The sequence below is a fragment of the Rhodoferax lacus genome, assembly GCF_003415675.1.
In the GTDB taxonomy this organism is placed as follows: domain Bacteria; phylum Pseudomonadota; class Gammaproteobacteria; order Burkholderiales; family Burkholderiaceae_C; genus Allorhodoferax; species Allorhodoferax lacus.
Map to the genome: position 1 here is coordinate 513,052 of NZ_QFZK01000001.1, position 57,671 is coordinate 570,722.

The 57,671-nt window shown below is 61.4% G+C and carries 48 protein-coding genes (1 of these 48 running past the window's edge); 12 read left to right on the top strand and 36 right to left on the bottom strand.

Annotated elements, in window-relative coordinates; genetic code table 11:
• Nucleotides 1-48 precede the first annotated feature (48 nt).
• From thrS to DIC66_RS02380, 12 genes are all read right to left on the bottom strand, one after another.
• Complete coding sequence (gene thrS, locus DIC66_RS02325; RefSeq protein ID WP_117173616.1) at nucleotides 49-1,956, bottom strand: threonine--tRNA ligase; 1,908 nt, start codon at nucleotides 1,954-1,956, stop codon at nucleotides 49-51.
• Between the two features lie 187 nt (nucleotides 1,957-2,143).
• Complete coding sequence (aceA, locus tag DIC66_RS02330; RefSeq protein WP_117173618.1) at nucleotides 2,144-3,463, bottom strand: isocitrate lyase; 1,320 nt, start codon at nucleotides 3,461-3,463, stop codon at nucleotides 2,144-2,146.
• Between the two features lie 282 nt (nucleotides 3,464-3,745).
• Nucleotides 3,746-5,077: a type III glutamate--ammonia ligase gene (gene glnT / locus DIC66_RS02335; protein ID WP_117173620.1), complete on the bottom strand. Its 1,332-nt coding sequence runs from the start codon at nucleotides 5,075-5,077 to the stop codon at nucleotides 3,746-3,748.
• Between the two features lie 11 nt (nucleotides 5,078-5,088).
• Complete coding sequence (gene gabT, locus DIC66_RS02340; protein WP_117173622.1) at nucleotides 5,089-6,393, bottom strand: 4-aminobutyrate--2-oxoglutarate transaminase; 1,305 nt, start codon at nucleotides 6,391-6,393, stop codon at nucleotides 5,089-5,091.
• Between the two features lie 73 nt (nucleotides 6,394-6,466).
• The gene (locus tag DIC66_RS02345) at nucleotides 6,467-7,936 is read right to left on the bottom strand and encodes an aldehyde dehydrogenase (protein ID WP_117173624.1); all 1,470 of its coding nucleotides are present in this window, start codon (nucleotides 7,934-7,936) and stop codon (nucleotides 6,467-6,469) included.
• 56 nt (nucleotides 7,937-7,992) lie between these two features.
• Entirely contained in the window at nucleotides 7,993-8,850 is an 858-nt protein-coding gene (locus DIC66_RS02350; protein WP_117173626.1) for an ABC transporter permease, read from the bottom strand.
• A 10-nt stretch (nucleotides 8,851-8,860) separates the two neighbouring features.
• Nucleotides 8,861-9,784 (bottom strand): ABC transporter permease, encoded by a 924-nt coding sequence (locus DIC66_RS02355; RefSeq protein ID WP_117173628.1) that lies wholly within the window; start codon nucleotides 9,782-9,784, stop codon nucleotides 8,861-8,863.
• Between the two features lie 8 nt (nucleotides 9,785-9,792).
• Nucleotides 9,793-10,893: an ABC transporter ATP-binding protein gene (locus tag DIC66_RS02360; RefSeq protein ID WP_117173630.1), complete on the bottom strand. Its 1,101-nt coding sequence runs from the start codon at nucleotides 10,891-10,893 to the stop codon at nucleotides 9,793-9,795.
• Nucleotides 10,894-10,982: 89 nt separating this feature from the next.
• Complete coding sequence (locus DIC66_RS02365) at nucleotides 10,983-12,140, bottom strand: extracellular solute-binding protein (RefSeq protein WP_117173631.1); 1,158 nt, start codon at nucleotides 12,138-12,140, stop codon at nucleotides 10,983-10,985.
• Nucleotides 12,141-12,216: 76 nt separating this feature from the next.
• Complete coding sequence (locus DIC66_RS02370) at nucleotides 12,217-13,674, bottom strand: aspartate aminotransferase family protein (RefSeq protein WP_117173632.1); 1,458 nt, start codon at nucleotides 13,672-13,674, stop codon at nucleotides 12,217-12,219.
• Nucleotides 13,675-13,730: 56 nt separating this feature from the next.
• A complete protein-coding gene (locus DIC66_RS02375) occupies nucleotides 13,731-15,098 on the bottom strand; it encodes a glutamine synthetase family protein (RefSeq protein ID WP_117173634.1) in 1,368 nt (455 codons plus the stop codon).
• Nucleotides 15,099-15,137: 39 nt separating this feature from the next.
• Nucleotides 15,138-15,842, bottom strand: coding sequence for a gamma-glutamyl-gamma-aminobutyrate hydrolase family protein (locus DIC66_RS02380; protein ID WP_338052471.1), 705 nt, complete (start codon nucleotides 15,840-15,842; stop codon nucleotides 15,138-15,140).
• A 181-nt stretch (nucleotides 15,843-16,023) separates the two neighbouring features.
• Between DIC66_RS02380 and pdxR the strand changes: the two genes are divergently transcribed.
• Nucleotides 16,024-17,496, top strand: coding sequence for a MocR-like pyridoxine biosynthesis transcription factor PdxR (gene pdxR, locus DIC66_RS02385; protein ID WP_117173638.1), 1,473 nt, complete (start codon nucleotides 16,024-16,026; stop codon nucleotides 17,494-17,496).
• Here pdxR and DIC66_RS02390 read toward each other — a convergent pair.
• Nucleotides 17,493-18,794: an NAD(P)/FAD-dependent oxidoreductase gene (locus DIC66_RS02390; protein ID WP_117173640.1), complete on the bottom strand. Its 1,302-nt coding sequence runs from the start codon at nucleotides 18,792-18,794 to the stop codon at nucleotides 17,493-17,495. The two genes, pdxR and DIC66_RS02390, sit on opposite strands and share 4 nt — an antisense overlap.
• 18 nt (nucleotides 18,795-18,812) lie before the next feature.
• Nucleotides 18,813-19,733, bottom strand: a complete 921-nt coding sequence (gene speB, locus DIC66_RS02395) for an agmatinase (protein ID WP_117173642.1) — start codon at nucleotides 19,731-19,733, stop codon at nucleotides 18,813-18,815.
• A gap of 194 nt (nucleotides 19,734-19,927) precedes the next feature.
• On the opposite strand from speB, the gene DIC66_RS02400 reads away from it, so the two are divergent.
• On the top strand, nucleotides 19,928-20,884 hold the full coding sequence (locus DIC66_RS02400) for a DMT family transporter (RefSeq protein WP_233505750.1): 957 nt from the start codon (nucleotides 19,928-19,930) through the stop codon (nucleotides 20,882-20,884).
• 39 nt (nucleotides 20,885-20,923) lie between these two features.
• Here DIC66_RS02400 and rraA read toward each other — a convergent pair whose 3' ends face one another.
• Entirely contained in the window at nucleotides 20,924-21,445 is a 522-nt protein-coding gene (rraA, locus tag DIC66_RS02405; RefSeq protein WP_117173644.1) for a ribonuclease E activity regulator RraA, read from the bottom strand.
• 178 nt (nucleotides 21,446-21,623) lie between these two features.
• Here rraA and DIC66_RS02410 point away from each other — a divergent pair, with 178 nt between their 5' ends.
• The 6 genes from DIC66_RS02410 to DIC66_RS02435 all read left to right on the top strand — a co-directional run bounded on the left by DIC66_RS02410 (nucleotide 21,624) and on the right by DIC66_RS02435 (nucleotide 27,830).
• Nucleotides 21,624-22,091: an SWIB/MDM2 domain-containing protein gene (locus tag DIC66_RS02410; protein ID WP_117173646.1), complete on the top strand. Its 468-nt coding sequence runs from the start codon at nucleotides 21,624-21,626 to the stop codon at nucleotides 22,089-22,091.
• A 105-nt stretch (nucleotides 22,092-22,196) separates the two neighbouring features.
• The gene (locus tag DIC66_RS02415) at nucleotides 22,197-23,207 is read left to right on the top strand and encodes an ABC transporter permease subunit (RefSeq protein ID WP_117173648.1); all 1,011 of its coding nucleotides are present in this window, start codon (nucleotides 22,197-22,199) and stop codon (nucleotides 23,205-23,207) included.
• Complete coding sequence (locus DIC66_RS02420) at nucleotides 23,204-24,124, top strand: ABC transporter permease subunit (RefSeq protein WP_117173650.1); 921 nt, start codon at nucleotides 23,204-23,206, stop codon at nucleotides 24,122-24,124. The genes DIC66_RS02415 and DIC66_RS02420 overlap by 4 nt, the downstream gene beginning before the upstream one ends.
• 25 nt (nucleotides 24,125-24,149) lie before the next feature.
• A complete protein-coding gene (locus DIC66_RS02425) occupies nucleotides 24,150-25,127 on the top strand; it encodes an ABC transporter ATP-binding protein (protein ID WP_117173652.1) in 978 nt (325 codons plus the stop codon).
• Nucleotides 25,124-26,149, top strand: coding sequence for a peptide ABC transporter ATP-binding protein (locus tag DIC66_RS02430; protein ID WP_420820469.1), 1,026 nt, complete (start codon nucleotides 25,124-25,126; stop codon nucleotides 26,147-26,149). Before DIC66_RS02425 ends, DIC66_RS02430 begins: the two co-directional genes overlap by 4 nt.
• Before the next feature lie 61 nt (nucleotides 26,150-26,210).
• On the top strand, nucleotides 26,211-27,830 hold the full coding sequence (locus tag DIC66_RS02435; protein WP_117173654.1) for an ABC transporter substrate-binding protein: 1,620 nt from the start codon (nucleotides 26,211-26,213) through the stop codon (nucleotides 27,828-27,830).
• Nucleotides 27,831-28,298: 468 nt separating this feature from the next.
• Here DIC66_RS02435 and DIC66_RS02445 read toward each other — a convergent pair whose 3' ends face one another.
• The 6 genes from DIC66_RS02445 to DIC66_RS02470 all read right to left on the bottom strand — a co-directional run bounded on the left by DIC66_RS02445 (nucleotide 28,299) and on the right by DIC66_RS02470 (nucleotide 37,529).
• The gene (locus tag DIC66_RS02445; protein ID WP_275405206.1) at nucleotides 28,299-29,975 is read right to left on the bottom strand and encodes a formate--tetrahydrofolate ligase; all 1,677 of its coding nucleotides are present in this window, start codon (nucleotides 29,973-29,975) and stop codon (nucleotides 28,299-28,301) included.
• Between the two features lie 122 nt (nucleotides 29,976-30,097).
• Nucleotides 30,098-30,457 (bottom strand): fumarate reductase subunit FrdD, encoded by a 360-nt coding sequence (gene frdD / locus DIC66_RS02450; protein WP_117173660.1) that lies wholly within the window; start codon nucleotides 30,455-30,457, stop codon nucleotides 30,098-30,100.
• Complete coding sequence (locus DIC66_RS02455; RefSeq protein WP_117174140.1) at nucleotides 30,454-30,882, bottom strand: fumarate reductase subunit C; 429 nt, start codon at nucleotides 30,880-30,882, stop codon at nucleotides 30,454-30,456. The genes frdD and DIC66_RS02455 overlap by 4 nt, the downstream gene beginning before the upstream one ends.
• 2 nt (nucleotides 30,883-30,884) lie before the next feature.
• Nucleotides 30,885-31,634, bottom strand: coding sequence for a succinate dehydrogenase/fumarate reductase iron-sulfur subunit (locus tag DIC66_RS02460; RefSeq protein WP_117173662.1), 750 nt, complete (start codon nucleotides 31,632-31,634; stop codon nucleotides 30,885-30,887).
• Nucleotides 31,627-33,441, bottom strand: a complete 1,815-nt coding sequence (gene frdA, locus DIC66_RS02465) for a fumarate reductase (quinol) flavoprotein subunit (RefSeq protein WP_117173664.1) — start codon at nucleotides 33,439-33,441, stop codon at nucleotides 31,627-31,629. Before frdA ends, DIC66_RS02460 begins: the two co-directional genes overlap by 8 nt.
• A gap of 83 nt (nucleotides 33,442-33,524) precedes the next feature.
• Complete coding sequence (locus DIC66_RS02470) at nucleotides 33,525-37,529, bottom strand: response regulator (protein WP_117173666.1); 4,005 nt, start codon at nucleotides 37,527-37,529, stop codon at nucleotides 33,525-33,527.
• 82 nt (nucleotides 37,530-37,611) lie between these two features.
• On the opposite strand from DIC66_RS02470, the gene DIC66_RS02475 reads away from it, so the two are divergent.
• Nucleotides 37,612-38,511 (top strand): DMT family transporter, encoded by a 900-nt coding sequence (locus DIC66_RS02475; RefSeq protein ID WP_233505751.1) that lies wholly within the window; start codon nucleotides 37,612-37,614, stop codon nucleotides 38,509-38,511.
• Here the strand turns inward: DIC66_RS02475 and DIC66_RS02480 are convergent.
• The 8 genes from DIC66_RS02480 to DIC66_RS02515 all read right to left on the bottom strand — a co-directional run bounded on the left by DIC66_RS02480 (nucleotide 38,508) and on the right by DIC66_RS02515 (nucleotide 48,906).
• Nucleotides 38,508-39,734, bottom strand: a complete 1,227-nt coding sequence (locus DIC66_RS02480; RefSeq protein ID WP_117173670.1) for an MFS transporter — start codon at nucleotides 39,732-39,734, stop codon at nucleotides 38,508-38,510. The genes DIC66_RS02475 and DIC66_RS02480 overlap by 4 nt on opposite strands.
• A 73-nt stretch (nucleotides 39,735-39,807) precedes the next feature.
• Nucleotides 39,808-42,408 (bottom strand): ATP-dependent chaperone ClpB, encoded by a 2,601-nt coding sequence (gene clpB / locus DIC66_RS02485; protein WP_117173672.1) that lies wholly within the window; start codon nucleotides 42,406-42,408, stop codon nucleotides 39,808-39,810.
• Between the two features lie 442 nt (nucleotides 42,409-42,850).
• Complete coding sequence (locus DIC66_RS02490) at nucleotides 42,851-43,339, bottom strand: molybdenum cofactor biosynthesis protein MoaE (RefSeq protein WP_117173674.1); 489 nt, start codon at nucleotides 43,337-43,339, stop codon at nucleotides 42,851-42,853.
• 11 nt (nucleotides 43,340-43,350) lie between these two features.
• The gene (gene moaD, locus DIC66_RS02495; protein ID WP_117173676.1) at nucleotides 43,351-43,602 is read right to left on the bottom strand and encodes a molybdopterin converting factor subunit 1; all 252 of its coding nucleotides are present in this window, start codon (nucleotides 43,600-43,602) and stop codon (nucleotides 43,351-43,353) included.
• Nucleotides 43,599-44,846, bottom strand: coding sequence for a molybdopterin molybdotransferase MoeA (locus DIC66_RS02500; RefSeq protein WP_117173678.1), 1,248 nt, complete (start codon nucleotides 44,844-44,846; stop codon nucleotides 43,599-43,601). Before DIC66_RS02500 ends, moaD begins: the two co-directional genes overlap by 4 nt.
• 12 nt (nucleotides 44,847-44,858) lie before the next feature.
• Nucleotides 44,859-46,298: a threonine synthase gene (thrC, locus tag DIC66_RS02505; RefSeq protein WP_117173680.1), complete on the bottom strand. Its 1,440-nt coding sequence runs from the start codon at nucleotides 46,296-46,298 to the stop codon at nucleotides 44,859-44,861.
• Nucleotides 46,295-47,617 (bottom strand): homoserine dehydrogenase, encoded by a 1,323-nt coding sequence (locus tag DIC66_RS02510; RefSeq protein ID WP_117173682.1) that lies wholly within the window; start codon nucleotides 47,615-47,617, stop codon nucleotides 46,295-46,297. The genes thrC and DIC66_RS02510 overlap by 4 nt, the downstream gene beginning before the upstream one ends.
• 62 nt (nucleotides 47,618-47,679) lie before the next feature.
• Complete coding sequence (locus DIC66_RS02515; protein ID WP_117173684.1) at nucleotides 47,680-48,906, bottom strand: pyridoxal phosphate-dependent aminotransferase; 1,227 nt, start codon at nucleotides 48,904-48,906, stop codon at nucleotides 47,680-47,682.
• 116 nt (nucleotides 48,907-49,022) lie between these two features.
• Between DIC66_RS02515 and DIC66_RS02520 the strand changes: the two genes are divergently transcribed.
• The 3 genes from DIC66_RS02520 (at nucleotide 49,023) to DIC66_RS02530 (ending at nucleotide 51,858) form a co-directional block, all read left to right on the top strand.
• A complete protein-coding gene (locus DIC66_RS02520) occupies nucleotides 49,023-49,388 on the top strand; it encodes an Mth938-like domain-containing protein (RefSeq protein ID WP_117173686.1) in 366 nt (121 codons plus the stop codon).
• A gap of 134 nt (nucleotides 49,389-49,522) precedes the next feature.
• Complete coding sequence (locus DIC66_RS02525; RefSeq protein WP_117173688.1) at nucleotides 49,523-50,002, top strand: peroxiredoxin; 480 nt, start codon at nucleotides 49,523-49,525, stop codon at nucleotides 50,000-50,002.
• A 191-nt stretch (nucleotides 50,003-50,193) separates the two neighbouring features.
• Nucleotides 50,194-51,858 carry a PhoH family protein gene (locus DIC66_RS02530; protein ID WP_117173690.1) on the top strand — a complete coding sequence of 555 codons (1,665 nt, stop codon included), beginning with the start codon at nucleotides 50,194-50,196 and terminating at the stop codon, nucleotides 51,856-51,858.
• Here the strand turns inward: DIC66_RS02530 and dnaB are convergent, their stop codons facing one another.
• From dnaB to ppsA, 7 genes are all read right to left on the bottom strand, one after another.
• Nucleotides 51,859-53,265 (bottom strand): replicative DNA helicase, encoded by a 1,407-nt coding sequence (dnaB, locus tag DIC66_RS02535; protein WP_117173692.1) that lies wholly within the window; start codon nucleotides 53,263-53,265, stop codon nucleotides 51,859-51,861.
• Between the two features lie 206 nt (nucleotides 53,266-53,471).
• Nucleotides 53,472-53,924, bottom strand: coding sequence for a 50S ribosomal protein L9 (gene rplI / locus DIC66_RS02540; RefSeq protein WP_117173694.1), 453 nt, complete (start codon nucleotides 53,922-53,924; stop codon nucleotides 53,472-53,474).
• Nucleotides 53,925-53,936: 12 nt separating this feature from the next.
• Nucleotides 53,937-54,218: a 30S ribosomal protein S18 gene (gene rpsR / locus DIC66_RS02545; protein WP_117173696.1), complete on the bottom strand. Its 282-nt coding sequence runs from the start codon at nucleotides 54,216-54,218 to the stop codon at nucleotides 53,937-53,939.
• A gap of 16 nt (nucleotides 54,219-54,234) precedes the next feature.
• Nucleotides 54,235-54,528: a primosomal replication protein N gene (gene priB / locus DIC66_RS02550; protein WP_420820470.1), complete on the bottom strand. Its 294-nt coding sequence runs from the start codon at nucleotides 54,526-54,528 to the stop codon at nucleotides 54,235-54,237.
• Between the two features lie 33 nt (nucleotides 54,529-54,561).
• Nucleotides 54,562-54,933 carry a 30S ribosomal protein S6 gene (rpsF, locus tag DIC66_RS02555; RefSeq protein WP_117173698.1) on the bottom strand — a complete coding sequence of 124 codons (372 nt, stop codon included), beginning with the start codon at nucleotides 54,931-54,933 and terminating at the stop codon, nucleotides 54,562-54,564.
• A gap of 103 nt (nucleotides 54,934-55,036) precedes the next feature.
• Entirely contained in the window at nucleotides 55,037-57,349 is a 2,313-nt protein-coding gene (locus DIC66_RS02560; RefSeq protein WP_233505752.1) for a VC_2705 family sodium/solute symporter, read from the bottom strand.
• On the bottom strand, nucleotides 57,349-57,671 hold the 3' end of the coding sequence (ppsA, locus tag DIC66_RS02565; RefSeq protein WP_117173700.1) for a phosphoenolpyruvate synthase. It continues 2,068 nt past the right edge of the window; 323 of the gene's 2,391 nt are visible here — the last part of the coding sequence; its start codon lies beyond the right edge, outside the window; the stop codon is at nucleotides 57,349-57,351. The genes DIC66_RS02560 and ppsA overlap by 1 nt, the downstream gene beginning before the upstream one ends.

The following is a 57,671-nucleotide window of genomic DNA, read 5'->3' on the forward strand; positions in this document are numbered from 1 at the left end:
CGCACAACGCACGCGGGCAAACCGACATCTTTGGAAACAACCACAGACCTATGATTTGCTTGCAATGTCAGCCGAGATTTTTTGCACAAAGGCTTCAAGAGACATTGCTCCGAGGTCTTGTCCACCCCGGGCGCGCACTGCAACAGCGCCTGCTGCCATCTCCTTGTCACCTATGACAAGCAAATACGGCAGCTTCTGCATCGAATGCTCGCGTATTTTAAGCGTAATCTTCTCGTTGCGTAGATCTAATTTGACCCGGAACCCTTGATTTTGCAGCGTCTTTGCTACGGTTTTGCAATATTCGGCCTGTGCATCAGTGATATTGAGCACCGCGATCTGCACCGGAGCCAGCCAAGCCGGCAGGGCTCCTGCGCTTTCCTCGATCAGAATTCCAATGAAACGCTCCAGGCTGCCAACGATAGCCCGGTGCAGCATGACGGGGCGGTGACGTGCACCGTCTTCACCCACATATTCGGCATCCAGGCGCTCGGGCAGGTTGGGGTCAACCTGTATCGTGCCGCACTGCCATGGGCGTCCCAAGGCGTCCTTGAGCGTGTACTCGATCTTGGGGCCATAAAACGCGCCCTCGCCGGGCAGGTATTCAAAATCGCAGCCCGAGGCGCGCAAGCCGTCGGCCAGTGCCTTTTCAGCGCGGTCCCAGCTTTCTTCGGTACCAATGCGTTTTTCCGGACGGGTCGACAACTTGTAGATGATGTTGGTAAAGCCAAAGTCCTTGTAGACTTTTTGCAGCAAGGTGGTAAAAGCTTTGACTTCTTCCTGAATCTGCTCTTCGGTACAGAAGATGTGGCCATCATCCTGCGTGAAACCACGCACGCGCATGATGCCGTGCAGACCACCCGAAGGCTCATTGCGGTGGCAGTTGCCGAACTCGCCAAAGCGCAGTGGCAAATCACGGTAGCTCTTGATGCCTTGCTTGAAGATCAGGATGTGGCCTGGGCAGTTCATCGGCTTCAAGGCGTAGTCGCGCTTTTCGGACTCGGTGATGAACATGTTTTCGCGGTACTTGTCCCAATGGCCGGTTTTCTCCCACAGGCTCTTGTCCAAGAGCTGTGGGCCTTTCACCTCCTGGTAGCCATTGTCCTGGTACACGTGGCGCATGTACTGCTCCACGCCTTGCCACAGCGTCCAGCCCTTGGGGTGCCAGAACACGGTGCCCGGTGCATATTCGTCAATGTGGAACAGGTCCAACTCGCGCCCCAGCTTGCGGTGGTCACGCTTCTCGGCCTCTTCCAACATGGTGAGGTGCTGCTGCAAGTCGTCCTTGGTGGCCCAGGCCGTGCCATAGATACGCTGCAGCATTTCGTTTTTGTGGTCGCCACGCCAGTAGGCGCCGGCCAGCTTCATCAGCTTGAAGTGCTTGAGCTTGCCGGTGCTGGGCACGTGGGGGCCGCGGCACAGGTCTTCAAACTTGCCTTCGCGGTACAGCGACACGTCCTCATTGCTGGGGATGCTGCCAATGATCTCGGCCTTGTAGTGCTCACCCAGGCTCTTGAAATACGCCACCGCTTCATCGCGTGGCAGCACGCGGCGCACCACAGGCTCATCCTTGTTTGCCAACTCCGTCATCTTCTTCTCGATGGCGGTCAGGTCATCGGGTGTGAAGGGGCGCTTGTATGAGAAGTCGTAGAAGAAGCCGTTCTCAATCACCGGGCCGATGGTGACCTGGGCATCCGGGAACAATTCTTTCACCGCATAGGCCAGCAAGTGGGCCGTGCTGTGGCGAATCACTTCCAACCCGTCTGCATCCTTGGCGGTGATGATGGACAAAGCACTGTTGGCCGTCATCTGAAAACTGGTGTCCACCACTTTGCCGTCCACTTTGCCCGCCAGTGCCGCTTTGGCCAAGCCTGCTCCGATAGAGGCGGCCACTTCAGCGACCGTGACCGGGCCGGGGAATTCGCGCTGGGAACCGTCGGGGAGTGTGATTTGGATCATGGTGTATCTGCGAAAAAAGAATCTTCTGTCCAAGTAAAAAGCGCGGAACAGTCCGCGCTTTTCTAGGGTGGTTGGATTTTAACCGGAGTCTGAAAGGCGAAAAACGTGCACCGCGGGCATGCCTTGGCACATTAAAAAAGCCGGGCCTCCTTTCAGAAGCCCGGCTCTTCAACAACTCACACCGTGCTTAGTGGAACTGCTCTTCTTCGGTAGAACCGGTCAGTGCCGTCACGCTGGACTTGCCGCCCTGGATTACCGTGGTGACTTCGTCGAAGTAACCGGTGCCAACTTCCTGCTGGTGCGACACAAAGCTGTAGCCACGCTCGCGGGCTGCGAACTCGGGCTCTTGCACCTTTTCCACGTAGGCGGTCATGCCGCGCTTCACGTAGTCTTGTGCGAGGTCGAACATGTGGTACCACATGTTGTGAATGCCGGCCAGCGTGATGAACTGGTACTTGTAGCCCATGGCGCCGAGTTCCTTCTGGAACTTGGCAATGGTGGCGTCGTCGAGGTTCTTCTTCCAGTTGAACGATGGCGAGCAGTTGTAGGCCAGCATCTTGCCGGGGTGTTTGGCGTGCACGGCGTCGGCAAACTTCTTGGCAAACTCCAGATCGGGCGTACCGGTTTCGCACCACACCAGGTCAGCGTATTCGGCGTAGGCCACGGCGCGGGAGATGGCCTGGTCCAGACCCTTCTTGGTCTTGTAGAAGCCTTCTGCCGTGCGCTCGCCGGTGAGGAAGGGCTTGTCGTTCACGTCATAGTCACTGGTCAACAGGTCAGCGGCTTCAGCGTCGGTACGGGCAATCACCAGGGTGGGCACGCCGTAGACGTCAGCGGCCATACGGGCAGCGATCAGCTTCTGGCAGGCTTCGGTGGTGGGGACCAGCACCTTGCCACCCATGTGACCGCATTTCTTCACGGAAGCCAGTTGGTCTTCGAAGTGCACGCCACCAGCACCAGCGCGGATCATGGCCTTCATCAACTCGTAGGCGTTGAGCACACCACCGAAGCCGGCTTCGGCATCGGCCACGATGGGGGCGTGGTAGTCGATATAGCCAGCATCGCCTGGGCCAACACCCTTGGACCACTGGATTTCATCGGCACGGGTGAAGGAGTTGTTGATGCGCTCCACCACCTTTGGCACCGAGTCCACGGGGTACAGGGACTGGTCCGGGTACATGGCGGAATATTCATTGTTGTCGGCAGCGACTTGCCAGCCCGACAGGTAGATGGCTTTCACGCCGGCCTTGACCTGTTGCATGGCTTGGCCGCCGGTCAGGGCACCCAGGCAGTTCACATAGGCTTCGGTGTTCACCAGGTCCCACAGCTTTTCAGCGCCGCGGCGGGCCAGTGTGTGCTCCACCTGGAAGGATCCGCGCAGGCGGACCACGTCGGCGGCGGTGTAGCCGCGCTTGATGCCCTTCCAACGGGGGTTGGTGGCCCAGTCTTTTTCCAGGGCGGCGATTTGCTGTTCGCGGCTGAGTTGTTCGGTCAGAGATTTCGGCATGTAAACACTCCTAGGTTGGTTAATCAGTGGCCGGGATGCAGTGCAAGCCCGTTTGCCATGCCTGAATTCTAAGTCTTATATAAGACTGAAATCGCTCTTATGTCTTATATAAGATTGAAATTTATTGTTATAAAAAACAATGACTTACATGCGCCATCTCGCAATACGATATGAAACCACTGCTTTATGGAAAGCAAGGAGACAAGCAAAAGCAATCAATTATCGTATTGTGAAATGCTGCAACACAGCATAAAACAGAATACCGCTTGGGCAGCGGCCTGCTTAGAAGGCGTCGGCGTAGCGCCGCAACTCCCAGTCGCTGACCTGCAGGCTGTAGGCATCCCACTCCGCACGCTTGAGCTTGATGAACTCCGCGCAAAAGTCATCGCCCACGGCATGGCACAGGGTGACGTCGGCTTCGAGAGCGTTCACCGCCGCGTCCAGGTTTGTTGGCAAACGTGCGGGCATGGCCAGCCCTTGGGCGCGGCGCTCGTACAGGTCTTCGTTGCAAGGCGCGGGAGGTACCAATTTCTGGTCCATGCCCGACAGCCCCGCAGCCAGCGTTCCCGCAATGGCCGCATACACGTTGCACGACGGATCGGGCAAACGCCACTCAATGCGGCCCGCCACGGTGCGGACAACGCAGGTGCGGTTGTTGTCTCCATAGCTCTTCCAGACGGGTGACCAGGTGGTGCCCGAGGCGCTGTTGCTGCTGGCCAGCCGCTTGTAGCTGTTGACCGTGGGCGCACACAGGGCGCTCAGGGCATCGGCGTGATAAAGCAAGCCGGCAGCAAACTGGTGGCCCTGCTGGCTCAAGCCCAAGGCACCTTGGGGGTCGGTAAAAATGGCGAGGCCCTGTGCGTCGGTGATGCTCAGGTGAAAATGCAAGCCACTGCCAGGTGCCGTGGCTACCGGCTTGGGCATGCAGCTGAACACCATGCCATGCTTCTCGGCCACCACATGGGCGGTCATCTTGAACAGCATGTAGCGGTCGGCGGCGGCAAGGGCATCGTCAAACTTGTAATTGATTTCGTACTGGCCGCAGGCGTCTTCATGGTCGATTTGCTGCAGTTCGAAGCCCAACTGCGTGAGCGTCTGGCGCATCTCGTCCAGAAACGCCGCATTACGGTGGATGGCCTTCAAGTCGTAAGAAGGCTTGTCCAGTTGGTCAGCTGCATCGGCCACTTGCCATTGCCCGTCCTGCCCCTTGTTAAGCAAAAAGAACTCGGGCTCAATGCCCACCCACAGCGTCCAGCCCCTGTCCTGGATGCGCTGCAAGACTGACTTGAGCATCTGGCGTGAACAAGTAGACAGTGCCTCACCACCCGCATAGCCGTCGCACACGGCATGGGCAATGCCCGGCATGAAGGGCAGCGCCTGCAGGGAATCGAGCTGCACCCGGCCGTAGTACTCGCTGCGTGCGCCATAGCGCGGCAAACCCGTTCCCCAGATGCTGGGGCCGGCAAAACCAGCGCCCTGCTCCACCCATTCCTTCAGGTTGTCTACCGGAACCAGCTTGCCTTTGGCAACGCCGTGGATATCGCAAAACTGGGTGAGTACGGAGTGAATGCCTTGCGATTTCAGGCGGTCAATGGTGGGCTGGTAGGCTTGCATAGGCAGTGCGATCAGGCGAAGACCTGGTCCAGAATCTGAAGCGCTTCTTCGAACACGTTGTCCTCGATGGTCAAGGGGAACAGGAAGCGGATCACGTTGCCGTAAACGCCACAGGTCAGCAGCAACAGACCCTTTTTAAGCGCAGCCTGCTGAAGCTGCTTGGTCAGGTCTGCATCAGGCGCGCCGGTCTGCGGATTGACAAACTCGCAGGCCACCATGGCACCCAGGGCGCGGATGTCGCCCATGGCCTTGTTTTTGGTCTTGGCCACTTCCAACCGGGCTTTGAGCACAGCACCCAGATGGGCCGCCCGCTCACACAACTTTTCCTCGGCCATCACATCCAGCACCGCATGGGCTGCTGCCACTGCCAACGGGTTGCCGGCATAGGTGCCACCCAGTCCGCCGGGGTTGGGCGCGTCCATCACATCGGCGCGGCCAGAAACTGCGGACAGGGTCGTACCACCGGCCATGCTCTTGGCCATGGTGATCAAGTCGGGCGACACGCCGTAGTGCTCCATGGCAAACATCTTGCCGGTGCGGGCAAAACCGGTCTGCACCTCGTCGGCAATCAGCAGGATGCCGTGCTGGTCACACAGTTCGCGCAGCCATTTCACAGCCTCGGCCTGGATCGGGTTGAAACCACCCTCGCCTTGCACCGGCTCGAAGATGATGGCAGCCACGCGGGCAGGCTCGATATCGCATTTGAAAATCTGCTCGATGGCATGCTTGGTGTCATCCAGGCTCGCGCAATGGCAAGGGAAAGGTGCATGGTAGATCTCGGGCGGGAACGGACCAAAGCCGGCCTTGTAGGGCTGCACCTTACCGGTCAGGGCCACGGCAAACATGCTGCGGCCATGGAAGGCGGCGCTGAAGGCAATCACGCCGCTGCGCTTGGTGTGCGAACGGGCGATCTTGATGGCGTTTTCCACGGCCTCGGCGCCGGTGGAGAAGAAGGCGGTCTTGGCCGGACCCTGGATCGGCACGATGGCGTTGATGCGCTCGGCCAGCGACACATATTCGGCATAGGGCACGACCTGGTAGCAGCTGTGCGTGAAGCGCTGCAGTTGGGCTGCGATGGCGGCCTGCACCTTGGGGTGCACGTGGCCGGTGTTGAGCACGGCAATGCCGCCGGCAAAGTCGATGAAGCGGCGCCCTTCGATGTCCCAGAACTCGGAATTCTTGGCGTGGTCAATGAAGAAGTCCCCCATCACGGCCACGCCACGCGGTGTTGCGGCCAGGCGGCGGGCATGCCATTCGGCATTGGTGCCGGCCGATGTGGTGCTCGTCAGGGCAGATGGTTTCAGGGCAGCGTTCATAGGGAAGTCTCCAGGAGAAAAAGCATCAAAAGGTAAGTGTGCGGCGCAAAAGCGCGCAGGTCAAACAGGGATTTCAAACCGGGCTGTCGATACGAATCCACGTGGTTTTGGTCTCAGTGTATTTGTCAAAGGCGTGCAGCGACTTGTCGCGCCCGACACCGCTTTGCTTGAAACCGCCAAAGGGCACGGTGATGTCGTCTTCGTCATACTGATTTACGTGCACAGTGCCTGCGCGCAGGGCGCGGGCCACGCCGTGCGCCTTGTTGAGGTCGCTGGTCCAAACACCGGCCTGCAGGCCATAGATGCTGTCATTGGCCTGGCGCACGGCATCTGCCGCATCCGTAAAACTCAGCACCGAGAGCACCGGCCCAAAAATTTCTTCGCGCGATATTTTCATCTCGGGTTTCACGCCATCAAAAATGGTGGGCTGCACATAGCAGCCGCCAGTGTCTTGCATCACCTGTTCGCCGCCTGCAATCAGTCGCGCGCCCTCAGCCTTGCCGCTGGCGATATAACCCAGCACCGACTTCATCTGGATCTGGTCCACCAGGGCGCCCATCACCGTGCCCGGCAGCGTGGGATTGGCAGGCGCATAGCCGGGCACCAGGGCCAGGGCCTTTTCCAGAAAGCGCTCCTTGATGCTGTCCTGCACAAAGAGGCGCGAAGGTGCGTTGCAGCTCTCGCCCTGGTTAAAGAAGATGCCGCCAATGGCAGCCTCAACGGCCCGGTCCAGGTTCGGGCAGTCGGCAAACACAATGTTGGGCGACTTGCCACCAAGCTCGGTCCAGGCGCGCTTGAGGTTGCTCTGCCCGGCCATCACATGGATTTGCTTGCCCACGCGGGTGGAGCCGGTAAAGGCAATGCAGTCCACGTCCATGTGCAGGGCCAGGGGTGAGCCTGCCTCGGGCCCATAGCCGGTCACCACATTGAACACGCCTTCCGGAATGCCCGCCTCCAGCGCCAGATCAGCCAAGCGAAGAGCCGTGAGCGGCGACTTCTCGCTAGGCTTGAGCACCACCGAATTGCCGCTGGCCAGGGCCGGCGCAATCTTCCAGGCCGCCATGATCATGGGGTAATTCCAGGGCACGATGACGCCCACCACACCCACCGGCTCGCGGGTGATCAAGGCCAGTGCCGTAGACGGCGTAGGTGCAATCTCGTCGTAAATCTTGTCCACAGCCTCGCCATACCAGCGGATGCAGTTGGAGGCGCTGTTCACATCCACGCCGCGTGCGTACTTCACCGGCTTGCCCATGTCCAGGGTCTCGGTCATGGCCAGCTCGTCGCCGTGCTGCTGTAACAGGTCGGCAAAGCGGATCATCACGCGCTTGCGCTGGGCGGGTGCCATGCCGCACCAGCGCTTGTCCTCGAAGGCGACGCGCCCTGCGGCAACAGCCGCGTCGATATCGGCCGAACCGCAGCGCGCTACTTGCGTGAGCACGCGCCCGTCCACCGGTGAGATGCAATCGAAGAGCTGGCCGTCCTGGGCCGCTACGCGTTTGCCGTTGATCAGGGCGCGGCCGTCGAATTTCAAATGATCCATCACAGTTCCAATGCGGTTTGGCCCGCGACGAAGCGGACCGGTTGTTTGCAGCGGCCTCAGGCCTTGAGCACTGCGGTCTCCATGCGGATGGCCGCTGCAATTTCGCGCTCTCGGCGTCGTGTTTGCCGCGCCACCCAGATGCTGTAACCCACAATCACCACCGTCACCGTGACGATCAGCAGCGTGGCTGCTGCATAAATGGTCGGGTTGATGCCGCGCCGCGCGTAGCCGAAAATAACCTGCGGCAAGGTGCTCACACCCGGCCCGGACAAAAATTCGGAAATCACCACATCGTCAAACGACAGCGTGAACGACAACAGGAAGGCCGCCAGAATCGCCTGCGCAATATTGGGTAGCGTGACCAGAAAGAACACCTGGAATGGCCTGGCACCCAAGTCCATGGCCGCCTCTTCCAGGGACTTGTTCACCTCCAGCAAACGCGACTGGATCACCACCATGGCATAGGCCATGCCCAGCAAGGTGTGGCCCAGCACAATGGTCAGCAAGCCGCGCTCGGGCCAACCGAAGGCGTTCTGGATGCCCACCATCAGCAGCAGTAAGGACAGGCCAATCACCACCTCGGGCATGACCAAGGGCGCATTGACCATGCCGGAAAACACCGTGCGCCCAAAAAAGCGCCGGTATCGCACCAGCACAAAGGCCGCAAAGGTGCCCAACACGGCAGACAGCAAGCCGGTGGCGAGTGCCACCTTCAGCGACAGCCAGAAGCCCTCCACAATCTTGCTGTCCTTGCCCAGGGCTTCGTACCAGCGCAGGGAGAAGCCGGTGAAGTTGGCATCCTGGCGCGTGCTGTTGAACGAGAACAGCATCATGAAGAACAGCGGTATGTACAGAAACAGGTACACCAGTGCCATCCAGGCCTTGCCAAAATGCTTTTCAAAAAAGATTTTCATGGCGGCTCCTTCAGGACTTGGGTTCTTGCGGCGCAGCGTCGCCGGTGTAGTGGTAATAAATGGCCAGCGGCACGATGATCAGACCGATCATGGCCACCGCCAGGGCACTGGCCCGCGGCCAGTTGTTGCTGGCAAACATCTCGTCCCACACCACGCGGCCAATCATGATGTTTTCCGGACCACCCAACAGCGAGGGAATCACGAACTCGCCTACGCAGGGAATGAACACCAGCATGAAGCCCGCAATAATGCCGGCCTTGGACAGCGGCACCGTCACCAGCCAAAAGGCCTTGAACGGGCTGGCACCCAGGTCATAGGCGGCCTCCAGCAGGCGGAAGTCCATCTTCACCAGGTTGGCATACAGCGGCAGCACCATGAAGGGCAGGTACACATAGGTCATGCCCACCAGCATGGAGACATTGGTGTAGAGCATCTGCAGCGGTTCGCTGGTGAGTCCCAACGCCATCAGGATCTGGTTGACCACGCCCTGGTCAGCCAGGATGCCCTTCCAGGCATAGACGCGCAGCAAAAACGAGGTCCAGAACGGCAGCATCACCATCATCAGCAGCGCCGGGCGCACGCTGGGTGCCGAGCGGGCGATGAAGTAGGCGAACGGGTAGCCTAAGAAGAGGCACAGAAAGGCAGTGCACAGCGCATACCAGATGGAGCGCAGATAGGCCTCCACATACAGCGTCTGGAACAAGGCCCCGCCGTCTTCATTACGAAAGATGGAGGTGTAGTTTTCGTACTTGAGCTTGAGGATACCGGTCTCGTGGTCCCAGATCGGCTTGAAGGGATGGATGTCGCCGCCCATGTCCACAAAGCTGATGTAGAGCAGGATGAAAAACGGCAGCAGAAAAAACAGCAGCAGCCAGCCAAAGGGCATGCCAATCACAAAGCCGCGCCCGGGTACCCATTTGAAGAGGGATTGCATAGTGCCTCCTAGGAACGCAGCACCACCGCAGAGCGGGTGCCCCACCAGAAGAACACATCGTCCTCCCAGGTGATGTTGCTCACGTCCTGGCGCGAGGTGTTGGCCTCGGTGATCTTCATGCGGCTGCCATCGCTGGCAATCACGATGTAGGTGTTGTAGGAGCCAAAGTAGGCAATTTCCTTGACGCGGCCGGTGAACAAATTCACGTCCACATTCGGGCGGTTCTTGCTGATCTCGATCTTTTCCGGGCGGATGGCCACGGCCACCGGCATGTTGAGCGCGCCGCTCACCCCATGGCCCACTGCGATCACGCCGAGCTTGGTGGTGATGGCACAGTGGTCTGGCTGGTCCACCGTAAGCGTGCCTTCCAGCAAATTCACGTTGCCAATGAAATCCGCCACGAAGCGGTTGGCCGGGTATTCGTACACCTCTTCGGGTGAGCCTACCTGCAGCACACGGCCCTTGCTCATCACGGCGATGCGCCCTGCCATGGTCATCGCCTCTTCCTGGTCATGGGTCACCATGACGCAGGTCACGCCCACTTTCTCAATGATGTTGACCAACTCAAACTGGGTTTGCTCACGCAGCTTCTTGTCCAGTGCGCCCAGGGGCTCGTCAAGCAGCAGCAGCTTGGGCCGCTTGGCCAGGCTGCGGGCCAGCGCCACGCGCTGCTGTTGGCCGCCGGAGAGCTGGTGGGGCTTGCGCTTGGCAAAGGCACCGAGTTGCACCAGATCCAGCATTTCGCCCACGCGCTGCTTGATCTCGTCGCGGGGCAGGCCTTCGCGCTTGAGGCCAAAGGCAATGTTCTCCCAGATGTCCAGGTGCGGAAACAGCGCATAGGACTGGAACATCATGTTCATGGGGCGGTCGTAGGGGGCGAACTTGGCCACATCCTGTCCGCCCAGCAAAATCTTGCCCGAGGTGGGAGACTCAAACCCGGCCAGCATGCGCAGCAAGGTGGACTTGCCGCAGCCCGAACTGCCCAGCAAGGCGAATATCTCGCCCTTGCGAACGGACAGCGAGACTTCATCAACGGCCACCGCCTCGTCAAAGCGCTTCACCAGCTTTTGCGTTACGAGGTAGTCATTGGTGCTACTGGGTTCTGACATGCGATGCTCCGTTCTCGGGATTCGGGGACCAACAAAAAGGGCTGTTCATACACAGCGTACAAACAGCCCCCTGCTACTAGCCAGGCAAGTTACTTGCCCTTCTTGAAGGCAGTGTAGGCGTTGGCCATGCTTTCGCGGCCTTCGTTGGTGAACTTGCCAGGTGCCACCATTTTCTTGGCGTACTCGGAGTCCACAAAGATGGTCTTGTTGCCAGCGACTTCAGGCTTCATCTTTTCCAGTGCGGCCTTGTTGCCGGTGGAGTAGCTCATCTCATCGGCCATCTTGGCACCGTTTTCGGCACGCAGATAGAAGTCGATGAAAGCATGGGCATTGAGCGGGTGCTTGGCATCCTTGGTGATGGCCATCGAGTCATAGAAGATCAGGCCGCCAGTGGTTGGCAGCAGTGCTTCGATGACATCTTTGGAACCATTTTCCTTGGCGCGACCGGCCGCAATGTTCACATCGCCCGACCAACCCAGGGCCACGCAGGCCTTGCCGCCGGCAATGTCGTCAATCATGGTGGAGCTGAAGATGCGTACGTCCTTGCGCACCTTGGCCAGCATGGCGCCAGCTTCCTTGTGGTCTGCGGGATCGTTGGAGTAGGCATCCTTGCCGATGTAATGCAGCGCGGGCGGGAACACTTCGGTGGGCGAATCCAGATAGGCAATGCCGCAGGACTTGAGCTTGGAGGTGTACTCGGGCTTGAACACCAGGTCCCAGGCGTTCTCGGGCATGGGCAGCTTGCCCAGTGCCTTTTCAACCTTGGTGCGGTTGATGCCCACGGTGGTGAAACCCCAGGCCCACGGCACCAGGTGCTTGTTTTCAGGATCGGCCTTTTGAAGGCCCATCATGATGGCGGGGTCCAGATTGACGTAGTTCTTGAGCTTGTCTTTTTGCAGCGGCTGGAAGAAGCCGGCTTCGGTCTGTGCAGGGCTAAACGACGTGCCGGGCACCACGATGTCATATCCGGTGTTGCCTGCCACCAGCTTGGCGTTGAGGGCTTCGTTGGTCTCGAAGGTGTCGTAGTTGACCTTGATGCCGGTCTCGGCTTCAAAGGCGGCAATCATGCCTTCGGGAACATAGTCGGGCCAGTTGTAGATGTTGAGGACTTTTTCCTCGGCATTCACAGGAGCCGCCGGGGCGCTGGCCACGGGTGCAGCAGCTGGTGCTGCGGGAGCCTCTTCTTTTTTACCGCAGGCCGCCAGCATCAGGGCAGCCATCACACTGGACCAAAGGACTTTATTCATTGCAAGTTTTCTCCATAGGTTTCGGAAGGGATGGCCACCGGGCGGGAGGCCCGTGTTAAGTGCCACCACAAAATTATTACAGGTTTGCCGACCACAACCCTCTTTGTTTCAAATCGGCGGCAGTCAGGTCCAAGCACCGCAAGATCAATGCCATCATTTCGTCAATCTGGGCATGGGTCATGATCAGCGGTGGTGCAATGATCATGCGGTCGCCCACAGCACGCATGATCAGCCCGTTGCCAAAACAGTGGCCCCGGCAGATCATGCCTACACCCAGGCTGGAGTCAAAGCACTCACCGGTGGCCTTGTCCTTTACCAGCACCAGGCCCGCCGCAAAGCCGCAGGTTTCAGCCAGTCCCACCAGGGGATGGTTGTTGAGTTCGGCAAAGCGTTTGGCAAGATAAGGGCCAATGTCGTCCTTCACCCGGCCCACCAGGTTCTCGCGCTCCATCAGTTCCAGATTGGCCAGCGCCACCGCACAGGCCACCGGATGGCCGCTGTAGGTGTAGCCGTGGTTGAACTCGCCACCTTTTTCGATCAGCACATCGGCCACGCGGTTGCCCACCATCACACCGCCCAGGGGCACATAGCCGCTGGTCACGCCCTTGGCAAAGGTCACCAGGTCGGGCTTGTAGCCAAACTTTTCATAGGCAAACCAGTGGCCCAGGCGGCCAAAGGCGCAGATGACCTCGTCGCTGATGAGCAGGATGCCGTACTTGTCCACAATGCGCTGAATCTCGGGCCAGTAGGTGGATGGCGGAATGATCACGCCGCCTGCACCCTGCACCGGCTCGCCGATAAAGGCGGCCACCTTGTCGGCACCCAGCTCCAGAATTTTGGTCTCCAGCCAGCCTGCGGCGCGGATACCAAAATCGGCCTCGCTCTCGCCCGGCAGGCCGTTCTCGAAAAAGTAAGGCTGCTCAATGTGCGTGATGTTGGGGATCGGCAAGTCGCCCTGCGCATGCATGCCGCTCATGCCGCCCAGGGAAGCACCCGCCATGGTACTGCCGTGGTAGCCGTTGATACGGCCAATAATCGTCTTGCGCTGGGGCTGACCCAGCAGGTCCCAGTAGCGGCGCACCATGCGCACATTGGTGTCATTGCTCTCGCTGCCGCTGCTGGAATAGAACACGTGGTTGAAGCTGCGGTCCCCCACGCTGGGTGCCAGCGACGCGAGCTTGGCGGCCAGTTTGGCGGCGGGGATGTTGGTGGTCTGGAAGAAGCTGTTGTAGTAGGGCAGCGTCATCATCTGTTGGTAGGCGGCGTCGGCTATTTCCTTGCGGCCGTAACCAGCGTTCACGCACCACAGGCCGCTCATGCCATCGAGAATTTTCTTGCCTTCGGAGTCCCACACGTAAATGCCGTCGGCATGCGTCATGACACGCGCGCCGCGCGTGGCCAGATCTGCATGGTCGGTGAAAGAATGGATGTAGTGCGCGCTGTCCATGGCCTGCACCGTCTTGGTGTCCATGGCCGGCGCCTTGGCCAAGATGGCGGGCGGTGCAATCACGGGAGCAAACGAGTTGGAGTTCATAGCATTCCTGTCGAAATCTGAATCAAAAGGGAGGGTTAAAAACAGGGCTGTTGTGCTTACACGTGGAGCAGCAAGTGCTCGCGCTCCCAGGGCGAAATCACCTTCATGAATTCATCGAATTCAAGTTCCTTGATCTCGGTGTAAACCGTCACAAACTCCTTGCCCAGGATCTCGTGCAGGTCAGTCTCTTTGCGCAGCCAATCCAGCGCCTCGCCCAGACTGCGCGGCAGCGAATAGGCCGACAGATAAGCGTCGCCACGCATCTCGGGCTTGGGTTTGATCTTGTTCTTGATACCCAAATAGCCGCAGGCCAACGTCATGGCCATGGCCACATACGGGTTGGCGTCGGCACCAATGACGCGGTTTTCCACACGGCGTGCGGCCGGACTGGAAATGGGCGAGCGGATGCCCACGGTGCGGTTGTCATAGCCCCATTCGATGTTGATGGGCGCAGCGGTATTGCGCGACAGACGGCGGTAGCTGTTCACATACGGTGCCACCAGCACCATGGCCGCCGGAATGTAGCGCTGCAGACCACCGATGTAGTGCATGAACATCTCGCTGGGTGTTCCATCCGGGTTGCTGAACACGTTTTTGCCGCTGGCCACGTCCAGCAGACTCTGGTGCACATGCATGGCGCTGCCGGGCTCGCCGGCAATCGGCTTGGCCATGAAGGTGGCGTACATATCGTGGCGAAGGGCCGCTTCACGCACCGTGCGCTTGAAGAAGAACACCTCATCGGCCAGGCCCAGCGGCTGGGCGTGGAAGAAGTTGATCTCCATCTGGCCGGCACCCACCTCGTGGATCAGCGTGTCCACGTTGAGCTCCATCTTGTCGCTGTAGTCGTAGATTTCTTCAAACAGCGGGTCGAACTCGTTCACAGCGTCAATGCTGTAGGCCTGGCGCGAAGTCTCGGCGCGGCCGCTGCGGCCAATGGGCGGCTTGAGCAAGGTGTTGGGATCGGTGTTGCGGGCGGTGAGGTAGAACTCCAGCTCGGGCGCCACGATGGGCTGCAGGCCCTCGGCGGCAAACAGGTCGCACACGCGGCGCAACACGCTGCGCGGTGCAAACGGCACCAGGTTGCCAGCGTGGTCAAAGCAGTCGTGGATCACCTGCGCGGTGGGGTCGGCCGCCCAGGGCACGATGCGCACGGTGCTGGGGTCGGGGCGCAGCTGCATGTCCTTGTCGGTGGGGTCGATCACGTCGTAGTAGGGGCCGCTCTCGGGGAATTCACCGGTCACGCCCATGGCCACGATGGCCTGGGGCAGGCGCATGCCGCGGTCTTCGGTGAACTTGGCGCGGGGCAAAATCTTGCCGCGGGCCACCCCGGTCAAGTCGGGCACCAGACATTCCACCTCGGTTACGCGGCGCTCGTTGAGCCACTGCTCCAGGTCATTGAAATTCATGTTCTTGGTTTCACTCATTGCTCTCTCCTTGCTGCGTGGCAGCGTACAAAACTTGTTTTAACGGCCCAGGCGCTTCACTTGTCGCGCACGGCAGGCTTCGCCAAATGCATGAAACAGGGCAACAGACAGCGGGTTCTGTGCAACCTTCCATTCCGGGTGCCATTGCACCGCATAGGCGAAGGCTTGTGCACCTTCCACTTCAAAGGCTTCCACCAGGCCATCAGGCGCATGGCCCAGTGCACGCAATCCCTGTGCCAAGCGGCCAACACCCTGACCGTGCACGGAATTCACCATCGCGTGGTCGGCTCCGGCCCAACGGGCAAAAACGCAATCCTGCTCGAAGCGCACTGTGTGGCTGGGGCCGTACTGTTCTTCGTAGCTGCCGTCTGGAGACTGCCTGTGGTCGCTATGCCCTGGCAGCTCATGTACTTTTTGATGCAGCGTGCCGCCCAGGGCCACATTGATTTCCTGGAAGCCGCGGCATATGCCCAGCAGTGGCACGCCTTGGGCCACGCAGGCCTGCACCAGGCCCAGGGTCAGGTCATCGCGTGCTTCATCAAGCATGAGGGTCGGGTCAGCCAAGTCGGCACCAAAACGAGTGGGGTGCACATTGGAGGGGGAGCCCGTCAGCATCACGCCATCCACCAGTGCCAGTAGCTCGTCGATCTGGTCGGCATCAACCAGAGGAAACAGCACCGGTTGCGCATGCGCATCGGCTTTGACGGCCCGGGCGTACTTGTCGCCCAGAACCAGGAAGGGCATGCTGCGCTCTCCGGTTCCCAGGAGGCGATGGTCAGCAGGTAGCCATACCAATATCGGTGGCTTTTTCATACATGTCTCCGTGTTGTGGCTCTGATTGTGTTGCAGAATTGGCCGCATTCCGGAGCCATTTGAGGTGGCCCCATGGTGCCAGTTGAGAATGGCCACGCTACACAGGAACCGCATGCTGTCCGAATTGCTACTTACCGAAATGGGGCGCCTGAGCCAACAGGACAACATGCCGCTTCACCGGCAACTCTACGAAGCCATGCGCCGCGCCATCCTGGACGGCAAGCTGTGCGCCGGTGACCGTCTGCCCTCCAGCCGCGAGCTCACACAAGACCTGAAGCTGTCGCGAAACACCGTGGTGGCTGCTCTGAACCAGCTGGGGGTGGAAGGCTATCTGGCCAGCCGCGTGGGCAGCGGCACCTACGTCAGCGACAACGTGCCCAAGGCCCATGTGCGGGCCGCACATGGCCGCGCGCCGGCCGGCCAGGCCCGGCTGTCCAAACGTGGCACGGCGCTTTCCACCACCTTCTGCGCCACACAGCTGGAGGTGCAGCCCTTTACCCCGGGCCCTGCCGATTTCAGCGCCTTCCCGGTAGCCCTGTGGCAGCGCCTGCAGAACAAGCACTGGCGCATGACTTACCCCGAGATGCTGGACTACAGCTACACCGGCGGCCATGCGCCCTTGCGCCGCGCCGTGGCTGACTACCTGCGCGTGTTTCGCAGCGTGCCACTCGACGTGGACCAGGTCATCATCACCAGCGGCACGCAGCAGTCACTGGAGCTGTGTGCGCAGTTGTTGGGGGACCATGGAGACACCGTGTGGCTGGAGGACCCGGCCTATTGGGGCGCCATCAAGGCCTTCATGGCCACCGGCCTGAAGCCGCACCCGGTGCGGGTGGACGAGCATGGCATGGCGCCCTGCCCGGCCGATGAAAAGCACCCTCCCCGCCTGGTCTACACCACGCCCTCGCACCAGTACCCCACCGGTGCGGTGATGTCGCTACCGCGCCGCCAGCAACTGCTGGCCCTGGCGGCCAAGCACAACGCCTGGATTCTGGAGGATGACTACGACAGCGAGTTCCGCTTCAGCGGCCCGCCTCTGTCCTCCCTGGCGGGCCTGGACCAGGACCAGCGCGTGCTCTACATGGGCTCGTTTTCCAAGGTGCTGTACCCCGGCCTCAAGCTGGGTTATCTGGTGGTGCCCAAGCGCCTGGTGGACGCCTTCAAGCAGGCACACTACGACCTGAACCGCCCCGGGCAGATGCCCTTGCAGGCGGCCCTGGCCGAGTTCATCGAGCTGGGCCACTTCGCCAGCAGCCTGCGCCGCGCGCGCCACAGCTATGCCGAGCGCCGCCAGTGCCTGCTGGCCGCACTGCAACCCTGCCTGGGGCGGCATGCGCAGATCTCGGGCGCAGAGCAGGGCCTGCACCTGTGCCTGCGCCTGCCCGCTGCAGTGGACGACAAGGCCCTGGCCCTGCGCATTGGCACTTTGGGCATGACGGTGCGCGCCCTGAGTGCCTATTGCCTGGAGCGCACGGATGCCAAGGGCCTGGTGATCGGCTACGGCTACGCACCGCTGGCCGACATTGCACACTACGGGCCGTTGCTGGCCAAAGCCATCAACGCCGAACTTGCGCGACTACCCTAGAGCAGGTCTTTGAGCTGGTGATAGGCCATGCCCAGCACCAAGCTGGGCTTGCGCAGCAGCGCGCCACCCGGAAAATTGCGGTGCTGCAACCGGGCAAACACATCAAAGCGTTCGGATTGCCCAATCACCGCCTCGGCTACCACCTTGCCGGCCAGCCCTGTTAGCGCCACACCGTGGCCGCTGAAGCCCTGCAGGTAAAACAGGTTGTTGCCCAAGCGCCCGAAGTCCGGTGCGCGGTTCATGCTGATGTCCACAAAGCCGCCCCACACAAAATCCACCGGCACACCTTGCAGCGCGGGAAACACTTTGGCCATGCGCCGGGCCATGACAGCGCCCAGGTCCTTGGGCGTGCGGGTGGAGTAGCTCACACGGCCACCAAACAACATGCGGTGATCAGCGCTGAAGCGGAAGTAGTCCAGCACAAAGTTGTTGTCGCACACCGATGCATTGCTGGGGATGAGCTGCTGGCACAGCTTGGCACCCAGTGGTGCGGTGCCAATGATGTAGGTGCCCACCGGCATGATGCGGGGTTGCAACTCCGGCGCCACGCGCGGACCGTATTCGCCCAGGGTGCAGTTGCCAGCCAGCACGCCCCACTGCGCGCTCACCGTGCCGCGTGTGGTCCGGGCTTTGAGCGTGGCGCCGCGCTGGATATCCACCACGGCCGACTGCTCAAAAATCTGCACGCCCAGGCTGCGCGCCGCACGCGCCAGACCCAGGCCAAACTTCAGGGGATGCAAATGGCCCGATTTGCGCTCGAAGGCAGAGGCGCAGTAGCGCGGGCTCTGGATGTGGCGCTGCACCGCATCACCCGTGCAGAAGTCCGTCTTGAAACCGTAGTCGCGCTCCATCGCCTGCAGGTCCGCCTCCAGGGCCCGCGCTTTGCGCGGCGAATCGGCCACATACAGGTAGCCGGAGACCCGGTCGCAGTCGATGTTGAATTCCGCAATGCGCTGATCCATCAGGTCCATGGCCTCTACCGACATGTCCCAGGCCAGGCGCGCGTCGGCCTTGCCCAGTTGCGCCTCAAAGGGCTCCTGCCCGCTGGCATAGCCCACGATGGCCTGGCCGCCGTTGCGGCCTGAAGCACCACTGCACACCCGGTCGGCCTCCAGCACCACCACCTTGTAGCCTCGCTTTGCCAACTCGATGGCCGCCGACAGGCCGGCAAAGCCGGCCCCCACCACCAGCACATCGGCCGTGATATCACCCTGCAGGGGCGCACCCACAGGCTCGCGCTGTGCGCTGGCTTCGTAATAACTTTTCTGGTTGAGCAGGGTGTCGGAATCGAGCAGCATGGGATGTCCTTGAATGGCTTAGCGGCCTGCCTTGGCTATCTGGCCGCACAGATAGGTCCAGATGAATTGGGCAGCCGCATTGCTGGTAAGTTCGGCATGGTCGTAGGCCGGTGCCACTTCCACGCAGTCCATGCCGACGAAGTTGAGCGGCGCCAGTTCTTCCAGAAAGGTCATCACCTGCGAACTGCTCATGCCTCCGGGCTCGGGCGTGCCGGTGCCCGGCGCATAGGCCGGGTCCAGGCAGTCTATGTCCAGCGTCAAGTAGCAGGGCGTGTCACCTATGCGTGCCTTGATTTGCTCGATAACAGGCCCCAGCCCCAGGCCATCCTGGCCGCGCAGACTGCGCGCGGTGTAGATCAGTCCGCCCTGGTCCTGGACGTACTCGCGTGCTGCGCGCTCGCCGCTGGAGCGCAGGCCAATCTGCACCGTCCGGCTGCGCTCCACCAGCCCCTCCTGGATGGCCTCATAGGTCCAGGTGCCGTGGCCCGAGGGTTCATCGAAATGGCTGCTCCAGGTGTCGCAGTGGGCATCAAAGTGGATGAGCGCCACCGGGCCGTGCCGGGCCTTGAGTGCGCGCAGCAGGGGCAAGGTCACGGAATGGTCGCCACCGATGAACACACAGTGGTGGCGGGCCATCAGCGCTGCTGCCTGCTGTTCGATATGCGCACGCACCTCTGTCAGCGGCGAGGCATTGGGCAGGCGCATGTCACCGGCATCGCCGAGGTGCTCCAGTGGACTGACATCAAACACGGGGTGTATGCCATCGCACAGCATGAGCGAGGCGCGGCGGATTTCCTGCGGACCGAAGCGGGCACCGGGGCGATTGGTTACAGCACCGTCAAACGGAACGCCGCAGACCGCAAAGGGCTGCGTGCCCAGCTGGGGTGCTGCCAGAAAGCGGTTGCTGTTGTTGGCGTATGCAAATTGTCCGATGGCCATGGGGTACCTGTGGGGTGGATCACAAAGCCAGTACGTTAGCGCACGCGGCCTGCACCGGCTGGGTCCAATTCAGGCAGAGGGCGCTAAACCACTGCGGTGCAGCCCAGGGCCCTGCTCGCCGCGCACCATGGTGTACGCTCAGCCGCTTTGCCAAGCCCACGCACACGCAAAGCCCACACCCAAGCCTGATACCCATGCACCGCACCGCCACACACAACTCCAAGCGCCTGCTGGCCTATGGCTATTTGGCCCTGAGCATGGCGCTGGCCGGCAGCTATGTGGCTCTGTCCAAGCCGCTGGTCGCCGCGCTGCCGGTGTTTCTGCTGGCCTGGCTGCGCTTTGGCATTGGCGGCATTGCCATGGCCCACTGGCTCAAGAAGCCGCCGGGTGAAGCGCCCATGACACGGGCCACCAAACAGCTGCTGTTTCTGGAATCGTTTTTGGGCAACTTCCTGTTTTCCATCTGCATGCTGTTTGGCGTGAGCATGACCAGTGCCGTGTCGGCCGGCGTCATCATGGCGGCCATACCGGCGGTGGTGGCGCTGATGAGTTGGGTCTTCCTGAAGGAAACCATTGGGCCGCGCATCTGGGCTGCGGTGGCCTGTGGCGCTGTGGGCATTGGGCTGCTGGCCCTCACCCGCCACAGCCCGGCCGCCGGAGCGGCATCGGACGCTGCAAGCGGCAGCCGCGTGCTGCTGGGCAACCTGCTGGTGTTTGGCGCGGTCTTGTGCGAGGCCTTTTATGCGGTGATCGGCAAGAAGCTCACCGGCGCTGTGTCACCCAAGCGCATCAGCGCCCTCATCAACCTGTGCGGCTTTTTGCTGATGACGCCCCTGGGGATTTACACCGCCTGGCATTTCGACTTCGCCGCCGTGCATGCCTCATCCTGGTTGCTGCTGGTGTTTTACGCCATGGCTGCCAGCGTCTGGACCGTGTGGCTATGGATGACGGGCTCAACAAATGTGCCTGCGGCGCACGCAGGTGTATTCACCGTGCTGCTGCCCATCTCGGCTGCCCTGGTGGGCGTGCTGGTGCTGGGGGAGCCGCTGGGTGGCCTGCAGATGCTGGCCTTTGCCATTGCCCTGCTCGGCGTCTTGCTGGCCACACTGCCGGGTCGCCAGGCCCCGACTGCGATTGAGCCGCACGTTTGAAGGCCGCGGCCCCGTGCGCAATTACGGACCGCAGGCGCGTTACTGCAATGCCTTGCTGCTGACCACGATGCCATCCGCATCGGCATAGAGCCAATCACCGGGACGCACCCAAACGCCCTGGATCTGCACCGCCACCTGGGCCTGGCCTTCCTGGCGCTTCTCGGTGGGCATGGGCATGGCGGCCAAGGCGCGTATGCCCACTGCGTGACCAGCCAGCTCCGCGGTGTCGCGCACACAGCCGTCGATCACCACACCGGCCCAACCATTGCGCGCGGCTGCCGCGCCCAGGTTGCCGCCCAGCAGGGCGCGGCGCAGGGAGCCGCCACCATCCACCACCAGCACCTTGGCCACACGGCCCTGGGGCGTGTCGATCCAGCCCTGCGCGTCCACTGCAGCCTTGACCAGGGTGTTGTCCTCAAAGCATTTGACCGTCTCCACCGGACCGGCGAAGGTTTTGAGCTGGCCGAAATCGAGAAACGCCGGAGGCAAAACACGAAAATCACCGGAGCTGTCGGCCTTGTGGGCGTCACAAAAATCACAGGTGGCAAACGACGTACTCATGCTGGGGCGCTCCTTTTTGCGTAAAGCATCAATTCTCCAATGAAAAAAACAACATCCTCGAGTGAAAAAAGTATTTTCCCGCTTGGAATCGCCTATTTTCTCCAGTAGCATGCGCTCTACCAGTGAAGACGCAGACTTCTTCCTGGTGATTAATCAACTTCTAGAAGGACAATCAATCATGGCAACTGCAAAAAAACCGGCTGCAAAAAAAGCCGCTCCCGCAAAGAAGGCTGCGGCACCCGCTAAAAAAGCGGCTCCAGCCAAGAAGGTAGCCGTCAAGGCCGCTGCACCAGCCAAGAAGGCTGCGGCTCCTGCCAAGAAGGCAGCTCCCGCGAAGAAGGCTGCCGCTCCTGCCAAAAAGGCAGCTCCAGCCAAGAAGGCTGCTCCCGCAAAGAAGCGCACCGTCAATGCCGCCTTCATGAAGGCACTGACACCCAGCGCAGCACTGGCAGCAGTGGTTGGCACCAATGGCCTGCCCCGCACCGAAGTGGTCAGCAAGCTGTGGACTTACATCAAAAAGCACGGTCTGCAAGACAGCGTTAACAAGCGCATGATCAATGCCGACGCCAAGCTCAAGGAAGTCTTCGGCAAGGCACAGGTTTCCATGTTTGAGATGGCTGGCCTGATCGGCAAGCACCTCAAGTAATCCGGGTCCTGGCACCAGCCAAAAAGGGTCGGCGCATGCCGGCCTTTTTTGTTTGGCCTGGCGCCTTGTGTATGCTGTTTCCCTTTCCAACCAGGACCGAGCCCCATGTTCCGCTTTGTACTCACGCGCCTGAGCCTGGTCATCCCGACCTTCTTCGGCATGACCCTGTTGGCCTTCTTCCTGATCCGTCTGGTCCCGGGTGACCCGATTGAAACCCTGGCCGGCGAACGTGGCATCGATGCAGCCCGCCACGCCAAGCTGCTCACCGAATACGGGCTGGACCAACCCGTCATCGTGCAGTACGGCATCTACATCGGCAAGGTGCTGCACGGCGACCTCGGTAAATCCATCATCACGCAGGCACCGGTGCTCAGCGAGTTTGGCGCCCTGTTCCCGGCCACCATCGAGCTGGCGGTATGTGCCATTCTGTTTGCGCTCATCATCGGCATACCGGCCGGTATTCTGGCCGCAGTCAAGCGCAACTCGGTACTGGACCACGGTGTCATGGGCGTGTCCCTGGCGGGCTATTCCATGCCGATTTTCTGGTGGGGCCTGTTGCTGATTCTGCTGTTCTCGGTGCAGCTGGACCTGACCCCCGTGTCAGGCCGCATATCGGTGGAATACTTCTTTGACTCGGTCACGGGCTTCCTGCTGATCGACTCGCTGCTGTCAGGCCAGAAAGGCGCGTTTTTGTCGACCCTCTCGCATCTGCTGCTCCCAACCATTGTGTTGGGCACCAACCCGCTGGCGGTGATCGCGCGCATGACGCGCTCGGCCATGCTCGAAGTCCTGGGTGAGGACTACATCCGCACGGCCCGCGCCAAGGGCCTGTCCAATCTGCGGGTGGTGGCCGTGCATGCGCTGCGCAATGCGCTGATTCCCGTCATCACCGTCATCGGGCTGCAGGTGGGCGTGCTATTCACCGGCGCCATCCTCACCGAGACCATCTTCTCCTGGCCAGGCGTGGGCAAATGGCTGATCGAAGCCATCAGCCGGCGCGACTACCCCGTGCTGCAAGGCGGCATGCTGTTGCTCGGCGTGGTGGTCATGGCCGTCAACCTGCTGGTCGATGTGACCTACGGCATCATCAACCCCCGCATCCGGCACCAATCATGAGCAGCACCAACAACAGCGTGACCCTGAGCCAGGCCGACAGCGACGCACTGGCGGCCCATGTGAGCCCGCTGCGTGATTTCTGGCGCTCTTTTTCCGCCAACAAGGGCGCAGTGGGCGGCCTGGTGATTGTGTGCCTGGTGCTGCTGCTGGCCGCCTTTGCCAACCAGATCGCGCCCTATGCTCCCGACCTGACCGACAACTCTGTATTCCTTGTGCCGCCCGCCTGGCAAAGCGGCGGCAGTTCGGCCCACCTGCTGGGCACCGATGCGATTGGCCGCGACATCCTCTCGCGCCTCATCTTCGGCGCGCGCCTCTCGCTGCTGATCGGTGTGGCGGTGGTGGTGATATCCATCGTCTCCGGCACCGTGCTGGGCTTGCTGGCCGGCTATATACGCGGCATCTTTGAGGTGCTGGTAATGCGCCTGATGGACATCATCCTGACCCTGCCCAGCCTGCTGCTGGCGATTGTGATCGTAGCTATCCTGGGGCCAGGCCTGATGAACGCCATGCTGGCCGTGGCCATTGTGGTGTTGCCGCATTACGTGCGCATCACGCGCGCGGCCGTGATTGCCGAGGCCTCGCGCGACTACGTAACCGCTGCACGCATGGGCGGGGCCAGCCATCTGCGCCTGATGTTCAGTGAGATATTGCCCAACTGCACGGCGCCCCTGATCGTGCAGGCCTCGCTGGGTATTTCAGCGGCGATTCTGGATGCGGCGGCCCTGGGCTTTCTGGGCCTGGGCGCACAACCGCCCTCGCCCGAATGGGGCACCATGCTGGCCGATGCGCGCGAGTTCGTGTTGCGCGCCTGGTGGGTGGTGACCTTCCCCGGCCTGGCCATCCTGATCACGGTGTTGGCCTTCAATCTGCTGGGCGACGGCCTGCGCGATGCGCTGGACCCAAAGCTCAAGCGCTAAGCCTCTGCAACCTTCAAAGTACAACATGGCATTGCTTGAAATAAACAACCTGTCGGTGCAGTTCCCCAGCCACAAGGCGGTGATGCACGCGGTGGACGGCGTGAGTTTTTCCATTGAGCCTGGCGAGGTGCTGGGCATTGTGGGTGAATCGGGCTCGGGCAAAAGCGTCACCATGATGGCGCTGATGGGCCTGGTGGGTTATCCCGGCGTGGTGAAGGCCGACGCCATGCGCTTCGATGGCCACGACCTGCTGCACCTCTCCGAGCGCGAGCGCCGCAAGATCATCGGCAAAGACCTGGCCATGATCTTCCAGGACCCCACCACCAGCCTGAACCCCTGCTTCACCGTGGGCTTCCAGCTGGCCGAGACCCTCAAGCTGCATCTGGGCATGACGCGCGCGCAGGCCCGCACCCGCTCGGTGGAACTGCTGGAGCAGGTGGGCATACCGGCACCCGAGAGCCGGCTGGACCTGTACCCGCACCAGTTCTCCGGCGGCATGGCCCAGCGCGTGATGATTGCCATGGCGATTGCCTGCAACCCCAAGCTGTTGATTGCCGACGAGCCCACCACCGCGCTGGACGTGACCATCCAGGCGCAGATTCTGGACCTGCTGCGCACCTTGCAAAAAGAGCGCGGCATGGCCCTGGTGCTGATCACCCACAACATGGGCGTGGTCAGCGAAATGGCGCAGCGCGTGGCGGTGATGTATGCCGGCCAATTGATGGAGCAGCGCACCGCCCTGGATCTGTTTGCCACGCCCATGCACCCCTATACCGAAGCCCTGATGGCCTCCATGCCCGAGCGCAGCAGCGGCAGTGGCCGCCTGGCCACCATTCCCGGCATGGTGCCCGGCCTGTTTGACCGGCCCACCGGCTGCCTGTTTGCGCCACGCTGCAACTACTGCCAGCCCGCTTGCGACACCCGACCGCAACTGCAGGCCCGCGCGCACGGTGCGGTGCGCTGCCATTTCCCGTTGACCGCCAAAACCGGGGAGGTCGTATGAGCGCAGTCCCATTGGGCAGCATGCCCACGCCAAGCCAGACCCCGTCCGACCAGGCACCGGTTGTCGTTGCCGCCGACCTCAGGCAGGTCTACCCCATCAGCCGCGGGCCCTTGCGCGCACCGGCGCAGTTGCAGGCCGTCAGCGGCGTGTCCTTTACCCTGCAGGCCGGCAAGACGCTGGCCGTGGTCGGGGAATCGGGTTGCGGCAAGTCCACGCTGGCGCGCATGGTCACGCTGATCGAAAAGCCCACAGCGGGCGCCCTCAGCCTGGGCGGTGTGGACGTGCTCCAGTCCCATGACAAAAAGGCCTTGCGCCAAAAAGTGCAGCTGGTGTTCCAGAACCCCTATGGCTCGCTCAATCCGCGCAAGCGCATAGGCCAGATTCTGGAAGCGCCACTGGAAATCAACACCGAACTGGGTGCCACCGAACGCGCCGAGCGGGCCCGCGCCATGCTGGCCAAGGTGGGCTTGCGCCCCGAGCACTACGACCGCTATCCGCACATGTTTTCCGGCGGCCAGCGCCAGCGCATCGCGATTGCGCGCGCCCTCATGCTCAACCCGCTGCTGGTGGTGGCCGATGAGCCGGTGTCGGCACTCGACGTGTCCATCCAGGCCCAGGTGCTCAACCTGCTGGCCGACTTGCAGCGCGAGTTGGGCCTGGCCTATCTGTTCATCTCGCATGACCTGGGCGTGGTGCGCCACATTGCGCACGATGTGCTGGTGATGTACCTGGGCAGCACCGTGGAGCATGGCGACAAGGAAACCATTTTCCAAAAGCCCCTGCACCCCTATACCCAGGCTTTGCTGGCGTCTACGCCTGGCCTGGCAGGTAGCGGCGTGGCGCGCAAACGCATCGTGCTTAGCGGCGAACTGCCCTCGCCCCTGAACCCGCCCACGGGCTGCGTGTTTTCCACGCGCTGTCCCCATGCCGTGGCGCACTGCCATGTTGAACGACCACCGCTGCGGGAGTTGATGGGGCGCAAGGTTGCGTGCTTTGAAGCCGAAAAGCTGACGCAACCGTGACAACCCGCATACGGACGCGGCTGCGGTCGCGTACTATGGCGTTTTAACCTGGAGGTGATCGATGAAATTCAATGCAACGCGTCCCAGAATGCGCACAACCGCCCTGCTCGCAGCCGTTGTGCTGCCGGCCCTGATGGCCGCCTCGGCGGTGTCCGCCAAAACCCTGGTGTATTGCTCCGAGGGCAGCCCTGAGAACTTTTACCCTGGCATCAACACCACCGGCACCTCGTTCGACGTGACCGAACAGATTTACGACAACCTGGTGAACTTCGAGCGTGGCGGCACCAAGGTGGTCCCGGCCCTTGCCGAAAAATGGAGCATCTCCAAGGACGGTCTGGAATACACCTTCAACCTGCGCAAGGGTGTGAAATGGCAGTCCAGCAAGAATTTCACGCCTTCGCGCGATTTCAACGCCGATGACGTGCTGTTCATGTTCGAGCGCCAATGGAAAGAAAACGACCCCTACTTCAAGGTCACCAGCTCCAACCACTCCTACTTTGGTGACATGGGCATGCCCGCATTGCTCAAGTCCGTGGACAAGGTAGATGAGTACACCGTCAAGGTGGTCCTGAACAACCCTGAGGCTCCCTTCCTGGCCAACCTGGCGATGCAGTTTGCCGGTGTGCAGTCCAAGGAATACGCGATTGCCATGCTCAAGGCCGGCACGCCCGAAAAGATTGACCAGGACCCGATTGGCACCGGCCCCTTCCAGTTGGTGCAGTACCAGAAGGACGCCATCATCCGCTTCAAGGCCTTTTCCCAGTACTGGGCTGGAAAAGCCAAGATCGATGACCTGATTTTTGCCATCACGCCCGACGCCTCGGTGCGCTGGGCCAAGCTGCAAAAGGGTGAGTGCCATGTCATGCCCTACCCCAATCCGGCCGACCTCGACACCATGCGCAAGGACGCCAATGTCACCGTGCTGGAGCAGCCTGGCCTCAACATCGGCTACCTGGCCTACAACACCACCAAAAAACCGTTTGACGATGTGCGCGTGCGCAAGGCCATCAACATGGCGATGGACAAGAAGGCCATCGTGTCTGCCGTCTACCTGAGTACCGGAGTGGCAGCCACCAACCCGATTCCCCCGGGACAGTGGTCTTACAACAAGGCTATCAAGGATGACGCCTTCAACCCCGCAGAAGCCAAGAAGCTGCTGGCTGCTGCCGGTTACCCCAACGGTTTCACCACCGACCTGTGGGCCATGCCAGTGCAACGCCCCTACAACCCCAACGCCAAGCGGATTGCCGAGCTGATGCAGGCTGACCTGGCCAAGGTAGGTGTGAAAGCCGAGATCAAGAGCTTTGAATGGGGCGAGTACCGCAAGCGGATGCAGGCGGGCGAACACCAGATGGGCATGTTGGGCTGGACGGGTGACAACGGCGATCCGGACAACTTCCTCAACACCCTGCTGGGTTGCGCTTCGGCCAAGAGCAATGGCTCCAACGTGGCCAAGTTCTGCTACAAGCCTTTTGACGATCTGGTCCTCAAGGCCAAGCAGGTCACCAACCCGGCCGAGCGCACCAAGCTGTATGAAAAAGCCCAGGTCATCTTCAAGGAGCAGGCGCCTTGGTTCACCATTGCCCACGCAGTGCAAATTGCCCCGGTGCGCAAGGAAGTCGTGGACTACAAGCTCAGCCCCTTTGCCAAGCACACCTTTTATGGTGTGGATATGAAGTAAGCATCCTGTGTAGCTATTCGGTGCAGTCTTAACGGCTGCACTGAAATTCACTGCCAAGGGCCAGCCAATCACTTTGGCTGGCCTTTTTTGCGCGAATGTATGAACCAGAAAACAGGCATTGAAAAAGGGCACCAAAGCCTTGCCTTTTTGTGCCCTTAGCATATTCACGACCGGCCTCTTTTGCGTTAATCTGCCCATCCTCACTTATCCGTGAATTTTGGCAAATCCGATATTTCAGATGCAGGAGATACAAGCCTTGGATTCGAATGCCCAACCCAGGCGCTACCGCGCCTTAGATGACAAGCAGAGCAAGGGACGCCTTACGACACCATCCGGCGGCGGCGGCGCGGCCTTGGCAGGCAACCGTTCCCGCGTTGTCGAGAGCGCTGGCGATGTACCCTGGACGGAATTTTGCAAGCTGCTCAGCAGGCCGGCATTTCTGCTGGCCGTGACCGGCTTCGGGGAGCTCTAGAACAGGCCTGAAATCTTCCCCTCGTCATCCACATCGATGCGGGCAGACGCAGGATCTTTGGGCAAGCCGGGCATGGTCATGATGTCACCGCAAATCATCACCACAAATTCGGCGCCAGCAGCCAGACGCACCTCTCGGACATTGACGGTATGGCCACTGGGCGCTGCACGCAGCTTGGGGTCTGTAGAAAACGAATACTGGGTTTTGGCCACACATACCGGGTAATGGCCATAGCCATCGGCCTGCAGTTTCTCAATTTTGGCCCTTACTGTGGCCTCGGCACCAATGTCCGCAGCACCATAGACCCGCGTGGCAATGGCCTTCATTTTGTCCCACAAGCTATCTTCATCTGCATAGACAAACTGCATATTGGAGGTACCTGACTCTGCCAGTCGCACCACGATGTGCGCCAACTCCTCGGCGCCCCGCGAGCCATCGGCCCAATGCCGCGCCACCACCACCGGCACACCCAGCGCATCCATGCGTGCCCGCAGCAGGTCGAGTTCTTCCTGCGTATCGGACGTGAAGTGGTTGATGGACACCACGCAGGCCAAGCCATAGCGCTTTTGCACGTTCTCCACATGCCGCTCCAGGTTGGCCATGCCCCGCGCCAGCGCCGCCAAATCGGGGGTGTTCAGGTCCCTGGCCGCCACACCACCGTGGTGCTTGAGGGCACGCAGCGTGGCCACGATCACCACCGCGTCGGGGCGCAGGCCGGATTTGCGGCACTTGATGTCGACAAATTTCTCGGCGCCCAGGTCGGCGCCAAAACCAGCCTCTGTCACCACATAGTCACCCAGCTTCAGGGCCGCGCGCGTGGCTGTTACCGTGTTGCAGCCGTGGGCGATGTTGGCAAAAGGGCCGCCGTGGATGATGGCCGGGTTGTTCTCCAGGGTCTGCACCAGGTTGGGCTTGATGGCGTCCTTGAGCAGCGCTGCCATGGCGCCCTGCGCCTGCAGGTCGCGCGCGCGGATGGGGCTCTGCTCGCGGGTGTAGCCCACAATGATGTTGCCCAGGCGCTCCTTTAAATCCCGGCGGGAGGTGGCCAGGCAGAAGATGGCCATCACCTCCGAGGCCACCACAATGTCAAAGCCGTCTTCGCGCGGGAAACCGTTGGCCGCTCCGCCCAGGGACACCACGGTGTGGCGCAGTGCGCGGTCATTCATGTCCATGACGCGCCGCCAGGTGATGCGCCGCAGATCAAAGCCCAGGGCATTGCCGTGGTGGATGTGGTTATCCATCAGTGCAGCCAGCAGGTTGTGCGCCAGGGCGATGGCGTTGAAGTCGCCGGTGAAGTGCAGGTTGATGTCCTCCATGGGCACCACCTGCGCATAGCCGCCACCGGCAGCACCGCCCTTCATGCCAAACACCGGGCCCAGCGAGGGCTCGCGCAGTGCAATCACAGTGCGCTTGCCAATGCGGTTGAGCGCATCGCCCAGGCCCACAGTGGTGGTGGTCTTGCCCTCGCCGGCCGGGGTTGGGCTGATGGCCGTGACCAGAATCAGTTTGCCCAGCGGGCCGGGATGCCGGTCCAGCCACCCCAAATCAATTTTGGCCTTGTAGTGGCCATAGGGCTCAAGTGCTTCTGCAGGAATGCCCAGCCGATCGTGCGCCATTTGCAACACGGGAACCAGGGTTGCGGATTGCGCGATTTCTATGTCGGATAGGGCCACGTTATCTCCTGTCATTGTTTGCGTTGGACACGAAACATTCTGGGGAGGCCCACTACCCACACTATCCGCAATGCGGCCTATTGCATTCCATCTGCGGCAGGCCGTATCGGGGTCTTCCCTTGCTAGAAGCCGATGCGCAACAGGTTGAACGCTGCCACCAGCGTCATCACCAAAGCGCTGCCGTAGCACACCACTTTGGCGGTTGCGCCGTTGTGGATGCCCACGTCATGCAGGCTGTGGAAGATGCGGTGCGCCGCGTGCCAGGCAAACAGCGCAATCACCACAAACACAAAGCCCTTGCCGACAAAGTTTTGTGCAAAGGCCAGCATGCGCGGGTAGGCCATGAAGTCGCCATGCAGGCCCAGGGACAACGGCGTGGCAAGCCCGGTGATCAGCACCAGCGCACTGCCCAGCAGGGCCGAGAGCATGCCACCGGCGCCAAACAGCAGCCAGAAGAACGGGGCGTTAGAACGTTTTTTCATGCTTGGCTCCAGACTGCCAGCAGCAGCACCGCCACAAACACCACAGCGGCCACACTCCAGCCGGTGCGCTGTATGCGCTCGGCGCTCACGCGCTGACCCTTGATGACAATGGGCGCCATGGTCTTGGGCATGATTTCGAACCAGCTGTGCACATGCAGCACCATGCCCAGCAGCAGCACCAGGTGCAGGGCAATGGATGCGGGCGACTGCAGGGCCTGCAGCCAGCCGTTCCAGGCAGCTTCGCCCTGCCCCAGTCGGAACACGCCCACGGTGAGAATGAGGGCATAGACCCACACAGCCACGGCGGTGAGCTCGCGCACCATGTAGCGAATAAAGAAGGGGTTGTGCTTCCACCAGCCCGGCATGGGCCGCACGTAGGGACCGGCGGTCTTGCGCACGGTGGGAATGCTTGCATCCGTTTTCATGGTCATGCTCCTTTGCCTGGCAGAAAGCGCGCAAAGTAGTCCACTGCGCTGTTGATCTTGTTCTGGTTCACCGCGTTGGCCGGGTCCACACCTTTGGGGCAGACCTCCGAGCAGTAGCCCACTGCCGTGCAACTCCACACGCCCTCTTCCGCATTCAGTATCTCCATGCGCTCGGCACGCCCGCCATCGCGCGAGTCGCTGTTGTAGCGGTGCAGCAGGGCCAGCACGGCGGGGCCGGTGAACTCGGGGTTGAGGCCAAACTGCGGACAGGCCGCGTAACACAGCATGCAGTTGATGCAGGAGCTGTACTGCTCAAACGCTTCCAGTTGCGCCGGGGTCTGCAGGTATTCGCCCGCGCTCAAGGCGCGCGCTTCTTTGGGGATGATGTAGGGCTTGATGCTCTCCAACTTCTTCACAAAGGGCTCCACGCTCACCACCAGATCGCGCTCAATGGGCAGGTGCGCCAACGCTTCTACGCGCACGGGGCCGGGCATGAGGTCGCGCAGGAAGGTCTGGCAGGACAGGCTGGGCTTGCTGTTGACCATCATGCCGCAGCTGCCGCAAATGGCCATGCGGCAGGACCAGCGAAAGGCCAGCGTGCCGTCGATGTCGTCCTTGATGTACTGCAGGCCCTGCAGCACCGACATGTCTTCGGTAAACGGCACCTGGTAGCTTTGCCAGATGGGCACGTCCTCCTGCTCGGGGCGGTAGCGCAGGACCTGGATCTCAATGGTTTTTGCAGCCTCAGACATGGGCTTTCTCCTTGGCATGTTGGTCGGCATCGGCCTTTTCACCGGCCGCACCATAGGCGCGTGTGCCGGGCTGGGAGCTGGTGATCTTCACCGGCCCGTAGCCCATGCGCGGTGGCCCGTCGCCCTGATAGAAAGCCAGCGAGTGCTGCAGGAAGTTGACATCGTCGCGCTCGGTGTAGCCGTCCAGGCGCTGGTGCGAGCCGCGGGACTCGCGCCGGTTCAGGGCCGAGTGGGCCATGGCCTCGGCCACATCCAGCAGGTAACCCAGCTCGATGGCCAGCAGCCACTCGGTGTTCCAGCCCTGCGAGTGGTCGTCCAGCGTGACGTTCTTGTAGCGCTGGCGCAGCTCGGCGAGCTTGTCGCAGGTTTGCTGCATGGTGGAAGCCGTGCGGTAAATGCCGCAGCCGTCTTCCATGCTTTGCGCCATCTCGCGGCGCAGGGTAGCAATGCGCTCGCCTTTTCCTGCGCTTGTACCTGTGCCCGTTCGCAGAGCCTCTGCCTGAGCCTGGGAGGCGCGGGCCTGCTCCAGCACACGGGCCGTGGGCGTTGTGGGTTGCGTGTTCTGTTTGGCGAATTGGGCTGCCTGCTTGCCTGCAATCTTGCCAAACACTATCAGCTCGGTCAGCGAGTTGGAGCCCAGGCGGTTGGCGCCGTGTATGCCCACGCTCGAGCACTCGCCCACCGAGTACAGACCTGGCAAGGTAGACGCCGTGTTGCCATCTGCCACGATGCCGCCCATGGTGTAGTGCACGGCGGGCAGCACGGGGATGGGTTCCTTGGCCGGGTCCACGCCCAGGTACTCCACCGCCAGTTCGTAGATTTGCGGCAGGCGCTCGCGCAGCTTCTTCTCGCCCAGGTGGCGCAGGTCCAGATGCACCACCTCGCCGTGGCGGCTGCTGATGGTTTTGCCTTTTTGTTTTTCGTGCCAGAAGGCCTGGCTCAGGCGGTCGCGCGGGCCCAGCTCCATGGCCTTGTTGCGTGGCTCCGGTGTGGCCGGGCCCAGACCGTAGTCCTGCAGGTAGCGCTCGCCGTCCTTGTTGAGCAGAAAGCCGCCCTCGCCGCGGCAGGCCTCGGTAAACAGCAGGCCGGTGCCGGGCATGCAGGTGGGGTGGTACTGCACAAACTCCATGTCGCGCAGCGGCACGCCGTGGCGGTAGGCCAGCGCCATGCCGTCACCGGTGACAATGCCGCCGTTGGTGTTCTCGCGAAACACCCGGCCCGCACCACCCGTGGCGATGATGACGGACTTGGCCTGTATCAGCGTGAACTCGCCGGTGGCAATGTGGATGACCAGCACGCCCTGCGCGCGGCCCTCGTCCACCAGCAGGTCCATGCAGAAGTACTCGTCATAGCGCTGGATGCTGGGGTACTTGATGGAGGTCTGGAACAGGGTGTGCAGCATGTGAAAGCCGGTCTTGTCAGCGGCAAACCAGGTGCGCTCTATCTTCATGCCGCCAAAGGCGCGCACATTCACATGGCCATCGGCCTTGCGGCTCCAGGGGCAGCCCCAGTGCTCCATCTGCACCAGGCTCTCATGGGCCTGGGCCACAAAGCTCTCCACCACATCCTGCTCGCAGAGCCAGTCGCCACCGGCCACCGTGTCATGAAAGTGGGCTTCCAGGCTGTCATGCGCTTGCGTGACGGCAGCCGCACCGCCTTCGGCTGCCACGGTGTGGCTGCGCATGGGGTAGACCTTGGATACCAGCGCAATGCGCAGCGTTGGATCGGCTTCGGCTACCGCAATGGCTGCCCGCAGCCCTCCACCACCCGCGCCAATGATGGCGACATCTGCCTGAACAATATGCATGAAATCCTCCTGAACACACTACGGCCCAATGTACGCCCGTACGCGCATTGCGTCATGACGTGCATCAAGGCATGGCGGTGTTATCAGGCCAGAGCGGCCATGTGGCGTTCGCAGAGTTGGCCTGCAGAATCAAAGTCCAGGGCCTTAAGGGCCTCCTGCAATTCGGCAAGATAGGCAGCGGGCAGCGCGTCCAATGCATTGCCACGGTCCGCAAACTGGTCCAGCACGGCCAGGTTGCTGTCCCTCAACAATTGCGCAAGCCGCAGCAGGAAGGCCCTGGCGCTCGTGCGTTGCAGTGCATCTTCTGCATAGTGCATGGTTGCCGTGGCATCCATTGATGGCGGGGCTGGTTTCTGCAGGGCGGCTATCGCCTGCACGGCGGCATCGCGGGTATGTGCCACCAATTCCAGCAGGGGTGGCAGGTGCTCCAGTGACTGCAGGTCTGTAGGCGCTTGCCGGAACAGCTTCTCCAGAACCGCCGCTTGGGCAGACAACTTCTCGGCGCCCAGGGTCGCGGCTGTCCCCTTGAGCGTGTGCATTTGCGCCACCAGCGCCGGGACCTGCGCGGCAAGTGCTGCCTGGCGGAAATCCGCTTCCACCGTATCCAGGGTGCGGATGAACTCTTGCGCAATGTCCACATACAGCGATGTCAGACCCGATATGCGCTCCAGTGCCGAAGCCACATTCAGATAGGGGTTGCTGGACAGGACGGCCTCTGCCTGCGCGGTATCAACGCCTGCAGCGGACTGTGCTGGCACCTGGGGTGCATCCTGAAGCCCCTTTTTGCGGCCCGTCACTGTCAGCAGTACGTTCACGAGATGCCCCATATCAAAAGGTTTTCCCACATGGTCGTCCATCCCCGCTGCCAGGCATGCCAGCCTGTCGCTGGCCATGGCATTGGCGGTCATGGCAATCACCGGCAAACGGGTCATGCCCAGTTCGCCCCGTATTCTCAGCGTGGCGCCAAAGCCATCCAGCACCGGCATCTGAAGGTCCATCAAGACCACCTCAAAGGGTGGCTGCGCAGAAGCCACCGCGTCCACCCCCAGCAGCCCATTGGCAGCCAGTGTCACTTCGGCGCCCTCTGAGGCAAGCAATTCCTGCGCCACCTGCTGGTTGATAAGATTGTCTTCCACCACCAATATCCGCATACCGGCCAGATTTCTGTTGGACTTGCGCTGCAAGCGGAGTGCCGGCACATCGCTCTGGGTATAGCCCAGTGCGGCATCCTGCAACGCGCTCGCAGTGGCGGGCTTGACCAGAAAGCCGTCTATCAGGGCCTGGTCCTCTTTGGATCGCTGCAGCGGCCTGTCGGCTCCGTTGGCACTGACCATGACGATGCGGGGCTGCGTGGGCAGGCCCTGGCAGAGCTGGCGGATATTCCGGGCTGTCTCCCAGCCATCAAGCCCGGGCATTTGCCAGTCCAGGTAGATCACATCAAAGGGCAGCACGCCCTCCTTGCAAGGGCCGCGCATCAGGTCCAGCGCCTCTTCACCACCTTCGGCCAGGGTCGTGGGCCAGGACCACGAACGCGTCATGTTGGAGTGAATCTCCCTGGCAACCGGATTGTCATCCACCACCAGCACCCGCATGGGTGCAACCGACAGGCGCGGAACTTCCTGCGCGAACGGTGCATCCGCTGCGGCCAGGGGCACGCGCAAGTTGAAGCTGAAAGTGCTGCCCTGACCTGGCGTGCTCTGCACCGCCAACTGGCCGCCCATCAACTCCACCAGGCGGCGGCTGATGGCCAGGCCCAGACCGCTGCCGCCAAAACGGCGCGTGGTGGACGCCTCGGCCTGCGAGAAGCCGGTGAAGATGTGTTCCTGCTTTTCCTGTGCAATGCCAATGCCCGAATCCTGTATGGAAAATTCCAGCACGCAGTGCGCAGTTTCCGAAGCTACCTGGTCCGGCAGCCTTCGCAACCGCAGCACCACCTGCCCCTCGGACGTGAACTTGATGGCATTGCCACCCAGATTCACCAGCACTTGCTGCAGGCGCATGGCATCGGCCACCACCACAGCTGGCACATCGGCTGCGATATCGAACAGCATCTCGATGGACTTGCCCACCATGTTGGAGGACAGGATGACGCCAATGCCCCGCAGCATGCGGTCCAGCCGGAAGGGCTGCGGGTCCAGCTCCATCTTGCCGGCTTCCACCTTGGAAAAATCCAGAATGTCATTGAGCAAGTGCAGCAGCGATTGCGCGGCCCCTTCGGTCTTGGAGGCATAGTCGCGCTGCGCAGGGCTGAGCGCGGTGTTTTGCAGCAGGGACAGCAGGCCCAGAATGGCGTTCATGGGCGTGCGGATTTCATGGCTCATATTGGCCAGGAACTGGCTCTTGTAGCGCGACGCCTCCTGTGCCTCTTCCGTGGCCCGGACCATGTCGGTAATGTCGACACGCATGCCTGCAATATGCCCCTCGGGCGTACGGCGGTCCAACACCCGCATGACCCGGCCATCGGCGCGCTTCTGGATGCGCGCCTCGTTGCCCTCGCGATGGGCCTTCAGGCGCATGGCAATCCATTCCTCTTCGCGGCCGATGGATTCACGGTACAGCCCGCGCTGGGCACCGATGCGAATCATGTCCTCAAACCGGGCACCCGGGACGACAATATCCTGCATGCCGGGATAGAGCTGGGCATACTTGGCGTTGCAGTAGACCATCCGGTCCTGGGCATCGAAGAGCACGAACGCATCATCCATGGCGTCGATGGCGCTGCGCAGCAGACCGGCGCTGCGCTGGACTTCGGCCTCCGCCTGCTTGCGCACCGTGAGGTCACGCACGAAGGCCAGGTTGTACTCCCGGCCATCGAACACGAAGTAGTTCAACTCCGCTTCTACCGGAATGTCCTGATTCTGCTGCGTGCGATGCACGGTCTCGAACCGCATGTTGCCCGCCTCACGCAGGCGCTTCCAATGTCCGTCCCAATTCTGCATCGACATGCCCGGATTCAGGTCTGGCACGGTCAGCGCCAGCATCTGCTCTTCTGTGTAGCCATGCAGGTCACACGCTGCCTGGTTCACCCGCAGAATGTGTGCGTCCGAACCTACCCACATGGTGGGCAGGGATGATTTCAGCAGCGAAATCTCGCTGAGTTGCAAGGCCGATTCGACCTGCATGCGACGGCGCAGCTGCCGCATCAACATGAACGTGGCGCCACCCAGGAAAAGCAGCATGAGCGCAAGCACGCCCCCTTCCATCATGACTCCCTCCCGCCAGGGCTGCAGCACCTCATCGCGCGAGATGCCAATGGCCACAATCAGAGGATATTCCTGCAGCACCCGGTAGCTGTAAACGCTCTGGACTCCGGTCGCGGCCACCTTCTGCTCCAGCACGGCATCGGTGGCCCGGGGGATGGCCTCCTTGAACATGGGTGCAGTCAACCAGTTTCGTTCGGCAATTTCCGAATTGAAGGGCCAACGCGCAATAGCCCAGCCCTGGGTGGTAAACAGCGTAACGAAGCCGTCATCACCGGTATCGATGGACTGGTACAGGCGTTGAAAATATTCAGGGTCAACAGCGGCCATCAGCGTGCCAGAAAACCTGCCCTCCAGCCGGATGCTGACCGGAATAATCCACAAGCCAGAAATGCGGCTTCTCACCGCCTGGCCAATGAACAAGCCGCTCTGGGCGTTTCCCTGGTGAGCCTGGTAAAAATCACGGTCTTTTGCCAAGGGCAGTTCTGCTGTGACCTCGGTCAGTGTGGATACCACCGTTTTGCCTGCTTCATCCACTACGGCAAAGGAACTTATCAAGCCGTCCTGTGGCAAAAAGGCGCTCAAACGCTGGCCGCTGTCTGCTTTGAGTTGGCCTTCAGATTGGTCCTGGGACTGCACATCCTGGGCCGCCAGCGCCAGGGCCACTTCCACACGGCGCATGCTCTGGCGCGCATGTTCTTCCAGCAGTTGCGCAAGGCTGCTGGTCTTGGCACTTGCGGCAGACAACTGTTGCTGGTAATCGCGCTGCAAATCAATGGCAACCAGGGCACACAGCACGATGGCCAGCACCAGTGCCAAAGCTCCAACGGCGCGTTGGGGCTGCAGTTGCAGCGAACGCAGAGGGCCGTGAAGACGTGATGGAAACATGTTGAATTCTAAGGTCTATCTGGAGGGTAAAAAGTCGCAAACACCATGGTTGTCGTGGGCAGGCATGCAGGAAAATGCCAACGTGAAAGCCAAATATTTCTTCCAGCTGGTGGCCCTGTCAGCCCTGTGGGGCGCGTCCTTCATGCTCACGCGCATTGCCGCCCCGGCGCTGGGCCCCAACTTGGCCGCCGGCCTGCGCATGGTGTTGGCCACTGGCATGCTCAGCCTGATCATGTGGCGGCTCCAAACCCCCTGGCCCTGGCAGCACTGGCGCGAGCTGTTTCTACTGGGCCTGCTGGCCGTGGCCGGGCCACACATCCTGTATGCCCGCTCCTCCCTGGAGTTGCCCGCGGGCTATGGTGCGCTGCTGACCGTCACCTCCGTGCTGTTTGGCGCCTTTGCCTCGGCCTGGCTCAAGGAAGAGGCCCTGAGCGCGCCCAAGATGCTGGGCTGTCTGCTGGGCTTTGTGGGGGCGGCGCTGGTGGTGCGCCTGGGCCCGGTGGAGCCCACGCATGCGCTGGTGATCGCAGCACTGACCTGCATGGGAGGTGCGGCCATCTCGGGCGTGTCCACGCCCTTCCTCAAAAAAGCCATAGCCCGCATGGAGCCCCTGCAGATTACCGCGGGCATGCATGCCGCCGCCGTGGTGCTGATGCTGCCCGGTGCCGCTTACGATCTGCCGCGCGCCCATGTGACCTGGGGCGCCTTGGCTGCTGTGACCCTGATGGGCCTGTTGACTTCGGGCCTGGCCTACTGGATGTACCTGCGCATCATGCGCCACGTGCCGCCCATGGCGGCGCTCAGCTCCACATTCCTGAGCACAGGCTTTGGCGTGCTGTGGGCCGTGCTGCTCCTGGGTGAACCCACCAGCGCGGCCATGGTGGCCGGGGGCGGATTGATTCTGCTGGCCTGCCTGCTGGTGATGGGGCTCAACCCCATGCAATGGAGCCTGCAGATCTGGCGCGGCTGGCGTGGCGGTTAACGCTGGGTGCGTTGGCCCACGCCCAGTGCCGCCACCACACTGAGCATCAGCACCGCTGCGGCACCAATCAGTGTGGCGCCATACCAACCCCGATCCATGAAGCCGCCAAACACCAGGGGCGAAATCGCAAAACCGGTATCCAGCCCGGAATACACCAGGCCATAGACGCGGCCGGTGGCGCCTTTGGGCGTGGCCTTCTTGATCATCATGTCGCGCGAAGGCCCACCTATGCCGATGGCAAAGCCGCTGGAGGCCAGGATGACCATGGTGGCATTCGCTCCCAGCCAACCCGTGCCACACAAGGCTAGCAACAGGGCACCTGCGCCCATGCAAACGGCCACCACCCGGTCACTATTGGGTGTGCGTGCGGCCACAAAACCACCGATGAACATGCCCAAGGCACCCGCCAGCATGTAGCCGGTGATCGTCAGCGTGGCCGCTTCAAAGCTCACGCCATGCATGGCCTTGAGAATGGACACCGAAAAACTCTGGATCACGGCCATGGTCATGGTGGACAGCAGGAAAAAGGCGAAGCACCACCACACCACCGGCAACTTCATGAAGGCCATGGCGTGGGGTGCCTGCACACCTGTGTCGCGCGCATGGTGGGCCACCTGGGTAGACAGTTTGTCGCGCTTGAGCACCAGCAGCGCCAGGATCAGCGCGTACAGCACGGCAGCGCCCAGATAGGCATTGCGCCAGCCAAAGGCAGCTGTCATGGTGGCCAGGTACACGGGTGCTGCGGCCCAGCCCAGGTTGCCGGTCAGGCCATGGGCGCTGAAGGCATAGCCCAAACGCGGCGCTGACACACGCTGGTTGAGGATGGTGAAGTCCACGGGGTGGAATGTGGCATTTCCCAGGCCCGCCAGTGCCGCCACCAGCACCAGGCCGGTGTAGCCCGTCACCATGGAGGCGCTCACACAGGCCAGCACAAAAATCACCATGGCCATGAACAACAGCGGCCGCGCACCCAACCGGTCCACCACAAAACCGGCACAGGCCTGGCCCACACCGGAGACCACAAAGAACACCGTCATCAACAGGCCCAGCTCGGAAAAGCTGAATCCAAACTCCTTGATGAAGACCGGGAACATCAGCGGCAGCAGCAAATGGCTAAAGTGCGAGCTGGCATGCGCCAGGCCCACCAGGCCGATGATGGCGGCGTCCTGCTGCAGGGGAACCGCCGGGGCGGGGAAAGTGGTGCTGGCGGCGGCAGTGGTCATGCCAGCGATGTTAATCGCCTCTGCATGACCCCGCCCAGCGCCCTATCACTTGGGCGACTCCGCTTTGCCGCTCTTAATTGAAGCTGAATTCGCCCGGCGCCAGGATCGGGTCCACCCCCACCCGGATGGTGGACTTCGGAACGAACTTGCCTTCCAGCAGCAACCTCGACAACGGGTTCTCAATACGCTGCTGGATCGCACGCTTCAGGGGCCGCGCACCATACAGCGGATCGAATCCCACCTTGGCCAGCTCGGCCACGGCCGCGTCCGACACATCGAGCGTCAGGTCCAACTTGGACAGGCGCGCCATCAGCACCTGCAACTGGATCTTGGCAATCGAAGCAATGTTCTGGGCATCGAGCGCATGGAACACCACGGTCTCGTCAATGCGGTTGAGGAACTCGGGGCGGAAGTGGTTTTTGAGCTCGCCGGTGACGGCTTCCTTGATGTCGTCCGTGTCCTGGCCCACCATGCTCTGGATCAGGTGCGAGCCGATGTTGCTGGTCATCACAATCACCGTGTTCTTGAAGTCCACGGTGCGGCCCTGGCCGTCGGTCAGGCGGCCATCGTCCAGCACTTGCAGCAGCACGTTAAAGACATCCGGGTGGGCCTTTTCCACTTCGTCCAGCAGCACCACGCAATAGGGTTTGCGGCGCACTGCCTCGGTGAGGTAGCCGCCCTCCTCGTAACCCACATAGCCCGGAGGCGCACCAATCAGCCGGGCCACGGAGTGCTTCTCCATGAACTCGCTCATGTCGATGCGGATCAGGTGGTCCTCGCTGTCAAACATGAAACCAGCCAGCGCCTTGCACAGCTCGGTCTTGCCCACGCCCGTGGGGCCGAGGAACAGGAAGGAACCGGTGGGGCGGTTCGGGTCAGACAGACCCGAGCGCGATCGGCGGATGGCGTTGGAGACAGCGGCAATGGCTTCGTCCTGCCCGACCACGCGGTCATGCAGCTTGACCTCCATCTGTAGCAGCTTGTCTTTCTCGCCCTGCATCATCTTGGCCACCGGAATGCCGGTGGCGCGGCTCACCACCTCGGCAATTTCTTCAGCGCCCACCATGGTGCGCAGCAGCTGCGCGCGCCCGCCATCCTTGGCGGACTGGGCCTTGCCTGCTTCCTGGGACTGCGCGTCCTTCAGGCGTTTTTCCAGCTCGGGCAGCTTGCCGTATTGCAGCTCACCGGCCTTGTTGAAGTCGCCCTTGTCGGTGAGTTCCTTGATCTGGAAGCGCACTTTTTCGACTTCCTGCATGATGGTTTTGGAGCCTTGGGCCTGGGCCTTTTCGGCCTTCCAGAGTTCATCCAGGTCGGCAATTTCCTTTTGCAGGCTCTGGATCTCTTCGTTGATCAGTTCCAGCCGCTTTTGCGAGGCCTCGTCCTTCTCGCGCTTGACGGCTTCGCGCTCAATCTGCAGCTGGATCAGGCGCCGGTCCTTCTTGTCCATCAGCTCGGGCTTGGAGTCCAGCTCGATCTTGATTTTGGAGGCTGCCTCGTCAATCAGGTCAATCGCCTTGTCGGGCAAAAAGCGGTCGGTGATGTAGCGGTTGGACAGCTCGGCCGCGGCCACGATGGCCGGGTCGGTGATCTGCACGCCGTGGTGCACCTCGTAGCGTTCCTTCAGGCCACGCAGGATGGCAATGGTGGCCTCCACAGTGGGTTCGCCCACCAGAATCTTCTGGAAGCGGCGCTCCAGCGCAGCGTCCTTTTCGATGTACTTGCGGTACTCGTCCAGCGTGGTGGCACCCACGCAGTGCAGTTCGCCACGGGCCAGCGCGGGCTTGAGCATATTGCCCGCGTCCATGGCGCCTTCGGCCTTGCCCGCGCCCACCATGGTGTGCAGCTCGTCAATGAACACAATGGTCTGGCCCTCGTCCTTGGCCAGGTCTTTGAGCACGTTTTTCAGCCGCTCTTCAAACTCGCCACGGAACTTGGCACCGGCCAATAGGGATGCCATATCCAGCGACAGCACGCGTTTGCCCTTGAGGGAATCCGGCACTTCACCGGCCACAATGCGCTGGGCCAAGCCTTCGACGATGGCCGTCTTGCCCACACCGGGCTCGCCGATAAGCACCGGGTTGTTCTTGGTGCGGCGCTGCAGCACCTGGATGGCGCGGCGGATTTCATCGTCACGGCCAATCACCGGGTCGAGCTTGCCCATGCGGGCGCGCTCGGTCAGGTCCACGCAGTATTTTTTGAGCGACTCGCGCTGGTCTTCTGCATCGGCACTGTCCACGCGCTGGCCGCCACTGACGGCTTCAATGGCCGACTCCAGGCTCTTGCGGTTCATGCCGCTGGCACGCACCAGGTTGCCCGCGTCGCCCTTGTTGTCGCACAGCGCGAGCAGGAACATGTCGCTGGAGACAAACTGGTCACTGCGCTTGATGGATTCTTTTTCGGCCGCCTGCAGCAGCGACACCATGTCGCGCCCCACCTGCACCTGCTCGTGGCCCTGCACCTGGGGCAGCTTCTTGATCGCGGCCTCGGCAGCCGTCAGCAAGCCGCCCACATTGACACCCGCACGCTGCAATAGCGCCTTGGGGCCATCTTCCTGGCGCAGCATGGCGGCCAGCACGTGGGCCGGTTCGATATAGGCGTTGTCATTGCCCAGTGCCAGTGACTGCGCGTCGCCCAGGGCTTCCTGGAATTTGGTGGTGAGTTTGTCGGTACGCATGAAACTTCCTTTGACAGTGGTGTCGGTTGCTACATAGCTTGAGGGCTGGCCCCTCCGTTTTCAAGTGCGGTGGGACGCTTAACGGGGGCGCTTGGCTGATATATGTCAAACAACCTTCGCCTTGCTGCTGCGCCTGCCGGGATGGGAGTGCCCTGGGGCCTCATAGCGTCAAAGGCCCGCAAATCGGCCCCAGGGCACTCCCATCCCGGCGAGCACGGAAGGGTTGGTGCGCTCTGGTTGAAATGCAAAAGGCACCTCATACAAAGGCAGCCGTCGGCAAGGGGGTCTTTGGAACGATTGCGTACCAAAAGTGTAGGCAGGTCGAAGCGGGTAAGGGTGGGGGCCGATTTGCGGGCCTTTGACGCCATGAGGCCCCCGCCCTTGCCCGCTTCGACCCCACCACAAAAGGAGGCGAACAGCTACCCGCAATTCTCGCCGGAGATCACTCTACGGCGTTGCTCCCCGCAATCCCCCAGCGCGCCAACGCCGCGTCATCACTCACCCGGGCATCCACCCACTGCGCGCCATCCGCTGTGGCCTCCTTCTTCCAGAATGGCGCCTGCGTCTTCAGGTAATCCATCAGGAACTCGCAGGCCTTGAAACTCTCGCCCCGGTGCGCCGACGTCACTGCCACCAACACAATCTGGTCCAGCGGCTGCAACAGGCCCACCCGGTGCACCACCCGCGCATCGAAGAAGTCAAAGCGCTGATGCGCTTCGTCAATCATGGCTTCGATGGACTTCTCGGTCATGCCCGGGTAATGCTCCAGTTCCATCGACTGCACCGACGACTCGGCGCCGCCATTGCGGTCGCGCACCAGCCCGACAAAACTGCACACCGCCCCTACCCGCTTGTCGCCGGCCTGCAGGCGCGCCACCTCCTCTGACAAATCAAAGTCCTGGGTCTGGATGGAAACGCGTGGGTTGGTCATGGGGCTGCCTGCTAGCCTCCGGTAACCGGCGGGAAGAAAGCCACTTCACACCCATCTGCCAGCATGGCCGACTCGTCGCTCATGACCTGGTTGAGTGCCAGGCGCACGGCGCGGCCGCGGGCCAGGGCGGCGCCGGTTGCGCCGGGGCGCTGTATCAGTTCGTCACGCAGTTGGGCCAGTGTGGTGGACTGGGTTTGCAGGACTTCAGAAGAAGTTCCTGCGGCCTCGCGGATGGAGGCAAAGTAGCGCACCGTGATCTTCATGCCAGCAACTCTGCAAAGGAAATAAAGCGCACGGTATCACCCGGCGCAATGGTCTGCCCGGCAGGGTTATCCACCAGGCCGTCACCCCAGACGGCTGAGGTCAGCACGCCCGAGCTCTGGTTGGCAAACAGGTCCAGGCCACCTTGGGCGTTACGGCGCACGCGCAGGAATTCCTGGCGCTTGTCGGCGCGCGGCCAACTGAAATCGGCGCGCATGCTGGCTCCCTTTGGCGCAACATCGGTCACGCCCTGCAAGCGCAGCAAAAAGGGCCGCACCAGCAGCAAAAAAGTCACAAAGCTGGACACCGGGTTGCCGGGCAGGCCAATGAAATGGGCCGCACCCACCGTGCCCTTGGCAAAGGGCTTGCCGGGTTTGATGGCGATTTGCCACAGGTCCAGTTGCCCAAGCGTCTGCACAGCGGGCTTGATGTGGTCTTCTTCGCCCACCGAGACGCCACCGCTGGTGAGGATCACATCGTGCGCGGCACTGGCATCGCGCAGGGCCTGCACGGTGGCGTCCAGCTTGTCGGGCACGATGCCGAAGTCGGTGACCTCGCAGCCCATACGGCGCAGCAGGCTGTTCAGGAAAAATCGGTTGGAGTTGTAGATGGCGCCGGGCGGCATGTCCTGAGGCGCTACGGTGCCCGGCATCACCAGTTCATCACCGGTAGAGAACAGAGCCACGCGCGGGCGGCGCAGCACCGTTAATTGGTCCAGGCCAATGCTGGCGGCCAGGCCGAGTTCGGCGGGTCCCAAGCGCTGGCCGCGCGACAGCACCACGTCCCCCCGGGCCACGTCTTCACCGGCACGGCGAATCCATTGGCCGGGCTGCGGTGCGGTGTTGACCTGCACGCGGGCCGCATCGCCTTCCTGGACGGGCAGCAGTGCACAGTCTTCCTGCATCACCACCGCATCGGCTCCTGCGGGAATAGGGGCACCGGTAAAAATGCGGACCACCGTCTGCGGCAGCAACGGCGCACCAGCCGAGCCTGCCGGGATACGCTGGGAAACCGGCATCTGCACACCCGGAGTGCCCACGTCCTGTACCCGCAAGGCGTAGCCATCCATGGAGCTGTTGTCCTGCGGCGGCACGTGCAGTGCGGAGACCACATCGGCGGCCAACACACGGCCATCGGCCTCCAGGGTGGCAACCTGCTGGGTGCCGGCAACGGGCAAGGCCGCAGCCAGCAGTTGCGCCAGCGCCTCGGAAAGCGGTTTAAGCGGCGCGCGCTGCGGTGCTGCCATGGTGGTGTCTTTTCAGTAGCCGCACTCGCGTGCAATCAGCGCCTTGATGGGGTCCGCGTCCGCGGCCATCACCTGCACGCGCTTGGGGAGTGCCTCTATGCCTTCGAAGCCAGCGGGGCGCTCGGGCTCGCGGCCCAGGGCTTCCACGATGGTGGCGGCGAACTTGATGGGCAGAGCGGTTTCCAGCACGATCATGGGGTGCGCGGGCGTGCGCAATTCCTGCGCCACCTTGAGGGCGTCGGCGGTGTGCGTGTCGATGATGAAGCCGTGCTGCTCCCAGGTGGCGCGTATGGTGGCCAGGCGGTCGGCATGGGTGCTCTTGCCGCTGACAAAGCCGTAACGGCTGGCAGCTTGTGCAAACAGCGGGTCTGCACTCAGGTCAAAGCGGCCGGTCTTGCTCAGGCCTTCGCCAAACAGGGCCTTCACGCGCTCGCCGTCACGGCCCAGCAGGTCGAACACAAAGCGCTCGAAATTGCTGGCCTTGGAGATGTCCATGGAGGGGCTGGAGGTCTCGAAGGTGTCGGCGCTACCGCGCACACGGTAGATGCCGGTGCGGAAGAACTCGTCGAGCACATCGTTCTCGTTGGTGGCCACCACCAGTTGGGCAATGGGCAGGCCCATCATGCGCGCCACATGGCCGGCGCAGACGTTGCCAAAGTTGCCGCTGGGCACGGCAAACGACACCTGCTCGGCATTGCTTTCCGTGGCCTGGATGTAGCCGGCAAAGTAGTACACCACCTGGGCCAACAGGCGGGCCCAGTTGATGGAATTGACGGTGCCAATTTTGTACTTGCGCTTGAAGTCCAGGTCGTTGCTGACGGCCTTGACGATGTCCTGGCAGTCATCGAACACGCCTTCCACGGCGATGTTGTAGATGTTGGCATCCTGCAGGCTGAACATCTGGGCCTGCTGGAAGGGGCTCATGCGGCCGTGCGGGCTGGTCATGAAGACGCGCACGCCTTGCTTGCCGCGCATGGCGTATTCGGCCGCACTGCCGGTGTCACCGCTGGTGGCGCCCAGGATGTTGAGCTCTTCACCGCGGCGGGCCAGCTCAAACTCAAACAGGTTGCCCAGCAGCTGCATGGCCATGTCCTTGAAGGCCAGGGTCGGGCCGTTGGACAGGGCCTCGATCCACAGCCCCTCTTCCACGTGGCGCAGGGGCACGATCTCACCCGTACCAAACACCTCGGCGGTATAGGTCTTGGCGCACAGGGCACGCAGGTCGGCTGCCGGGATGTCGTCGATGTAGAGAGACAGGATCTCGAAGGCCAGCTCGGCATAGCCCTGGCTGTGGTAGACCGTGCGCCAGCGGTTGAGCGTGTCGTCGCTGACCTGCGGATAGCTCTCCGGCAGGTACAGCCCGCCGTCCGGCGCCAGGCCTTCGAGCAGGATTTCACAGAAGCGCTTGCGCTCAGGTGAGGAGGCAGCGGCGCGGGTGCTCAGGTATTTCATGCCAGTTCTTCCTTGCGGATGCGGGTGATGGGCTCCAGCACGGTGGGCAGCGCCTGCATGGCAGCCAGCGCCACGTTCATCCGGGCTTCCACACAGTCGTGGGTCAGGATGATGAGGTCGGTCTGGGTGGCATCCACGCCGCCCACTTCGTCGGCTTCGCGCTGCAGCACGGCGTCAATGCTGATGCCGGACTCGGCCAGAATGCCGGTTACCTTGGCCAGCACACCGGCCTGATCGGCCACGCGCAGGCGCAGGTAGTAGCTGGTCACCACGTCGGCCATGGGGAGGATGGGGGTGTCGCTCATGGCGTTGGGCTGGAAGGCCAGGTGCGGCACGCGCTGCGCCGAATCGGCGGTGTGCAGGCGGGTGATGTCCACCAGGTCGGCAATCACGGCACTGGCCGTGGGCTCGGAGCCTGCGCCCTTGCCGTAGTAGAGCGTGGTGCCAACGGCGTCGCCCTGCACTACTACCGCGTTCATGGCGCCTTCCACGTTGGCAATCAGGCGCTTGGAGGGCACCAGACTGGGGTGCACGCGCAGCTCGATGCCCTCGGGGCGGCGCTTGGCAATACCCAGCAGCTTGATGCGGTAGCCCAGTTGTTCGGCGTACTTGATGTCCTGGGCAGAGAGCTTGGTGATGCCTTCCACATAGGCCTTGTCAAACTGCACCGGCACGCCAAAGGCGATGGCCGACATGATGGTGGCCTTGTGGGCCGCGTCGATACCTTCGATGTCGAAGGTGGGGTCGGCCTCGGCATAGCCCAGGCGCTGCGCTTCCTTCAAAACCACGCCAAAGTCCAGTCCCTTGGAGCGCATCTCGGACAGGATGAAATTGGTGGTGCCGTTGATGATGCCGGCGATCCACTCGATGCGGTTGGCCGTCAGGCCTTCGCGCAGGGCCTTGATGATGGGGATGCCGCCGGCCACGGCCGCCTCGAACGCCACCATCACGCCCTTGGCGGAAGCAGCTGCAAAAATCTCGGTTCCGTGCACGGCCAGCAGCGCCTTGTTGGCGGTGACCACATGCTTGCCCGCCGCAATGGCCTCCAACACCAGGGTCTTGGCAATGCCGTAGCCGCCAATCAGCTCGATGACGATGTCGATGTCGGGGTTGGCAATCACCTTGCGGGCGTCGTTGACCACCTGCACGTCGGGGCCAACCACGGCACGGGCGCGCGCCTCGTCCAGGTCCGCCACCATGGTGATTTCGATGCCGCGGCCGGCGCGGCGCTGGATTTCCTGCTGGTTGCGCTTGAGCACATTGAAAGTGCCGCTGCCCACAACGCCAATGCCCAAAAGGCCTACTTGAATCGGTTTCATAAAGTTCTTCGCTTAAAAAAGGTTGGGCCCGTGCGCTTGCACCGGCCACTGATCAGAAATGCTTATTTGGCGTAACGCTTGCGGTAGGTTTCCAGGAACTTGGCCACACGGCCAATGGCTTCACGCAGGTCGTCCTCGTGGGGCAGGAAAACGATGCGGAAGTGGTCCGGCGTCTTCCAGTTGAAGCCGGTTCCCTGCACCAGCATGACCCGGGTTTCCTGCAGCAGCTCCATGAAGAACTGCTGGTCATCTTCAATCGGATAGACCGCGGGGTCCAGCTTGGGGAACATGTACAGCGCTGCACTGGGTTTGACACAGGTGACACCGGGGATCGCAGTGATCAGCTCATGGGCCAGATCGCGTTGGCGGCGCAGCCGTCCGCCCTCGCCCACCAGTTCATTGATGCTCTGGTGGCCGCCCAGCGCCGTCTGTATGGCCCACTGCCCTGGCACATTGGCACACAGGCGCATGTTGGAGAGCATGTTCAGGCCCTCGATGTAGTCCCGGGCCACCCGTTTGTCGCCCGACACCACCAGCCAACCCGCGCGGTAGCCGCAGGAGCGGTAGCTCTTGGACAGGGAATTGAAGGTAAGCGTCAGCACATCCTGGCTGAGCGAGGCAATGGGCGTGTGTTTGACACCGTCGTACAGCACCTTGTCATAGACCTCGTCCGCAAATATCACCAGGCCGTGCTCGCGCGCAATGTCCACAATGGCCAGCAGCGTCTCGTCGGAATACAGGGCGCCCGTGGGGTTGTTGGGGTTGATGACCACGATGCCGCGGGTGGCCGGGGTGATCTTGGCGCGGATATCGTCCAGGTCCGGCATCCAGCCCCGGGACTCGTCGCAGCGGTAGTGCACCGGCGTGCCGCCAGACAGGCTGGTAGCGGCCGTCCACAGGGGATAGTCGGGGGCGGGCAAGAGCAGCTCATCGCCATCATCGAGCAGGCCGTTGGTGGCCATCACAATCAGCTCGGATGCGCCATTGCCCAGGTAGATGTCATCCAGGGTAACGCCCAGAATGCCCTGCTTCTGGGTCTCGTGCATGACCGCCTTGCGCGCCGCAAAAATACCCTTGCTGTCGGAGTAACCGGCCGAATTGGGCAGGTTGCGAATCATGTCCTGCTGGATTTCTTCGGGGGAATCAAAACCGAACACCGCCAGGTTGCCGATGTTGAGCTTGATGATCTTTTGGCCTTCCTCTTCCATCTGGCGCGCGCGGTCCATGATGGGTCCGCGGATGTCGTAACAGACGTTGGCCAGCTTGGCTGATTTTCTAATGGTTCTCAAAGTCTCTCCAACAGGGTTGTCAGGGCTAAACCTATAATTTGACCACAGTTATCTGCCCGTTTTGTCTGGACCATTTTCCATGGCCCGGCGGGCTCAGACGTACACCTGCGCACACCATGAAACTATTGCCCGACGCCGCCAGTGGCCCCACTATCACCGGCTATGGAGCGGGTTGGGTCAGCGTGAATGGGGAGAAGTTCACCAGCAACGTGTTTGTGAACGCCCAGTCGGGCAGCACCTTGTGGCAGTGCCCGGGCTTTGAGGGACTGCTGCCGGAGCACTTCGACCTGTTTGCCGAACTGCAACCGGAGCTCATCATTTTTGGCAGTGGGGAACGAATTCGCTTCCCGCATCCCGGTTGCTTGCAAAACCTGTATGCCAAACGCATCGGGGTGGAAACCATGGACACCCAGGCGGCCTGTCGTACCTTCAATTTTTTGGCAGCCGAAGGCAGGAGAGTGATTGCAGCTCTTTTGCTGTGAGCCGTTGACCGGGCGCATTCAGGCCCTTGAACGTTTCAGAGTAAAATCGCAGGTTGCAGTCGAGGATGCGTTGCGCTGTCACGCGAAACATCCTTCACCTTGAATGACACCTGTACGCGAGACTTTTATACCCTATGGCGATCGTTGTCAATAAACCACTCCCCGAGTTTGAAGCCAATGCCACCGGCGGCATCAAAGTGAGCAACACGTCTCACAATGGCAAAACCATGGTCTTGTACTTCTACCCCAAGGACAATACCCCCGGATGCACCACGGAAGCCATGCAATTCCGTGACAAGTACAAGGACTTCGTAAAAGCCGGCGCAACCGTGTTTGGCGTGTCCCGCGACAACATGAAGTCCCATGATGAGTTCAAGACCAAGCTTGAACTGCCGTTTGAACTGATTGCCGACACAGAAGAAAAAATGTGCCACATGTTCGGCGTGGTCAAGAACAAGATCATGTACGGCAAGAAGGTCAAGGGCATTGAACGCAGCACCTTTCTGGTGGGCGCCGATGGCCTGCTGAAAGAAGAGTGGCGCGGCCTCAAAGTACCAGGTCATGTGGATGAAGTACTCAAGTCGGTCAAGTTGCTCAACAAGAAGGCTGCATAAGCCGGTCTTTGTTGCGATGCTTGTTGTTTTGAGACACGTGCGCTGGCGGTGTCTTGAAGCTTATGCATAATGGCCTTCATGCCGTTGAATCTTGCGACCGTGCTCCCGACAAAAGCCACCTTGGCTCAAGGTGGCTTTTTCACTTTTGCGGCATTGATTTCCAATAAACCTTTCTTCACGAGCCACACTACATGCCACTGCCCCCTGCCCCCTCCAAGCGTGCTGACAGTCTGCCTGCCAAGGCCTTTGATGCATCTGCACAGCTAGCCAGCCGTCCGCCGCGCAAGGCGGCCCGTGTTGTTGACGTTTCGCAAACCCAGGGTGTTGTAGTTCCCATCAGTAAACCGGTTGCCAAGGAAGCACCCAAGTCTGCACCGCAGCTTGCTTCCCAGGAAGCCCCGGTTCAACTTGGCAAGCCCGCACTCAAGCCTATTGGCATTGCCAAGCGCGGCAAGCGCGCAGAGACAGGCCCGACCAAGCTCTTCGTGCTGGACACCAATGTGCTGATGCACGACCCGATGTGCCTGTTCCGCTTTGAAGAGCACGACATCTACCTGCCCATGATCGTGCTGGAAGAGCTCGACGGCCACAAAAAGGGTATGACCGAAGTGGCCCGCAATGCGCGCCAGACCAGCCGCACGCTGGATGCCCTGGCGGGCACACCGGGCGCCGACATCACAGCGGGCTTCCAGTTGGCCAGCACCGGACACCGTGACGCACGTGGCAAGCTGCTATTCCAGACGCAGCCTCTGGATTACGCCCTGCCCACCAGCCTGCCCCAGGGCAAGGCCGACAACCAGATCCTGGGTGTGGTGGAAGCCCTGCGCAAGCAGTTTGCCCCACGCGAAGTGGTGCTGGTGTCCAAGGACATCAATATGCGCGTCAAGGCCCGTGCCCTGGGCCTGGCCACGGACGATTACCAGAATGACAAGACGCTGGAAGACGGCGACCTGCTGTACTCTGGCGCCCTGGCCCTGCCCTCGGATTTCTGGGCTACCCATGGCCAGAGCGTGGAGAGCTGGCAGCAGGGTCAGCACACCTTTTACAAGGTGGACGGACCTTCCGTGCCCAGCATGCTGATCAACCAGTTTGTGTACTTCGAGTCTCCCGGCGAGCCCAGCCTGTATGCCCGCGTGACCGAAATCCGCGGCACCACCGCAGTCCTCAAGACGCTCAAAGACTTTAACCACCTCAAGAACGCAGTATGGGGTGTCACCACCCGCAACCGCGAGCAGAACTTCGCCATGAACTTGCTGACCGACCCCGAAGTGGACTTCGTGACACTGACCGGAACGGCCGGCACCGGCAAGACCCTGATGGCCCTGGCTGCGGGCCTGACGCAGGTGCTGGACGACCGCCGCTACACCGAGATCATCGTCACCCGCGCCACCGTCAGCGTGGGCGAGGACATTGGTTTCCTGCCAGGCACCGAAGAGGAAAAGATGGGTCCGTGGATGGGCGCGCTGGACGACAACCTGGAAGTGCTGGGCAAGACCGACACCAACGCCGGCGAATGGGGGCGTGCCGCCACCAATGAGCTGATCCGCAGCCGCATCAAGATCAAGAGCATGAACTTCATGCGCGGACGCACCTTCCTGAACAAGTACGTGATCATCGACGAGGCGCAAAACCTGACGCCCAAGCAGATGAAGACCTTGATCACCCGCGCAGGCCCGGGCACCAAGATCATCTGCATGGGCAACCTGGCCCAGATTGACACGCCCTACCTGACCGAAGGCTCCTCCGGCCTGACCTTTGCCGTGGACCGCTTCAAGGGCTGGCCGCACGGTGGCCACATCACGCTGGCGCGTGGTGAACGCTCTCGCTTGGCGGACTTCGCCAGCGAAGTCCTTTAATTAGTAATCTCCGCTACCACCACTCGCCAGGTTTTCAAACTTGGTGATGTTGCGCAGGAAAGCGAGCTTGACGGTCCCGGTGGGACCGTTTCGCTGTTTGGCGATGATCACTTCGGCCACACCCGGCTCCTTGCAGGCTTCCTTGGTGTAGTACTCGTCGCGGTAGATGAACATGATGATGTCGGCATCCTGCTCAATGGCGCCAGACTCGCGCAAGTCGCTCATCATGGGGCGTTTGTCGGGGCGTTGCTCCACGCTGCGGTTGAGCTGCGAGAGCGCAATCACCGGGCACTTGAGCTCGCGTGCCAGCATCTTCAGACCCCGCGAAATCTCGCCCAGTTCGGTGGCGCGGTTGTCGCCGCCGTCGCTGTTGCTGCCGCTCATCAGCTGCAGGTAATCCACCACGATCAGGCCGAGTTGCCCGTACTGGCGCGACAGGCGCCGTGCGTTCGCCCGCACCTCGCTGGAGGTCAGGCCCGGGCTCTCGTCGATGTGCAGGGAGATGGTGCGCAGCTTCTCCACCGCCTCGGTCAGGCGCGGCCATTCTTCATCGGTGAGCTTGCCGGTACGCAGGTGTCCCTGGTCGATGCGGCCAATCGAGCCCACGATACGCACGGCCAGTTGGGCCGCGCCCATTTCCATGGAGAACACGGCTACCGGCAGGCCTTCGTTCAGGGCCACGTTCTCGGCGATATTGATGGCCAGGGCGGTCTTGCCCATGGAGGGGCGCGCCGCCAGCACAATCAGGTCACCGGCCTGGAGGCCCGCGGTCTGGCGGTCGAAGTCATAAAAGCCGGTGCGCACGCCGGTGACGTCATTGGGGTTGTCAGCCATCTCCTGGACCCGGTCCAGCAGATTGACCACCAGCGTATCCATGGCCTGGAAGCCCTGCTTGTTGCGCTTGCCCTGTTCGCCAATGTTGAAGATTTTCTGCTCGGACTCGTCCACGATTTGTGACACCGCCCGGCCCTGCGGGTTGAAGGCATTGGTGGCAATCTCGTCGCTGGCGCTGACCAGTTTGCGCAGGATGGAGCGGTCCCGCACGATCTCGGCGTAGCGGCGGATGTTGCTGGCGCTGGGTACGTACTGTGCCAGCGAGTTCAGATAGGCCAGGCCGCCAATTTCCTCGGCCTTGCCCTGGCTTTGCAGGTGCTCATAGACCGTGATCACGTCGGCCGGTTTGCTGCCATTCACCAAGGTGCCAATGGCGCCATAAATCAGCTTGTGTTCGTAGCGGTAAAAATCGCTCTCCACCAGCACATCGCCCACCCGGTCCCAGGCATCGTTGTCCAGCAACAGGCCGCCGAGCACGCTGGATTCGCCTTCAATGGAGTGCGGCGGAATGCGAAGTGCGGCGATCTGGCGGTCTTGCCCGTACTCATCGAAAGGCGAAATAACGGCTGACATGGATATTCCTTGTAACCCTGCATGCTACGTCGCTACGGCTGCGGCGTCGAGGGTAAAAGCTGGGGACAACGGGTCGCAAAAGCTGTGCACAAGCTGTGCGGAGCACGGGATAAGCCGGCCCACAAATACAAAAGCCGCAGGGGACAAAGCCCCGGCGGCTCTTGTTGGGGCCCGAGCCTGCAAGCAGGCCGGACCTTCGCAGGCAATTAAGCGGTTTCGCCGTACACGGACACGGTGATGTCAACCACCACGTCAGTGTGCAGAGCCACGCTCACGGTGCTGTCGCCAATGACCTTGATCGGGCCGTTGGGCATACGCACGTGGGACTTGGCAACTTTGTATCCGTTCTTGGCCAGTTCTTCGGCGATGTCGAAGTTGGTCACAGAACCGAACAAGCGGCCATCCACACCGGCCTTTTGGGTCAGCTTGATGGTCGTGCCACCGAGCTTGGCGCCCAGTGCCTGGGACTCAGCCAGCTTCGCAGCAGCGGCCTTTTCCAGTTCGGCACGGCGGGCTTCGAATTCTGCCTTGGCAGATTCGGTAGCGCGGCGGGCACGGCCGGAGGGGATCAGGAAGTTGCGGGCGTAGCCATCTTTGACCTTGACGATTTCGCCGAGGTTACCGAGGTTGACAACCTTGTCGAGCAGAATGATTTGCATGTGTCTTGCTCCTTAGATCTTGTGCTGGTCGCTGTAAGGCAGCAACGCGAGAAAGCGTGCGCGCTTGATAGCGGTGTTCAGTTGGCGCTGGAAAATGGCGCGGGTACCGGTCAGGCGTGCGGGTATGATCTTGCCGTTTTCGGCAATGAAGTCACGCAGCGTGTCGATGTCTTTGTAGTCAATCTCTTCCACACCGGTCACGGTGAAGCGGCAAAAGCGCTTGCGCTTGAACAGCAGGGATTGTGTGTTGCGCTTGGGGCGCTTGTCTTTGTTGAAACGTTTTGGTCCGGGCATGATGGACTCCTAAAAATTAAACTTGCAAAAAATCCTGAATATGAAAAACGACTGACTTTCCCTGGCGTGCATTGGCAAGAAACCCTTTGAAATCCCATTCGCTGCCTATCGCCTGTTTGGCGAGTCGCTCAGCTTCCGGTCCAAAGGCCACTGCCTTGATAGTCATCTTCACGGTTCTGATTCCACCGGCTTCCTGTATTTGCGACTCGTGTTCGAGTCTGCAGTTCAGGGCCGGCAGTCCTGCCGGTGTGTAGCGCATGGGTTCAACCTCTGCGATACAGGCTTTCAGTTCCAGTGAATTGGCTTGCACTCCTTGCTGGGAAAAGTATCAGATCCTCAACAATCAGGCTTGTTGTTGGTATTCGGCCTGTTGTGCCTTGCGGGCGTCTTCACGCTCAACGGTCTTCATCATGGAGGAAGGACCGGTGTCAGCCTTCTTCTTCAGAACCGTCAGGTGACGCAGCACGGCATCGTTGAACTTGAACGCGTGTTCCAGTTCAGCCATCACAGCCTGGTCGGCCTCGATGTTGATGCACAGGTAGTGCGACTTGGCCAGCTTGTTGATCATGTACACCATCTGACGACGGCCCCAATCTTCAACACGGTGCACCTTGCCACCGCCAGCGGTGATCATGCCCTTGTAACGCTCCAGCATGGCGGGAACTTGTTCGCTCTGATCCGGGTGGATCATGAGGATGATTTCATAATGACGCATTGATACTCCTTGTGGATGTCCCCGGATATTTTGTTCATCAATCCGGGTTTGGAAAAAGCTGCCCCCGGCGTCTAAACAGGGTGCAGCAAGGCGAAGCCCATGATTATAGCTTACGCCAGCCCGGGTGGGACCCTGGAGCTGACTCAAAAGGCTCAGGAGTAGACACCAGGCTGAGCACCACCGTAGCCAGCAAACCTGCGCAGACCCCAAACAGGCCCGCCGATACCGGTTGTATGCCCAGCCACAGCCCGTCACCGGTCAGCCCAAGGTAATGCCGCACACCAGACTGGTTAACCACCATGTAATAAGCCGTGACCAGCAGCCCGGTTAGCATGCCACCGACCGCGCCCAGCCTGGTCGTGCGGCGCCAGAAAATGCCCAGCACCATGGCCGGAACAAAGGCAGCGCCTGCCAACGAAAACGAGGCCGCCACCAGATACAAAATGCCGGCCGGACGTTGTGCTGCCACATAGGCAGCTATCAGAGCCACCACCAGCAGTGCAAACTTGGACCACATCACCCTGCGCATGGACTGTGCCTTGCTGCTGTCACCCTCAAAGTACACATCGTGTGCCAGTGCGTTGCCAATGGTGAGCAACAAGCCATCAGCCGTGGACAAGGCTGCGGCCAAGCCACCAGCAGCTACCAGCACAGACACCACATAGGGCAAGCCGCTGATCTCCGGAGAGGCCAGCATCACCAGGTCCGGGCCAATCTTGAGCTCGGCAAACTGCAGAATGCCGTCGCCATTGACATCCGCAAAGCTCAGGAGTGAGGCGTCGCGCGACCATTGCGCCATCCAGCCGGGCAGCTCGTCAAAGGGCTGGCCCACGATATGGGCCATCACCTCGTATTTCACCAGCACAGCCAGCGCGGGCGCCGAGACATACAACAAGGCAATGAACACCAGGGACCAGGCAACCGAGTTGCGCGTCTCGGCCACGGTGGGCGTTGTGTAGTAGCGCGTCAGCAGGTGCGGCAGCCCCGCTGTGCCCACCATCAGGCAAAACACCAGCGCCAGAAAATTCAGCCGGGACGTCTGAAAGAGCTGTTGTTGCTCCGGCTTGCCATGCGGGTCTCCCTCAAACGATAAGGCATGCGATGCCACGCCCCCCAGAGGCTTGGCCCTCTCCCGGTAGTCCTGCGCCATACGCGTCCAGCGCTCACGGGCAATGGCTACGTCGCGTGGCAGTGCGGCCAACTCGCGCCGCAGCTGGTTGGCCAATTCGTCATCGGCCCTGGTTCCCATGGAATTGAGTCGGAGGCGCAGCTCACGGCGCTCGCTCTGCAGGGCCTGCTCCACATCCTGCAGCTTGAGTTCCAAGACGTCTGCACGCCGTGCATATTCGGCAATCACCTGCTTTTCTGCCGGCGAATTCACGAGCTCCTGTTCCAGGCTCCCGATCTTTTGCAGTTGCTGGATGTAGGCCAGGGGAGCCATGGGGTTGCCCACCTGTTTGTAGGCCAGCCACGACACGGGAATCAGAAAAGCCAGAATCATCACCCAGTACTGCACCGCCTGGGTCCAGGTCACAGCGCGCATGCCGCCCAGAAAGGAGCACACCAGCACGCCGCCCAAGCCCAGCAAAATGCCGATTTCAAAATGCACACCGGTCAGGCGCGAGGTGATCAGACCCACACCGTAGATTTGGGCCACCACATAGGTAAAGGACACCACTACAGTGGCCAGCGCGGCAATCATGCGCGGCCACCTGCCACCAAAGCGCATGGCGAAGAAGTCCGGTATGGTGTAGAGATTCAAGCGCCGCAGATAGGGTGCCACCAGCAGTGCCACCAGACAGAACCCGCCGGTCCAGCCCATGATGTAGGCCAGGCCGCCGGGCTGTCCGCCCGAGCCCGAGAAGCCCTGCAAATACAAGCCGCCAGCCAGGCTGATGAAGGATGCGGCACTCATCCAATCGGCAGCCGTGGCCATGCCGTTGTAGAAGCCTGGAATGCGCCTGCCGGCAACGTAGTACTCAGCGGCTTCCGAAGTCCGTCCGTACACCCCGATGATGGAATACACCATCAGGGAAGCAGAGAGAAATATGCCCGCTATCCAGGCCTTGCGAAGGCCAACACGTTCGGCCATGGCCAAGGCCAATAGCAAGGCCAACATACCCAGGAGCAAGATGGCAAAACGCCAGTGGTAGCGGCGGGTCTTGCGACCAAACGACACACTGTCAAAGTCACCGTCCGGGGCGTCACGCCGGTTGGCCGCTCGCGCAAAGACCACCACGATGGCAACAAACACCAGCAAGGCGCCTTGCGCGGCGTACCAGAACGCCAAAGGCCACCCGGGCAGCAGATCCTGCAAATCCCGGGCAAAAAAGACCACCCCGAAGGAGGCAACAAACCACGTCAGCAACAGCCCGGTATGCAAAGGCCACTGCCGACGCGTTGCCACCATGTCCATCAAACGGCGAGTTGCTGCCAGGTAGCGATGACAGAGTCAGGATTCAGGGAGATGGACGAAATGCCCTGGTCCTTGAGCCAATGGGCAAAGTCCGGATGGTCGCTGGGTCCTTGGCCGCAGATGCCCACGTACTTGCCCTGGCGCTTGCAGGCGCTGATGGCCATGCTGATCAGCGCCTTGACGGCAGGGTCGCGCTCATCGAAGTCCGCAGCCAGCACTTCCAGACCCGAGTCACGGTCCAGCCCCAGGGTCAGCTGCGTCAGGTCGTTCGAGCCAATGGAGAAGCCGTCAAAGTACTCCAGGAACTGGTCGGCCAGAATCG

Excerpts from the sequence above, each read along its gene's own strand:
- thrS (WP_117173616.1), bottom strand. The coding sequence starts at position 1,956 with ATGATCCAAATCACACTCCCCGACGGTTCCCAGCGCGAATTCCCCGGC.
- aceA (WP_117173618.1), bottom strand. The coding sequence starts at position 3,463 with ATGCCGAAATCTCTGACCGAACAACTCAGCCGCGAACAGCAAATCGCC.
- glnT (WP_117173620.1), bottom strand. The coding sequence starts at position 5,077 with ATGCAAGCCTACCAGCCCACCATTGACCGCCTGAAATCGCAAGGCATT.
- gabT (WP_117173622.1), bottom strand. The coding sequence starts at position 6,393 with ATGAACGCTGCCCTGAAACCATCTGCCCTGACGAGCACCACATCGGCC.
- DIC66_RS02345 (WP_117173624.1), bottom strand. The coding sequence starts at position 7,936 with ATGGATCATTTGAAATTCGACGGCCGCGCCCTGATCAACGGCAAACGC.
- DIC66_RS02350 (WP_117173626.1), bottom strand. The coding sequence starts at position 8,850 with ATGAAAATCTTTTTTGAAAAGCATTTTGGCAAGGCCTGGATGGCACTG.
- DIC66_RS02355 (WP_117173628.1), bottom strand. The coding sequence starts at position 9,784 with ATGCAATCCCTCTTCAAATGGGTACCCGGGCGCGGCTTTGTGATTGGC.
- DIC66_RS02360 (WP_117173630.1), bottom strand. The coding sequence starts at position 10,893 with ATGTCAGAACCCAGTAGCACCAATGACTACCTCGTAACGCAAAAGCTG.
- DIC66_RS02365 (WP_117173631.1), bottom strand. The coding sequence starts at position 12,140 with ATGAATAAAGTCCTTTGGTCCAGTGTGATGGCTGCCCTGATGCTGGCG.
- DIC66_RS02370 (WP_117173632.1), bottom strand. The coding sequence starts at position 13,674 with ATGAACTCCAACTCGTTTGCTCCCGTGATTGCACCGCCCGCCATCTTG.
- DIC66_RS02375 (WP_117173634.1), bottom strand. The coding sequence starts at position 15,098 with ATGAGTGAAACCAAGAACATGAATTTCAATGACCTGGAGCAGTGGCTC.
- DIC66_RS02380 (WP_338052471.1), bottom strand. The coding sequence starts at position 15,842 with ATGCCCTTCCTGGTTCTGGGCGACAAGTACGCCCGGGCCGTCAAAGCC.
- pdxR (WP_117173638.1), top strand. The coding sequence starts at position 16,024 with ATGCTGTCCGAATTGCTACTTACCGAAATGGGGCGCCTGAGCCAACAG.
- DIC66_RS02390 (WP_117173640.1), bottom strand. The coding sequence starts at position 18,794 with ATGCTGCTCGATTCCGACACCCTGCTCAACCAGAAAAGTTATTACGAA.
- speB (WP_117173642.1), bottom strand. The coding sequence starts at position 19,733 with ATGGCCATCGGACAATTTGCATACGCCAACAACAGCAACCGCTTTCTG.
- DIC66_RS02400 (WP_233505750.1), top strand. The coding sequence starts at position 19,928 with ATGCACCGCACCGCCACACACAACTCCAAGCGCCTGCTGGCCTATGGC.
- rraA (WP_117173644.1), bottom strand. The coding sequence starts at position 21,445 with ATGAGTACGTCGTTTGCCACCTGTGATTTTTGTGACGCCCACAAGGCC.
- DIC66_RS02410 (WP_117173646.1), top strand. The coding sequence starts at position 21,624 with ATGGCAACTGCAAAAAAACCGGCTGCAAAAAAAGCCGCTCCCGCAAAG.
- DIC66_RS02415 (WP_117173648.1), top strand. The coding sequence starts at position 22,197 with ATGTTCCGCTTTGTACTCACGCGCCTGAGCCTGGTCATCCCGACCTTC.
- DIC66_RS02420 (WP_117173650.1), top strand. The coding sequence starts at position 23,204 with ATGAGCAGCACCAACAACAGCGTGACCCTGAGCCAGGCCGACAGCGAC.
- DIC66_RS02425 (WP_117173652.1), top strand. The coding sequence starts at position 24,150 with ATGGCATTGCTTGAAATAAACAACCTGTCGGTGCAGTTCCCCAGCCAC.
- DIC66_RS02430 (WP_420820469.1), top strand. The coding sequence starts at position 25,124 with ATGAGCGCAGTCCCATTGGGCAGCATGCCCACGCCAAGCCAGACCCCG.
- DIC66_RS02435 (WP_117173654.1), top strand. The coding sequence starts at position 26,211 with ATGAAATTCAATGCAACGCGTCCCAGAATGCGCACAACCGCCCTGCTC.
- frdD (WP_117173660.1), bottom strand. The coding sequence starts at position 30,457 with ATGAAAAAACGTTCTAACGCCCCGTTCTTCTGGCTGCTGTTTGGCGCC.
- DIC66_RS02455 (WP_117174140.1), bottom strand. The coding sequence starts at position 30,882 with ATGAAAACGGATGCAAGCATTCCCACCGTGCGCAAGACCGCCGGTCCC.
- DIC66_RS02460 (WP_117173662.1), bottom strand. The coding sequence starts at position 31,634 with ATGTCTGAGGCTGCAAAAACCATTGAGATCCAGGTCCTGCGCTACCGC.
- frdA (WP_117173664.1), bottom strand. The coding sequence starts at position 33,441 with ATGCATATTGTTCAGGCAGATGTCGCCATCATTGGCGCGGGTGGTGGA.
- DIC66_RS02470 (WP_117173666.1), bottom strand. The coding sequence starts at position 37,529 with ATGTTTCCATCACGTCTTCACGGCCCTCTGCGTTCGCTGCAACTGCAG.
- DIC66_RS02480 (WP_117173670.1), bottom strand. The coding sequence starts at position 39,734 with ATGACCACTGCCGCCGCCAGCACCACTTTCCCCGCCCCGGCGGTTCCC.
- clpB (WP_117173672.1), bottom strand. The coding sequence starts at position 42,408 with ATGCGTACCGACAAACTCACCACCAAATTCCAGGAAGCCCTGGGCGAC.
- DIC66_RS02490 (WP_117173674.1), bottom strand. The coding sequence starts at position 43,339 with ATGACCAACCCACGCGTTTCCATCCAGACCCAGGACTTTGATTTGTCA.
- moaD (WP_117173676.1), bottom strand. The coding sequence starts at position 43,602 with ATGAAGATCACGGTGCGCTACTTTGCCTCCATCCGCGAGGCCGCAGGA.
- DIC66_RS02500 (WP_117173678.1), bottom strand. The coding sequence starts at position 44,846 with ATGGCAGCACCGCAGCGCGCGCCGCTTAAACCGCTTTCCGAGGCGCTG.
- thrC (WP_117173680.1), bottom strand. The coding sequence starts at position 46,298 with ATGAAATACCTGAGCACCCGCGCCGCTGCCTCCTCACCTGAGCGCAAG.
- DIC66_RS02510 (WP_117173682.1), bottom strand. The coding sequence starts at position 47,617 with ATGAAACCGATTCAAGTAGGCCTTTTGGGCATTGGCGTTGTGGGCAGC.
- DIC66_RS02520 (WP_117173686.1), top strand. The coding sequence starts at position 49,023 with ATGAAACTATTGCCCGACGCCGCCAGTGGCCCCACTATCACCGGCTAT.
- DIC66_RS02525 (WP_117173688.1), top strand. The coding sequence starts at position 49,523 with ATGGCGATCGTTGTCAATAAACCACTCCCCGAGTTTGAAGCCAATGCC.
- DIC66_RS02530 (WP_117173690.1), top strand. The coding sequence starts at position 50,194 with ATGCCACTGCCCCCTGCCCCCTCCAAGCGTGCTGACAGTCTGCCTGCC.
- dnaB (WP_117173692.1), bottom strand. The coding sequence starts at position 53,265 with ATGTCAGCCGTTATTTCGCCTTTCGATGAGTACGGGCAAGACCGCCAG.
- rplI (WP_117173694.1), bottom strand. The coding sequence starts at position 53,924 with ATGCAAATCATTCTGCTCGACAAGGTTGTCAACCTCGGTAACCTCGGC.
- rpsR (WP_117173696.1), bottom strand. The coding sequence starts at position 54,218 with ATGCCCGGACCAAAACGTTTCAACAAAGACAAGCGCCCCAAGCGCAAC.
- rpsF (WP_117173698.1), bottom strand. The coding sequence starts at position 54,933 with ATGCGTCATTATGAAATCATCCTCATGATCCACCCGGATCAGAGCGAA.
- DIC66_RS02560 (WP_233505752.1), bottom strand. The coding sequence starts at position 57,349 with ATGGACATGGTGGCAACGCGTCGGCAGTGGCCTTTGCATACCGGGCTG.